Source organism: Streptomyces sp. NPDC028991 (genome assembly GCF_055564775.1).
Window position 1 is genome coordinate 116,545 of sequence record NZ_JBVHVP010000015.1, and the last position, 57,671, is coordinate 174,215.

Genomic DNA, 57,671 nt, shown 5'->3' on the forward strand with positions numbered 1-57,671 from the left:
ACGCAAGGACGCGCCGCGCAAGGACGCGCCGCACAAGGACCCGCCCCCGGAGGACATGGTTCCGGAGGACATGGATCCGACGGGCATGCCTTCGAGGAGCACGACGCCGTGGGGCGCGGGGCCGTGGGACCTGAGGCCGCAGGGCCCGGGGCGGTGGGATCTGGGGCGGTGGGGCAGAGGGCTGGAGGACATGACCCCGTGGGGCACGGGCCCGTCCGATACGGCCCGCACCTCCCCGACGACGGACTGCCCGTGCTGCCCGAACTGTCCGCCGTACTCGCCGCCGCCGCGGGCCGCGGCCACGACGAACCGGCCGGCGGCGCCCCGCACCTCCTCGACGCCGCCTGCGGCTACTGGGACCGGCGCGGCCTGCCCACCGAGCCCGGCCACGTGGCCGCCGCCCCCGGGCCCAACGCCCTGCTGCTCGCGCTGACCGCCGCGCTCGGCGGCGACGTTCTGGTGCCCCGCCCCTGCGCCGCCTGGTGGGCACCGTACGCACGGCTGCTGGGCAGGCCCGTCTTCCACGTGCCGACCCCGGCCGAGTCCGGCGGCGCCCCCGACCCGTACGCCCTCCTGGAAACCGTCCGCCGGGTCCGCGCCGAGGGCGGCGACCCCCGCCTGCTCGTGCTGTCCGTCGCCGACGACCCCACCGGAACCGTCGCGCCGCCCGAACTGCTGCACGAGACCGTTGAGGCCGCCAGTGGTGAGGGGCTGCACCTGATCAGTGACGAGACCTGGCGGGACACCGTGCACGACCCGCACGCCACCGTGCTGCTCAGCCCCGCCGAGATGCTGCCCGAGCGGGTCACCGTCGTCACCGACCTGGCCGGCGCGATGCTGCCGCCGGGCTGGCCGGCCGCCGTCGCCCGTTTCCCCGCGTCCGCCGCCGGGGACGGCCTGCACGCGCGCGTGCTCGACGTGCTCACCGCGCTCGGTGCCCGGGTCGCCGCGCCCGTCGCCGCGGCGGCCGGGTACGCGCTCGCCGAACCCGAGCCGGTCACCGCCCGCCGGGCGGCCGCCGTACGCCTGCACGCGCGCGTGGCCGCCGCCGTGCACGCCGCCGTCGTCGCCGCGGGGGCCACCGCCCGGCCCCCGCAGGCCGGCCGTCACCTGTACGCCGACCTCGGCCCGCTGCGCGACGCGCTCGGCGCCCAGGGCGTCGGCGACGCCCAGGAACTGGAGGACTTCCTCACCACCCGGCTCGGCATGCCCGCCCCCGGCGGCCACCGCTTCGGCGACGACCTTCCGGCCCTGCGCGTGCGGCTCGCCACCGGCCCGCTGCTCGACGGGGGCACCGACGAGCAGCGAGTGGAATGCCTCACGTCCCCCGACCCGTTGGAACTGCCACACGTGCAACGCGCGTTGACCGGCCTGAAGTCGGTCTTCGACGATCTGCGCGACGCTCAGCGATGGGAGCCTCCTCGATGACGAAGCAGCCCCGGTCGACCACGAGCACGCCCACGGCCATGTCCGCGCCCACGCCCACGTCCGGCGAGGACGCCGGCGCGCCACCGGTCACATCCGCCTCGGCTCCCCCGTACCCGCCGCTCGCCGAGCCCCGGCCGATGGCCGAACACCGGGTGTGGCCACGGACCTTCCACGACCGGCTGACCGCGCCGCTCCCCGGCCTGAAAGCCTTCGCCAGATTCGCCCGCGAGGGCGCGGTGAGACCCGGCCCCGAGGGTCTCGCCGGCATCTCCCGGCTGCCCTACGCTCCCGGCCCGCTGCCCCGGGTGGACGCGCGCACCGTCGCCGTCACCTGGGCGGGCCATGCCAGCTGGGTGGTGCGCATCGGCGGGCTCACCGTGCTCACCGACCCGGTCTGGTCCCGGCGCATCCTCGGCACCCCGGCCCGCGTCACTCCCGTCGGCGTCCCCTGGAGCGCCCTGCCGCGCGTCGACGCGGTCGTCATCAGCCACAACCACTACGACCACCTGGACGCCCCCACCCTGCGCCGACTGCCGCGCGACACCCCCGTCCTCGCCCCGGCGGGGCTCGGGCGCTGGTTCCACCGGCGTCGCTTCACCCGGGTCACCGAACTGGACTGGTGGGAGGCCGCGCGACTGGACGGCGTCCGCTTCGACTTCGTACCGGCCCATCACTGGTCCAAGCGCACCCTCACCGACACGTGCCGGACGCTGTGGGGCGGCTGGGTCCTCACCGGTCCCGACGGCCGGCGCGTGTACTTCGCCGGTGACACCGGGTACGGCCACTGGTTCACCCGTATCGGCCGCCGCTACCCGGGCATCGACCTCGCGCTGCTCCCCATCGGCGCCTACGATCCCCGCTGGTGGCTGAGTGACGTGCACTGCGACCCGGAGGAGGCGGTGCGGGCCGCCCAGGACGTCGGAGCCCGCCGGATGGCGCCGATGCACTGGGGCACGTTCGTCCTGTCCGCGGAACCGGTGCTGGAACCGCTCACCCGCGTGCGTGCCGCCTGGCAGCGGGCGGGCCTGCCCCGGGAGCACCTGTGGGACCTCCCGGTCGGCGCCTCCCGAGTCCTGGAGTGACCACGGCCGCCGGTCCGGTGCACCGGTGCTCGCGGCGTGCCGCCCGGAGCTCGCCGTGCCGCCGGTGCCGTGGGTGCGGGCAGCACCGGGCGCCGCGCGCGCTTCCCTCCAGCCCGACGCCCGGCGCCCGACGCCCGGCGCCCGACGCCCGGCGCCCGGCGCCCGACGCCCGGCGCCCGGACACCTACGCCTTCGCCGGCCCTTCCCCCCGCAACCGGCGCCACACGCTCGGCGCCCCGCTGAGCAGCAGGGTCAGTGCGATCGCCGCGGCCACGCCCTCCCACGGCTTGCTGAACAGAGCGCCGCTCAGGACGCCGATCAGCTGGTACGTCACGGCCCAGGCCAGGCAGGCCGGGAGGTTGCCCCGGGCGAACCGGCGCAGTGGCCACTCGGCCAGCAGACAGGCCAGCATCACCGGTATCCGGCCCGCCGGCATCAGCCGGGACAGCACCAGCACCGCGACATCGTGCTCGGCGAGCTTCTCCTGCGCCTGCTCCAGCCGGTCCTCGGGCGCCCGGGACCGGATCGCCTCCAGCCAGCGTGAGCCGTTCCTCGAGCCGACCCCGCGCCGCCCCAGCCAGTACAGCGCCATGTCCCCGCAGAACGCGGCCAGCGACGCCGTCGCGAAGACCATCAGCATCGGGAACGGCAGCGTCTGGTGCATCGCCACCACCGCCGCCGAACTCACCAGCGCGCCGGTCGGCACCACCGGCACCAGCGCACCGATCAGCACCAGCAGGAACAGCGAGGGATAGCCGAACGCCTGCTGGGCCGGCTCGGTCGGGATGCTCGTCACGGCGGCGCCCAGCAAGCTCACCGTGCGACCTCCACGCGCACACTCTCGCCGTGCCCCAGCCGGTGCACCGCCACCCCCGGCGCGCGCAGCGCGGACAGGCGCACGAATTCGTCACCCGGCGTGTGGAACTCATGGGGGCGCACGGCGTCCATCCCGATCGGCCAGTACGTGCCGTAGTGCACCGGCACCGCCGTGCGCGGCGCCAGCCGGGCCAGCGCCTCGGCCGCCCGCCCCGCGTCCAGGTGCTCCGCCCCCAGGCACGGTCCCCAGCCACCCACCGGCAGCAGCGCCGCGTCGACCGGCCCGACCTCCTTCTCCATGCCGTCGAACAGGCCGGTGTCCCCGGCGAAGTACGTCCGTGCCTCGCCCTCGACGACATAGCCGAGGGCGGGGGAGCGGTGCGGTCCGAGCGGCAGCCGCCGCCCGTCGTGCCGCGCGGGCACCGCCCGTATCCGCAGGTCCCCGACGGTCGTCTCGTCGCCGGGCGCCACCTCGGTCAGCTTCAGGTGCCCGAGTCGGCGCAGACCCGGCACCGCCCGTCGTGCGCCCCGGGGCACGAGCAGGCGCGTGCCCGGCGCGAGCCGCGCGAGCGACGGCACGTGCAGGTGGTCGGCGTGCAGGTGGGACACGAGCGCCACGTCCGCGCGCCAGGCGTCCGGCGGCGGCACCGCGCCCCGTCTGCGGCGCAGATGGGCGAGCCTGCGTACGAACAGAGGGTCGGTGAGCACGCGGATGTCCGAGTCCTCGACCGTGCAGGTGGCGTGCCCCCACCACGTGAGCTCCACCGGCACCTCTTTGCCTCCTTCGCGCGACTCCCCGAAGCCTACGTCCAGGAGTAGGGTCGGCGGCGAAAACGGGAGGTGAGGGGGACCCCATGGGGCTGGTGCGGGTGACGGCGATCGCGAGTCTGACGCCGCTGGAGCAGTTGGACGACGACCCCTTCCTGGTCGACTCCCGCAGCCAGCACGCCATGTGCGCCCGCTGGGCGGCGGAGCACGGCTACGTCGTCGCGAGAGAACTGCTGGTACGCCGTCTGCGGCCCGACCACGACGCCCTGTGGGACGGAGTCCGGCCCGGGCACGACCTGTTCGTGGCGCCCAGCCGCCGGGTGCTGGAGAGCGCCCTGGCGTCCGTGGAGGAGTTCTCCGCGGAGTGCGCCCGGCGCGGGGTCCGGGTCGAGACGGCCGGTCACGCCGAGCCGTCCTACGACGCCCGGATGAAGGCGTGCGTGCACCGGCGGCTGTCGATGCCGACGGCCGGGTACGACGGCCGCTGACCTCCGTCACGGGGGCCGACGGAGGCGTGAACCGGACCCGAGGGGACAAACGGGGGCTCCGGACCGTTGTGACAGGGTGGGGGAGGTCCGCGCGGACGACGGGCCGGGACGTGAGGTGTGCGGAGCGTGGGTGGAGGGCGTTGGCGCCGGGTCGCCAGTCAGATCGGGCGGAGTGTCGCGGTGTGGGCCGTCTCCACCCTGACCATGCTCGTGCTCGCCGGGATCCTGCCGGACTTCCGGCTCCAGTCACCCGACGGTGACAGCGCGACCGACATCGCCGTGACCGCCGCGGTCGGCGCCGGCGCCTTCGGCCTGCTGTCCGCCCTGGTGTGGCCGCTGATGGTCCGGCTGCTGCTCCTGGTGCCGGCGCTCGTCCTCGGGCTGCTGGTCTTCTTCCTCAACGGCGGACTGCTGCTGCTCGCGATCGACGTGAACCCGGCCGGGCGCGGCGGCGTCGCCCCGGAGACGGCGGTGGTGGTGGCCGCCGTCATGTCCGCCGTCGCCTCCGCCACCGGCGGTGCGCTGGCCGTGCGCGACGACGACGCCTACCGGCGCCGGCTCTACCGCCTCGCCGACCGCCGCCGCAGATCCGGTCCGCCCTGCCCGGCCGACCCCGGCACCGTCTTCCTGCAACTGGACGGCGTCGGCCACGACGTCCTGCTGGACGCCGTCGACGGCGGCGCCATGCCCACCGTCGCCCGCTGGCTGGGCCGCGACGGCACCTCCGCGACCCACCGGCTCGCCCTGTGGCGCACCGACTGGTCCAGCCAGACCGGCGCCAGCCAGCTCGGCATCCTGCACGGCTCCAACCACGACGTTCCCGCCTTCCGCTGGTACGAGAAGGACAGCGGCGAGGTCGTGGTCTGCAACCGCCCGACCAGCGCCGCCGAACTCCAGCACCGCGCCGTCAAACACACCGGCGACGGCGGACTGCTCACCTTCGACGGCGCCAGCCGCGGCAACCTCTTCGGCGGCGGCGCCGACGAACAGGCCCTCGTCCTGTCCATCGCCACCCGCCGCCGCAGCCCGGAGACCCGCTCCCGGTCCGGCTACTTCGCCTACTTCTCCGACCCGGCCAACGCCGTCCGCACCGCCATGTCCTTCGTCGCCGAGGTGGGCCGGGAGATCGGCCAGTCCACCCGCGCCCGCGTGCACAAGGTCCGCCCGCGCGTCTCCCGCGGCGGCCTCTACCCCTTCGTCCGCGCCTTCGCGACCGTCGTCGAACGGGACGTCGTCGTCGCCGCGGTGATGGGCGACATGCTCGCCGGCCGCACCGCCGTCTACGCCGACCTGGTCGCGTACGACGAGGTGGCGCACCACTCGGGGCCGGGCAGCCGGGACGCCGCCAAGGTCCTCCAGCGACTCGACCGGTCCCTCGCGCTGATCGAGAAGGTCGCCGAGCACGCCCCCCGCAAGTACCGCGTCGTCGTCCTGTCCGACCACGGCCAGAGCCCCGGCGAGACCTTCCGAGCCCGCTACGGCCTCACCCTCGGCGACCTGGTGCGGGCCGGCTGCGGGCTTCCCGTGCCGCGCCGCGCCCAGCGCACCCGCAGCGGCGCCGAGGCGCGCAACACCGTACGGGCCGCCCTGCACCGGCCCGTCGAGGAGGGCGCGGAGCAGCAGCGCCCCGCCGACACCCCCACCGGCCGCCGCTCGGAGCCGATCGTGCTGGCCTCCGGCAACCTGGGCCTGGTCTCCTTCCCGGACGTCCGGCACCGGATGACCAGGGAGGAGATCGACGCCCGCCACCCCGCGCTGCTGCCCACCCTCGCCAACCACCCCGGCATCGGTTTCCTGCTGGTCCGCAGCGAGGAACACGGTGGTGTCGTACTCGGCGCGCGGGGCGCGGAGGTCCCCCTGGACCGGCTCGACGAGGACCCCGGCCCGCTCGCGCCCTTCGGACCGGGCGCCGCCGACGCCGTGCGCCGCACGCACTCCTTCCCGCACACCGCCGACCTCATGGTCAACTCCTTCCACGACCCGGCCGACGGCGAGGTCCTCGCCTTCGAGGAACAGATCGGTTCGCACGGCGGACTCGGCGGCGCCCAGTCACGCGCCTTCGTGCTGTCGCCGGTCGTCCTGTCCGCGCCGGTCGCCGAGGGCGCGGAGATCGTCGGAGCCGAGCACGTCCACCGGATCCTGCGCCGCTGGCTTCGCGAGTCGAACGGCCCGCAGGTGCCCCTGGAGGATCCCCGGTCCAGGGTCGTCGGCAGCGAACCTTTTCCGGTCCCGGACGGGGTCGTGCAGGACAAAAGCGCCTGATTTGGAGCCGCGCCGGACGGTGCCCGACCATGGGCGCCGTCCCGGCGATCCCGGGCACCAGTTCCAAGGAAGGCGCCCCACCCCATGCACGTCACCGGGACCGTCCCCCCACCGGCTCCGGACCCTCGGGAAACCCCCGCGGCCCCCGATTCCGCTCCGGCACCCGGCAACGGCAGGCACGCCCGCCGCTTCGGGCTCCCCGTCGCCACCGCCCTGGTCATGGGCAACATCATCGGTGGCGGCATCTTCCTGCTCCCGGCCTCCGTCGCCCCCTTCGGCACCATCAGCCTGCTCGCCTTCGGCGTCCTGACCGTCGGCGCCATCGCGCTGGCCCTGGTCTTCGGCCGCCTCGCCGCCCGCGACCCGCGCACCGGCGGCCCCTACGTCTACGCCCGCGAGGCCTTCGGCGACTTCGCCGGCTTCCTCGCCGCCTGGGCGTACTGGATCACCACCTGGGTGTCCAACGCCGCGCTCGCCGTCGCCGCAGTCGGCTACCTCGACGTGCTGATCCCGGTGAACGGCCACCGCTGGACCGCCTGCCTGGCCGCGCTCGTCATCCAGTGGCTGCCGGCGCTCGCCAACTTCGCCGGCACCCGCTACGTGGGCGCCGTCCAGCTGGTGTCCACCGTCCTGAAGTTCGCGCCGCTGCTGCTGGTCGCGGTCGGCGGGCTGTTCTTCTTCGACCCGGACAACCTCGGCCCGTTCAACGCGAGCGGCGGCAGCGGCGTCGGCGCGGTCTCCGCCGCCGCCGCGATCCTGCTCTTCTCCTACCTCGGCGTGGAGTCCGCCGCCGTCAGCGCCGGCGAGGTCAAGGACCCCCGTCGCACGGTCGGCCGGGCCACGGTCATCGGCACCGCGGGCGCCGCCCTCGTCTACCTGCTGGGCACCCTTTCCGTCTTCGGCACGGTCTCCCACGACCGCCTGGTGAACTCCACCGCGCCCTTCTCCGACGCCGTGAACGCCATGTTCGGCGGCGCCTGGGGCGGCTGGGCCGTCGCGCTCGCCGCCCTGGTGTCCATGACCGGCTGCCTCAACGGCTGGACGCTGCTCAGCGCCCAGACCCCGTACGCCGCGGCGAAGGACGGCCTCTTCCCGGCCGCGTTCGCCCGCAGGCGCCGCGGTGTGCCGACGGTGGGCGTGGGCGTCACCGTCGTCCTGGCCTCCCTCCTCACCGTCTACAACTACACGGCCGGCTCGGCGAAGGTCTTCGAGATCCTCGTCCTCGTCACCACCTTCACCGCGACCGTGCCCTACCTCCTGGCCACCGCCGCGCAGATCTTCCACCTCGTCTCCGGACAGGGGGAGAAGGTCGACCGGGCACGGCTCGTGCGGGACGGTGTGATCGCGGCGGTCGCGGCCGGATTCTCCCTCTGGCTGGTCGCCGGCGCCGGCTACGCGGCGGTGTACCAGGGCGTGCTGTTCCTGTTCGCGGGCGTGCTGGTGTACGCGGTGATGGCGGCCCGCAGGCGGCGGCAGGACGGACCCGCCGCGCGCTGATCCGGCTTCGCACCGGCAGCCGTCCGAGACGACGGGCACCGGCGCGGGTCCGGCCACCTGCCTGATCCCGCCGGGGCGCGCCGGCCGTCGTCCACCCCCCCCCGGGAACCGGTCTTCCGCGTGAGCTGAGCCGGAGTGTGATCGGATGGGGGTGGGAACCCGGAGACGGGCTCCCACCGCCCCAGTACAGCAAGCGAATTCGAGAGGACCCGCCGTGGCAACCACGCGCTCCGCACACACCGTCTGGGAAGGCAACCTGCTCGAGGGCAACGGTGTCGTCACCTTCGACTCGTCCGGCATCGGCGAGCAGCCGGTGTCGTGGCCGTCGCGCGCCGAGCAGGCCAACGGCAAGACCAGCCCGGAAGAGCTGATCGCCGCCGCCCACTCCAGCTGCTTCTCCATGGCGCTGTCGCACGGCCTGGCCGGCGCCGGCACCCCGCCCACCAAGCTCACCACCTCCGCCGACGTCACCTTCCAGCCCGGTGAGGGCATCAAGGGGATCCACCTCACCGTGGAGGGCACCGTCCCCGGCCTCGACAACGACGCGTTCGTCGCCGCCGCCGAGGACGCCAAGAAGAACTGCCCGGTCAGCCAGGCCCTGACCGGCACGACCATCACCCTCACGGCGAAGCTGGCCTAGCCGGTCAGGAGCCCGCGCGCTCCCAGCCCCGCCGGTCCGGGCGCGGCCCCAGCTGCCTGGGGTCGCGCGACCGGTAGACCACGTAGGGCCGGACCAGGTACCGCACCGGCGCGCTGAACATGTGCACGAGCCGGGTGTAGGGCACCAGGGCGATCAGCGCCATCCCGACCACCGCGTGCACCTGGTACAGCACCGGCACCCCCACCATCAGCTCCGTCTTCGGCTGGAGGGTGAACAGGCTGCGCGACCAGGGTGCGATGGTGTGCCGGTAGTCGTAGCCGGTGCCGGAGGAGTGCGCGAGCTTGGCGGCCATACCCAGGGCGATCGCGCCCAGCAGGAAGACGTACATGACCTTGTCGTTGGCGGTCGTGGCCCGGAAGACGGGCGCGTTGGTGCGCCGCCGGTAGACGAGGATCAGGATGCCCGCCACCGCCAGCACGCCCGCCGCCGTGCCGCCGTACAGCGACAGCAGGTGGTACGCGTGCTCGCGCACGCCCATCGCGTCCGTCCACGACTCGGGGACGAACAGCCCCACGAGATGGCCGACCAGCACGAACAGGATGCCGTAGTGGAACACCGGCGAGGCGATGTTCAGCAGCCTGGACTCGTAGAGCTGCGAGGACCGCGTGGTCCAGCCGAAGCGGTCGTAGCGGTGCCGCCAGACCAGGCCGGCGACCAGCAGGGCGAAGGCGGCGTAGGGCAGCACACCCCAGAGGAAGACGGTCACGGGCGGGCTCCGTCGGCGGCGGGCGGCAGGGTGGCGCACACGGCGTCCAGGACGCACGCGTAGGGCGTGCCGAAGGCGGTGAGCCGGGCGCAGAGCTGGTCCAGGGCGTCGCGGTGCTCGGTGAGCATGCCGATGTCCCCGGTGCGGGAGGCGAACTCCAGCACCGCCGGGAGGAAGTCCGGCAGCTCCTCGTCCGTGAACTCCAGCCCGTGGGCCCGGTACAGCTCCTTGAAGCGGACCAGCGACATCCCGCGGTTGCGGGTGTCGCCGTCGGTCCACCAGCTCAGGTACAGGCTGTGCCGGTTCTTGAAGTCGAAGACCTCGACGTAGTGCGCCTGGAGGTCGCCCTGCGGGGTCACGGCCGCATGGTCGGTGAAGGCGCGCAGCTGCGGCGCGGCCTCGCGCAGGAGCGGCAGCCGGGCGCGGAAGTCGTCGTCGGGATACGTCAGGCAGAGCGCCGCCGCCTGGTACAGCACCTCGAACCCGGGCATCGGATCAGACCTCCCTCTCGTCGTCCGCGGTCTGCCGCCTGCGCAGGATGTGGAAGTTCTCCACCGGCACCAGCGGCAGCCGCCTGCGCCCCGAGTCCCGGCCGAACGGCCCGTCGCCGCCCATGCCGGGCCCGCCGTCGGTGTCCAGGCTGCACGTGTCCGGCAGCGCGGACGCCTCCAGCCGGTGCGCGTCCCCGACGGCGGCCGTCGGGATCACGTACCGCTCCTCGTACTTGGCGATCGCCAGCAGCCGGTACATGTCCTCGACCTCCCGGGGGCGCATGCCGACGCCCGCGCAGACGGCCGGGTCGGGCTCCTCGCCCAGGTTGACCGACCGCATGTGGGCGCGCATCGCCGCCAGCCTCTCCAGCGAGGCCCGCACCGGCGCGACGTCGCCCGCCGTGAAGAGCTCGGCCAGGTACTCCAGCGGAATGCGCAGCGTGTCGATCGCGCCGAAGAGGTTGTCCGCGTCCTCGCCGTCGTGCCCGGTCTCCGTCAGCGCGTCCACGACCGGTGACAGCGGCGGGATGTACCAGACCATCGGCATGGTGCGGTACTCCGGATGCAGGGGCAGTGCCACCCGGTACTCGCTCACCAGCGCGCGCACGGGGGAGCGCCGGGCCGCCTCCACCCAGTCGTACGGGATCCCCGCCTCCTCAGCCGCCTGCCGCACCACGGCGTCCTCGGGGTCGAGGAAGACGCCCAACTGAGCCTCGTACAAGTCCTGTTCACGTGCCGTGGCGGCCGCCTCGGTCACTTTGTCGGCGTCGTACAGCACGACCCCCAGGTACCTGAGCCGGCCCACGCAGGTCTCCGAGCAGACCGTCGGCTGCCCGATCTCGATGCGCGGATAGCAGAAGGTGCACTTCTCGGCCTTGCCGGTGCGGTGGTTGAAGTACACCTTCTTGTACGGGCATCCCGTCACACACATTCGCCAGCCCCGGCAGCGGTCCTGATCGACCAGGACGATGCCGTCCTCGGAACGCTTGTACATCGCCCCGGACGGGCACGAGGCCACGCACGACGGGTTGAGGCAGTGCTCGCAGATGCGCGGCAGGTAGAACATGAAGGTCTCTTCGTACGCGAACCGCACCTTCTGAGAGGCCTCTTGGCGCGTGCGCTCCACCATCGGGTCGAGGTCGCCGTAGGCGGGGGCACCGCCGAGGTCGTCGTCCCAGTTCGAGGACCAGCCGATCTTCATCGGTTTGCCGTCGAGTTGGGAGACGGGCCGGGCGACGGGGTAGTCGTCGCCGAGCGGTGCGTCGGTGAGGTTCTTGTAGTCGTATGTCCAGGGCTCGTAGTAGTCCTTGATCTCAGGGAGCCTCGGGTTGGAGAAGATCCCGGCGAGTTTCCTGAACCGGCCGCCCGCCTTGAGCTTCAGCGCGCCCCGCCGGTTCAGTTCCCAGCCGCCCCGCCACTTCTCCTGGTCCTCGTAGCGGCGGGGGTAGCCCTGGCCGGGGCGGGTCTCGACGTTGTTGAACCAGACGTACTCCATGCCCCGCCGGTTGGTCCACGCCTGCTTGCAGGTGACCGAGCAGGTGTGGCAGCCGATGCACTTGTCGAGGTTCATGACCATGGCGACCTGGGCCATCGGGCGCATCAGTACTCGACCTCCTGGGAGCGGCGGCGGATCAGGGTGACCTCGTCACGCTGGTTGCCCGTCGGGCCGAGGTAGTTGAACGCCCAGGACAACTGGGCGTAGCCGCCGATGAGATGGGTCGGTTTGAGGATCAGTCGGGTGAGGGAGTTGTGGATGCCGCCGCGTCTTCCGGTCGTCTCCGTCAGGGGGACGTTCACCGTGCGTTCCTGCGCGTGGTGCATGTAGACCGTGCCGGGCGGCATGCGGTGCGAGACGATCGCGCGGGCCACGACCACGCCGTTGCGGTTGACCGCCTCGATCCAGTCGTCGTCCGACACACCGATCGCCTCCGCGTCCCGCGTGGACATCCAGATGGTCTGGCCACCCCTCGACAGCGCCAGCATGAACAGGTTGTCCTGGTACTCGGAGTGGATGGACCACTTGTTGTGCGGGGTGAGGTAGCGGACCGTCACCTCCCGGTGTCCGTCCGGGCCGAGCTGCGGCTCGCCGAACAGGCGGCTCATGTCGAGCGGCGGCCGGTACACCGGCAGCGCCTCGCCCAGTTCGTGCATCCAGTCGTGGTCGAGGAAGAAGTGCTGGCGCCCGGTGAGGGTGTGCCAGGGCTTGAGGTGCTCGGTGTTCAGGGTGAACGCCGTGTACCGGCGCCCGCCTGCCTCGCTGCCCGACCACTCCGGCGAGGTGATCACCGGCACGGGCGCCGCCTGGGTGTCCGCGTACGTGATCCGCTTGCCCTCGTGCTCGGCGGCGAGGTGGGCCATCTCCTGCCCGGTCTTCGCCTCCAGCGTGTGGAAGCCCTGGACGGCCAGGCGCCCGTTGGTCGTGCCGGACAGGGCCAGAATGGTGTTGGCGGCCTTCACCGCCGTGTCCAGTGCCGGGCGCCCGTCGGCCGGACCGCCGCGCACCGCGCCGTTCATCCGCCGCAGCCGGCCGACCTCCTCGTCCGGCCTCAGGGTGATGCCCTTGGCGGGCAGGCCCTTGGCCTCCACCAGCGGCCCCAGTGCGGCGAACTTCGCGCCGACCGCCGTGTAGTCGCGCTCCACGACCACGAGGCTGGGCATGGTCTTCCCGGGCTCCGGGGCGCACTCCCCGCGCCGCCAGTCCCGTACGACGCCGCCCGGCTGGGCGATCTCACCCGGCGTGTCGTGCTGGAGCGGGACCGCCACCAGGTCCTTGCGCACGCCGAGATGACCGGCGGCCAGCTCGCTCAGCTTCTCGGCCAGCACCTTGAAGGTGTCGAAGTCGGTCCGCGTCTGCCACGGCGGGTCCACGGCCGGGGAGAAGGCGTGCACGTAGGGGTGCATGTCCGTGCTGGACAGGTCGTGCTTCTCGTACCAGGTCGCGGCGGGCAGCACCACGTCGGACAGCAGCGTGGACGAGGTGTGCCGGAAGTCCAGCGACAGCAGCAGGTCGAGCTTCCCCTCGGGCGCCTCGTCGTGCCACACCACGTCCCGGGGACGCTCGTGGGGCGCGGCCTCCTGGGCGCGCAGCGAGGAGTGGGTGCCCAGCAGGTGCCTGGTGAAGTACTCGGCCCCCTTCGCCGACGAGCCGAGGAGATTGGCCCGCCACAGGGTCAGGATCCGCGGCCAGTTCTGCGGCGCGTCCGGATCCTCGCAGGCGAACTTGAGCGTGCCCGCCCGCAGTTCGGCCACCGCGTTGGCCACCGGGTCGCCGAACGCCTCGCCCAGCTCCAGCGGGCTGCGGTCGAAGGTCGGGTACGACGGCATCCACCCCGTCCGCGCCGACAGCGCCAGGCAGTCCGCGCCCGTCATGCCCGCGAGCCGTCCCTCTCCGAGGGGCGAGGCCAGTACGTCGGCGCCGAACCGGTCGTAGCGCCACTGGTCGGTGTTGAGGTACCAGTACGCGGTGCCGATCATCTGGCGCGGCGGGCGCGACCAGTCCGACGCGGCGGCCAGCGAGGCCCAGCCGGTCACCGGGCGGCACTTCTCCTGGCCGACGTAGTGCGCCCAGCCGCCGCCGTTGCGGCCCTGGCAGCCGGTCAGCTGGAGCAGGGCCAGGAAGGCCCGGTAGATCGTCTCGGAGTGGAACCAGTGGTTGGTGCCCGCGCCCATCAGGATCATGCAGCGGCCCTTGGAACGCTCGGCGGTGCGCGCGAACTCCCGGGCGATCCGCACACAGGCCGCCGCCGGGACCGAGGTGTGCGTCTGCTGCCAGGCCGGAGTGCCGGGCGCGTCCGCGTCCTCGTACGACGCCGGCCAGTCGCCCGGCACCCCGGGCCGCGCCACGCCGTACTGCGCCAGCAGCAGGTCGAACACCGTCGTCACCAGCGGCCCGGTCGCCCCGCCCAGCCGCGTCGCGGGTACGCCCCGCCGGACGACCTCACCGCGGCCCTGCGCGTGCGCGCCGCCCTCGGTGTCGAAGCGGGGGAGCAGCACCTCCACGCCCGACGCCATCTCGTGGCCGTGCAGGCTCAGCCGGGGCCGTACGTCGCCCAGGTCCAGGTTCCACTTCCCCTGGTCCGCCTCGTTCCAGCGGAAGCCCAGCGAGCCGTTGGGGACGACCGCGCGGCCCGACGCCTCGTCCAGCACGGCCGTCTTCCAGCGGGCGTCCTCGCCCTCCTGCCCCAGGTCGGCGGCGCGCAGGAACTTCGCCGGGACGTACGCCCCGTCCCGCTCGGTCAGGGTCACCAGGAACGGCAGGTCGGTGAAGCGCCGCACGTAGTCGTCGAAGAAGGGGGTGACGCGGTCGACGAAGAACTCCTTGAGGACCACGTGCCCCATCGCCAGGGCCAGCGCGCCGTCCGTGCCCGGATGCGGGTGCAGCCACTGGTCGGCGAACTTGGTGTTGTCGGCGTAGTCGGGGGAGACCACCACGACCTTCTGGCCCCGGTAGCGGGCCTCCGCCATCCAGTGCGCGTCCGGTGTGCGGGTCACCGGGACGTTGGAGCCCCACATGATCAGGTACGCCGCGTCCCACCAGTCGCCCGACTCCGGCACGTCCGTCTGGTCGCCGAAGACCTGCGGAGACGCCACGGGCAGGTCGGCGTACCAGTCGTAGAACGACAGCATCGGGGCGCCGATGAGGGAGTGGAAGCGGGCGCCCGCCGCGTGCGACACCATCGACATCGCCGGGATGGGGGAGAAGCCCGCGATGCGGTCGGGGCCCTGGGTGCGGATGGTGTGGACGTGGGCCGCGGCGACCATCTCGACGGCCTCGTCCCAGGTCGCCCGGACCAGGCCGCCCTTGCCGCGCGCCCGCTGGTAGCGCCGCCGCCGTTCGGGGTCGCCCTGGAGGTCGGCCCAGGCCAGCACCGGATCCGACAGCCGCGCCTTCGCCTCGCGGTACATCTCCAGCAGTACGCCGCGCACGTACGGGTAGCGCACGCGGGTCGGCGAGTACGTGTACCAGGAGAACGCCGCGCCCCGGGGACAGCCGCGCGGCTCGTACTCGGGGCGGTCCGGACCGACCGACGGGTAGTCCGTCGCCTGGGTCTCCCAGGTGATGATGCCGTCCTTGACGAACACGTTCCAGCGGCACGAGCCGGTGCAGTTCACGCCGTGCGTGGAGGTCACGACCTTGTCGTGGCTCCAGCGGTCCCGGTAGAAGGCGTCCGACTCCCGGCCGCCCACCAGCCCGATGCTGTGCAGGTCGGGCGCCGCGGTGCCGGGCCGGAAGAACCGTCCCGCGCGTAGCAGCGCCGCGCCCGGCTCGGTGGGCGGTGTCCGCGTGTCGGTCACGTGCGCTCCCTCGATCGCCCGGGCCCTGGCTTTCGAACCTAGGGGCGGCGGCGGGAGCGCACCCGTTCGCGGGGCCCGTACGGGTCAGGGCGGGCCGCCCGGTGTCCGGGTCAGGCCTTGCGCGCCACCCCCGCGTACACCGGCACGATGCCCTCGGCCTGGGCCGCCACGTCCTCCGGGTCCGGCCGCCACCCGGTGACCGGGATGACGCCCGGGCCCAGCAGTTCCAGGCCGTCGAAGAAGCGCGCGAACTCGGTGAGCGAGCGCGGGTGGAACGGCGTGCCGCCGCGGGTGGACAGACCGGCCGCCTTGCCCACCGCCTCGGGGTCCAGATCGGGTGTGACCTGCGACAGGACCAGGTAGCTGCCGGGTGTGAGGGCATCGACGTACCGCCTCAGCAGCCCGTGCACGTCGTCCCCGTCGACCGCGTCGCCCAGGTAGTGGGTCACGGCCACCAGCGACAGGGCCACCGGCCGGCCGAAGTCCAGGGACTCGCCCGCCAGCCGCAGGATCCGGTCCGGGTCCCGGACGTCGGCGTGCACGTACCCGGTGGACCCCTGCGCCGAGCCGTGCAGCAGCGCCTCGGCGTGCCTGAGGACGATCGGGTCGTTGTCGGCGTAGACGACGCGCGCCTCGGGCGCCACCGCCTGGGCCACCTGGTGCAGGTTCGGTTCGGTGGGAATGCCGGTGCCGATGTCCAGGAACTGGCGGACCCCGGCCTCGGCGAGGGTGCGGACGGCCCGGTGCATGAACCGGCGGTTGGCCCGCGCTCCGCGCACCGCCGTGCCGTCCGCCGCGAGGATCCTGCGGGCCAGTTCCTCGTCCACCGGGTAGTTGTCCTTGCCGCCCAGCCACCAGTCGTAGACGCGGGCCGGATGCGGCCGGCCGGTGTCGACGGGGGGTGGGCAGGCGTCGGATCCGGTCATGCGGTGTGGTCTCCTCGGGTGCCTGGGTGCCTGGGTGCCTGGGTGCCTGGGTGCCTGGGTGCCGGGTCGCCGGGTCGCCGGGTCAGAAGTTCTCGCGGTACTCGCGCAGGATCTTCTCGGTGCGCTGGGTCGAGGCGGCACGCGCCGTCATGTGGTCCAGGACCTCCAGGTGCGCGGAGACCTCCGCGCGGGAGTCCAGGTACAGGGCACCGGTCAGATACTCGGTGAAGACCATGTCGGGCAGCTCCGGCTCCGCGAACCGGAAGAGCGTGAACGGCGCGTACGTCCCGGGATGCGGCCCGTCCTCGAACTCGGCGACCTGCAGCGTCACCCGGTCCCGCGTCATCAACTCCAGCAGCTTGTCCAACTGGTCGCGCATCACCCGGCCGTCGATGCTCACCGGGCGGCGCAGTACCGTCTCGTCCATCACCACCCACAGGTGGGGCGGGTCCTCGCCGTCCAGCAGCCGCTGCCGCTCCATGCGCAGGGACACGTGCCGCTCGACCGCGTCCCGGCCCGCGCTGCCGATCGTCCCGGCGTCCAGGACCGAGCGTGCGTACTCCTCGGTCTGCAGCAGTCCCGGCACGAAGTGCGGCTCGTAGGAGCGGACGATCCGTGCCGCGCCCTCCAGGCTCACGTACATGCTGAACCAGTCCGGCAGCACGTCGTGGTACCGCTGCCACCAGCCCGGCTGGTTCGCCTCCTCGGCCAGCGCGACGAATGCCGAGACCTCGTCCGCGGGTACCCCGTACGCCGTCAGCAAGATCTGGGCATACGGTATCTTCAGTGCGACCTCGGCCATTTCCATGCGCCGCACGGTCGCCGGGGCCACCCGGAGGACCTTGGCGGCCTCCTCGCGTTTGAGGCCCGCCGTCTCCCGGAGTTCCTGCAGCCGTCTGCCCAGGACCACCTGACCCACGGTGGGTGCGGCCCGCCGCTCACTCACGCCACGCCTCCCCAACGCGCCCAAGTCTCACCGCAGTCTGTCATGTTCCCCCGTCAGTCTCACAGGGGCGGTCATGGATCAACATCATGTGGATCGACGTCATTACCCGCCGGGTAATCGACCGGGCGCGGCCCGGACGGGATCGTGGAGTCACCGGGTTCCGGTCCGGCGCACTCCGGACCGGCCCCGGCCTTCCAGCCCCGCCCCGACCCTGACGGAGGGTGACTCGTCATGTCCACGAGCCAGCTGGCCGCGCTCGCCCGCACCGCCGAACCGCAGCTGATGCTGCGCCGCTTCCTCGCCCTCGACGCGGTGGTGACCGGCGCCAACGCGCTCGCCTACCTCGCGCTCTCCGAGCCGCTGGGCCGTTTCCTCGGCGCCGGTTCCGGACTGCTGCTCGGCCTCGGCGCGTTCCTCGCGGTGTACGCCGGATGCGTGGCCCTGCTGGCCGCGCGTCCCCGGCCGCCGGCCCTCGGGGTGCGGGCCGTCGTGGAGGCCAACCTCGCCTGGGCGGCGGTCAGCTTCGCCGCCCTCGGCCTGTGGCTGACGCCCACCACGGCGGGCGCGGTGTGGACGGTGCTCCAGGCGCTCACCGTCACCGGGTTCGCCCTGCTCCAGAACGCTGCGCTGAGGCAGCGTCAGGACGGCGGCGAGTGAGCGTCAGGACAGCAGCGAGTGAAGGTACTTGACCGTCGCCGGGTCGGCCGGGAGCAGCGTCTCGATGGCCAGCTCGGCGACGGTCACGTCCATCGGCGTGTTGAAGGTGGAGATGGACGAGATGAACGACAGGGTCCGGCCCTCGTGCTCGATCTGCATGGGCAGCGCGAAGTACGGCACCGGCTCGGCCGGCTCCCCGCCCGTCGCCGTGTCCGGCACCGGATACGCCGCCACCTCCTCGTACAGCGCCCGCAGCGGCTCCGAGCGGTGCAGGGCGATCTGCCGCTCCATCTGTTCCAGCAGGTGCCCGCGCCACTCGCGCAGGTTGCGGATGCGCGGCGCCAGGCCCTCCGGGTGCAGGGTCAGCCGCATCGCGTTCAGCGGCGGTTCGAGCAGATGCTCCGGCACACCGTCCATCAGCATCAGGATGCCCCGGTTGGCGGCGAGCACCCGGTACGTCGCGTCGACGACCAGCGCCGGATACGGCTCGTAGCCCCGGATCAGCCGCTCCATGCCCTCGCGCAGGGCGCCCAGCGCCGGGTCGTCCAGCGGTGTCTCCGGATAGTGCGGCGCGTAACCGGCCGCCAGCAGCAGCGCGTTGCGCTCCCGTACGGGGACGTCCAGGTGCTCGGCCAGCCGCAGCACCATCTCCTCGCTCGGCCGGGAGCGGCCCGTCTCGATGAAGCTGATGTGCCGGGCCGAGGAGCCGGCCCGCAGCGCCAGCTCCAGCTGGCTGACCCGCCGGCGCTCCCGCCAGGCCCGCAGCAGCGGGCCCACGCCCTGGGCGGTCGGGGCGGTCGGGGCGGTACCGGACATGAGAGCGGTCATACCTGCGAACGGTAGCCGACGGCCGACCGCGCCGGGGCCGGCCGACGCCTGTGACCAGGGCTCGGACAGCCGTGATGTGGCAGGCTGAAGGGGTACCGGGGGGACACCGACAGGTACCCGGCCAGGAAGGGAGCACAGCCCATGCCCGTCGAACCGCTGTCGCAGAAGGAGATCGAGGAGCGGCTGGCCGAGCTGCCGGGCTGGTCCCTCGACGACGGCCGCCTCACCCGTTCCTACCGGCTCGGCTCGCACTTCGCGGCCACCGCGATGGTCGTCCACATCGCGCAGGTGCAGGAGGAGCTGCATCACCACTCCGACCTGTCCCTCGGATACGACACGGTCTCCCTGTCCGTGCACACCCACAGCGCGGGCGGTGCCGTCACCGATAAGGACGTCGAGCTCGCCCGCAGGGTGGAGGACCTGGCAGCCGGCCATGGGGCACACTGAACGGTGTGCTCGACTACGACAAGGAAGCGGAGCGGTACGACGCCTCCCGTGGCGGTGAGCCCCGCGCCGAAGCCGCCGCACGGGCCGTACTGAGCCTCGTACCTCCGGGCACGCGCAGCCTGCTCGACATCGCCTGCGGCACCGGCATCGTCACCCGGCGCTTGGCCGCCGCGCGGGCGGGCCTGCGCGTGACCGGCGCCGACCTCGCCCCCGCCATGGCCCGCTACGCGGCCGCCCGGCTGCCCGGCGCCGTCGTGCTGGCCGACTGCCGCCGACTGCCGTTCCGGGACCGGGGGTTCGACGCGGTCAGCAGTGTGTGGCTGCTGCACCTGGCCGGCGGCGACGGGAACGTGCGGGCGATCGTCGGCGAGTGCGCCCGGGTCCTGCGGCCCGGCGGGGTGTACGTGACCACGGTCGACAAGGGCGCCTCGCACAACGTGGGCAGCGACATCGACGCGGTGCTCGCCTCCCGGCCGCCGAGCACCGCCCACGACGCCGCCGGCCTCGTCGAGGAGTACGCCCGCGCGCACGGCCTGGTCCCGGCGGGGCAGGCCCGCTTCACCGGTCACGGCCAGGGCCGCAGCCCCCGCCGCACCGTCGCCGATCTGCGGCGCGGCTGGTTCGTCACGCTGCCGCCGGGCGACCCGCGCGCCGAGCACTTCGCCGCCCGGCTGGCGGCCCTGCCCGACCAGGACCGGCCGCGCCCCGACCCGGTCTTCACGCTGAGGGCGTTCGCGAAGCCGTAGGAAGCAAGTGGGCCGGGAGTGGCAACCCGGCCGGCCCGGGCGGCGACTGAGAGGCGGAACCCATCCGTCATCAAGGAGGTTCGTCCCGTGAGGCACCCCCACACGTACCGCAGACGCCCGCTGGTCCTGGGCGCGGCCCTCGCCGCCGCAGGACTCGTCGGCGCGGGTCTGACGACGCTCACCGCCGAGACCGCCCAGGCCGCCACGGCCCGGCAGGTCGAGGCCCTCGACCGGGGCGTGGTCAGCGTCCACACCGGCGGCGGCAACCTGGTGAGCTGGCGCTGGCTCGGCACCGACCCGGACAACGTCTCGTTCAACGTCTACCGGGCCGGTACGAAGGTCAACTCCACCCCGGTCACCGGCTCCACCACCTACTTCCACCCGGGCGCCCCCTCCCACGCCGACTACACCGTCCGCGCGGTCGTGAACGGCACGGAACAGGGCGACTCGGTCCACGCCGTCCAGTTCCGGGCCGGCTACAAGGACGTCCCCATCAGCCCGCCCGCCGGCGGCACCACACCCGACGGGGTCTCCTACACCTACGAGGCCAACGACGCCTCCGTCGGCGACCTCGACGGCGACGGCGCGCTGGACATCGTCCTCAAGTGGCAGCCGACCAACGCCAAGGACAACTCCCAGTCCGGCTACACGGGCAACACGATCGTCGACGGCATCAAACTCGACGGCACCCGGCTGTGGCGTGTCGACCTGGGCCGCAACATCCGCTCCGGCGCCCACTACACGCAGTTCCAGGTGTACGACTACGACGGCGACGGCAAGGCCGAGGTCGCCATGAAGACCGCCGACGGCACGAGGGACGGCACCGGCGCGGTCATCGGCAGCTCCTCGGCCGACCACCGCAACTCCTCGGGCTACGTCCTGTCCGGCCCCGAATTCCTGACCATGTTCAACGGGCAGACCGGCAGGGCCATGGGCACCGTCGACTACGTCCCCGCCCGGGGCAACGTCTCCTCCTGGGGCGACTCCTACGGCAACCGCGTCGACCGCTTCCTGGCGGGCACGGCGTACCTGGACGGCTCCCGCCCCTCACTGATCATGGCGCGCGGCTACTACACGCGTTCGGTGATCGCGGCCTGGGACTGGCGCGACGGCGCCTTCACCCGCCGCTGGACCTTCGACACCAACTCCTCCACCAACGCGGGCAAGGGATACGACGGCCAGGGCAACCACCAGCTGTCCGTCGCGGACGTCGACGGCGACGGCAGGGACGAGATCGTGTACGGCGCGATGGCCGTCGACGACAACGGCTGGGGCCTGTGGACCACGAGGAACGGCCACGGCGACGCCATGCACGTCGGCGACCTCGACCCGTCCCGCGCGGGCCTGGAGGAGTTCAAGGTCGACGAGGACAGCTCGAAGCCCTCGTCGTGGATGGCGGACGCGCGCACCGGCCAGATCATCTGGGCCACCGGCGCGAGCGGCGACAACGGCCGGGGAGTCTCCGCCGACATCTGGTCCGGCAGCGCGGGCGCCGAGTCCTGGTCGTCGGCGGAGAGCGGCATCCGCGGCCCGAAGGGCACGATCGTCGGCAGCCGCAAGCCCTCCAGCGCCAACTTCCTGTCCTGGTGGGACGGCGACCCCGTCCGCGAACTCCTCGACGGCACCCGCGTCGACAAGTACGGCACCTCCGGCGACACCCGACTCCTCACCGGCTCCGGCGTCGCCTCCAACAACGGCACGAAGGCCACGCCGGTCCTGGCCGGCGACATCCTCGGCGACTGGCGCGAGGAGGTCATCTGGCGCAGCACCGACAACACGGCCCTGCGCATCTACTCGACCCCGCACGACACGGACCGGAGGATCACGACCCTCCTCCACGACACCCAGTACCGCACGGCCCTGGCCTGGCAGAACACCGCCTACAACCAGCCGCCGCACCCGAGCTTCTTCATCGGCGGCGGGATGTCGACGGCGCCCCGGCCGACGGTGTACACGCCCTGAACCCCTCCGCCCCTCAGGCGGCCTCGTCCACCGGCGGGGGCTTCCCGCCGGTGACCACCGTCCTGACCCGTCTCTGCGTCAGCCGCGTCCGGGAGGCGATCACCTCCACCGGTACGCCCCGCCGGTGCGCGGCGCGCAGAGCGGCGTCCCGCCAGTGCTGGAGTCTCCTCTTCGCGGCCTGGCCGGTGACCGTCCGGGTGCAGCAGCACCGCCAGTGCGAGCGACAGCCGCCCTGCCGCGCCCTCCCACGTTCGCGCCATACGGCGCCCCCTGTCCTCGCCACCACTCCCGCCCACCCAACGGTCGAAGAAGCGCAGCAGGGCCACAAGGGCGTGAAACGGGCGCACTGGTCAAGCGGACGGGAGGACGCGCCGCCGGCACGCGCCCTCCCGAAGGGTCATGCCTGATCGCAGACCTGGTCGCCCAGCTTGAACGACGTCGGTTCCCCGTTCGCCCCCGACCAGCTCCCCGTGAAGCCGAAGCTCACCGACGCGCCCGGCGCCACGTTGGCGTTCCAGCCGATGTTCCTCGCCGTCACCGTCGTGCCGGACCGGGTGTGCTCGGCGTTCCAGAGCTGGGTCACCTGCTGGCCGTTCGGGAAGGGCCACTCGAGGGCCCAGCCGTTCCAGGGCGACGTGCCGGTGTTGGTGAGCCGGACCTCCGCCTGGAAGCCCCCCGACCACTGGTTCGTGACCGTGTACGTCACCGCGCAGGCGCCCGTGGGCGCCGGGTCGGGGCCCGGCCCCGGGTCGGTGCCGCCGTCGCCGGCCGTGTCGCCGTAGATGACCCCGCGCCCGTTCGTCGCCACGTACACCCGCCCGTACACCCGCGGGTCGCCGGTGATGGCCGCACCCGTCCAGCCCCACTGGTGGGCGTCGTCGTTGATGCGGGTCCAGGTGGCGCCCTGGTCGGTGGAGCGGAAGACGCCGCGCACGCCGCCGATCTCCGCGCTGGTGTAGAGGGTCTGGTAGGAGGCGTCCGGTGCCGCCTTGCCGAAGCCGATCGTGTCGGCCTGGCCGACGTTCGGGAGCTTGGTGAAGCTCGCGCCGCCGTCCGTCGAGTGCCACAGGCCGTACGGGCCGTCCGCCGCCCCGCCGGCCAGCCAGATGTCGCCCTCCCCGCCCGGCAGCGCCTTGAAGCGGACGCTGCCGCCGGCGGGCAGGCCGTCCGCCGCCGACGCGGTGAAGGTGGCGCCGCCGTCCGTGCTGACGTAGAAGGTGCCGGACGCGAAGCCGTAGAAGGTCTTCGGATCGACCCGGTCGGACTCGACGACCGCGCCGGCCGGGATGCCGCTGGACGCCTGCCAGGACGTGCCGAAGCCCGTCGTGTGGTGCACACCGGCGCCCTCGGGGCTCCACACGAAGCCGCTGCCGTCCGCGCCCGCCGCGACCGTGCCGCCGCCGCTCACCCCGGCCGGGTCCGTGCCGCCGAACCAGTTGGCGCCGTTGTCCGTGGAGAACGCGATGTGCGGGCCCGCGTCGAGGTTGCCGGCCCGCACGACCGTGCCCGGGTCCCCCTCCGCGAAGTCCAGGCTCGTGGTGGAGGTGAAGTTCGGGGAGGTGAACATCATCGACGGCACCTCGGTCAGGCTCGTGTGCCGGAAACCGCCGATGTCGCCCAGCGCGCTGAGCAGCGGGGCGCCCGACGGGGGAGCGGCCAGGTCGTTCACCGCCGTCTCCTCCAGGCCGCGCACCATGGGCGAGATGGTGAACCTGCCGCCGTCGTCGTCCCAGTTGGTGAGGTCCTCCGTGCCGTAGACCGTGGCTCCCGTGCCGTACATCATCCGGTCCGAGTCGAACGGGTCGATCTCCAGCGCCTCCGTCATCCAGCCGAGCTTGGGCGTCTGCTCGGGCGGGGACGGGTTCGCGCCCCAGGTCAGCCACGGGGACGAGGAGACGTCCATCGTGTAGCGGTTCTCGCGGGTGGGATACGACGTGTACCTCCACGCCTGGGTCCAGGTGCCGCCGCTGTCCGTGGAGCGGAAGATCTGCGTGTCCGGCCACCAGGAGCTGTACGCCGTCGCCATGACCGTGCCGGGATTCTGCCGGTCGACGGTCAGGCCGCTGAAACCGAAGTAGGTGTCCGCCTCCGCGACCGGGCTGATGTCCGTCCAGGTGCCGGTCGCCGTCGCGTACCGGTACAACCGGCCCTTGCCGCCGTCGTACGGGCCGCCCGTGTCGCTGTACGCGAGATAGAGGTAGCCGTTCTCCGCGTCCAGCACGCCTTTGTGGGCCAGGTAGCCGGTGGGCTGCCCGGCGATCCGCTGCCAGGTCGCGCCCGCGTCGGTCGAGCGGTAGACGGCGTTCTCCTTGTCGGCGACCCCGACGTAGACCGTCTTCGTGGCGGCACCCGCGGTGCCCGTCGACTCGTCGAAGGTCACCCAGACGATGCCCTGGTTGTCGGAGGCGTAGCCGCTGGAGTCGCTCGGGTCCTGCGCGTAGTTCCCGGGGTTCGGGAAGGCCGTCACCTCGGCCCAGGTGGCGCCCGCGTCGGCCGACCGCCACAGGCCGTTCCCGCTGGGCGCGCCCAGGTACAGCACGTCGTTGTCGTGCGGGTCGACCGCCAGGCGCTCACCCATGCCGCGGCCCGGCATGTTGCCGCCCAGCTTGAACGGCAGATCGGCCCTCTCCCAGCTCGCGCCACGGTCGGCGGAGCGCAGCACCGCGCCGTTGCCCGGGTCCCAGTCGTTGGTGTACGTACCGACCGCCGCGTACACCCGGTCCGGGTCGACGGAGTCCGAGGCGATGCCGACCACGCCCGTGTGACCCCAGTCGTCCCAGCCGACGTGGTCCAGCAGCGGCGTCCACGTCTTCGTCGGCTCCTGCCAGCGGTAGGCGCCGCCGATGTCGGTGCGGGCGTAGGCCAGGTCCTTCTCGGTGCGGTTGAAGACGATGCCGGGGACGAAGCCGCCGCCGTCGATGCGGGCGTTCTTCCAGGTGTAGGTGTCGGCGGTGACGGCGGTCGCCTTCGGTGGTGGCTCGGCGGCCAGCGCGGTGGGCGGACCGCCCGTGAGGAGGCCGGCCGCCAGGGCCAGCAGGACAGTGAGGATCCGGGTTCTTCGCACGGTGGGGAACCGTCCTTCCGTCAGGAGGGAAACATGCGTGGGCCGGGCGGCCCTCGGCGTGGACGAGGGCCGCCCGGCGGGTTGGTCCCGTCGTCCGGTGACGAGACCGAGCACACGGAGCCGTCAAGCGCCCTGGGAAGGAGGCGGTGCCCACCGCGCCCCCGAGGGGGCGCGGGGAACTGCCCGGCCGGCCACGCACGGCCCGCAGCCGGAGAACCGCCGATCCCGCGGAGCGCTTCGCGGGGGCTATTCGAGAAGCTCCGCGTACGAGCCCATGGCGAGGGCGATGTCCGCCTGCGCCCAGAACCGGTGGTAGGTGAACGTGGGCGCGGCACCGCCCGCGAGATAGCTCTCGATCTTCGACCAGGCCGGGTCGTCCTGGTAGAAGGAGCGGATCGAGGAGAAGGTCGACGACTCGTCGATCGTGTCGCCGTTCGGCATGGTGCCGCTCCAGCCGCTCGGGACGTGGACCGGGTCGTCGAAGCGGTTGTAGTCGGCGCGGGTCTCCGGGACGGCGATGCCGAGCGCGTCCTGGTTGTTCTCCCACATGCCGTCGAGCAGCGCCTTGGCGGTCGCCGCCGCCTCCGTGTCGCCCGATCGGTCGGCGTAGTACGTCAGGGTCTTGGCGTACGCCGCCGCCACACCGACGTCGTTGGTGTAGTCCGAGACGGTGACGTGCAGTTCGCTGTTGTCACCCGGGGAGGAGGCGTTCCAGGTGTCCGGCTGCCCCGACCACTGCATCGTCGCGGGGATCCGGAAGGTGCCGTCCGGGTTGACCGTCGTCTCCGACAGCGCCCAGTCGACCCACTTGTCCAGGACCTCCTTGGCCGCCGCGTCTCCGCTCTGCTGGTAGTACTCGGCGACCCGCTCCATGGACCACGCCTGGAAGCCGAACCACTGGTTGGACGGCGGGTCGTGGTACACCGGCTTCTCGTCGTAGTACATGCCGTAGAACGTCGGCGTACCGGCCGGCGGTGTCGCGTACCGGCCCGCCCAGCTGTTGGTCGCGCCGCCCGCGATGGCGCCCTCGTCGGACTGGAGCCAGCGGTAGAACTCCACCTGCCGGTCGAGGGACTTGGCCCAGTCGGACGCACCCGTGGCCGACTTGGGCTTCAGGTCGTCGTAGGTGCTCAGCGCGTACGCGGCCAGCGGGTTCTGGTAGCCGCCGTGGGTGTGGCTGGAGCCGATGCGCCAGGCCCAGCCCGCCGACGTGTCCACCGCGCCGCCCCAGGCGTAGTACCAGGACAGCAGGTAGTGCGAGGAGTCCTTGCCGGTGCCGGCCGGGCAGCTCGTCGGCCCGACACAGTCGCCGACCTTCTTGAAGTACTTGTCGAACATGGCGTAGCGCAGGTAGTCGCCCATCTTGGCGGCCTTGTCGAGGGTGCCGGCGATCTCGCCGCCCTTGCCCTGCTCCTCGGCCCAGATGTCCGCCCAGTACGCGGCCTGCACGGCCCGCGCGTCGGCGTCCGGGGCGTTGGTGAACTTCCACTGCTTCGCGTAGGACGCGTCACCGGTGAACAGGTCCAGGTAGCCGTTGGGACCGCCGTACTTGAAGGCGTCGCAGGTCGGCTGCGGCACCGTTTCCCACACCGACTCCTGCGCGCCGCGCTGGAAGGTGTTGATGTAGGACGGGCCGGTGTCGGAGGGGCCCGCCTCGCACTTGCCGGGCGAGTTGCCGTAGCCGTAGGTGTTGTCGACGTCCTGGAGCCAGTGCATGCCGTAGACGTCGTCGGTGCCGTACGCCGACTTCAGTTCACCGGCGATCGGGTCCGGGCCCACGGAGACCGCGCCGTCCAGGGGAGCCGGGTACTCGTTCGGCGTGTCCAGCTCGGGGGCGTACGTCGCCGGCTTCGAGGCATTGTAGGCCGAGTTGGTCGGCTGGTCGGCGTGCGTGGGGATCATGTACGTCTCCATGATCTCCCAGGCGTTGTTGAACCGCGTCCAGTCACCGGTCACCTTGCCGTACATGGCCTGGAGCCACAGCAGGTAGCTGTACGCCTCGGAGGTGGTCTCGTGCCCGTGGTCCGGCGCCTCGACGATCAGTGTCTCGACCGAGTGGTACGGAATGCCCTCGGGTGAGAAGTAGCCGTTCGCCGGGTCGGTGATCTTCCCGTAGAGCTCCAGGAAGCGGGCGTCGTAGTCCTTCGCGGCGGCGAGCTGGGTCACGTTGACCGTGGCCTTGCCGTGGCCGGGTGCCGTCGACTCGAAGACCGCCGAGCCGGTGCCGGAGGCGTCGGCCGCGATGGTCACCTTCTGCGCGGTGTCCCAGTTCGACGGGGTGAAGGTGAGACTCGCGCCGCCGGAGACGGTCAGGCCGGTGTTGCCGCTCGCGCGGGCCGTCGTCACCGCGACGTTCGCGGCCGGCTGCTTGGAGAGTCTGACCTCGTACGTTTCCGACTCGCCCTGCTGGACGCCAAGTTGGGCCGGAGTGGCGACCACGGTCGGTCCCGAGGCAACCGTGATGCCGACCGGCGTCGAGTTCGCGGAGGCCCCCGTGCTGTCGTACGCCTTCGCCACCAGGGAATGACTGCCCACGGTCAAGCCAGTGGCCGAGTGTGTGTAGGGCGAGCTGGTGTCGGTGCCCAGCAGGGTGGTGTCGTCGTAGAACTCCACCTTGCCGATCGTGGCGCCGTCGGCGGCGGCCGCCGTGGCCGCCAGCGGGACCGCCTCGCCCTGCGAGTACACCGCGCCCGCCTCCGGGCTGGTCAGCACGGTGATCGGCGGCTGGTGCGCACCGACGCAGGCGGTGCCGTTGACGGCGAATTCCGTCGGGGCCGTGTTGGTGCCGCTGTAGGTGAACTGCCCGCCGGTGGAGACGGCGGCCCCGGCGGCGATCCGCGCGTTGTACGAGGCGTTCCGCACGGTGACGGTCTGTCCGGACTGGGACCAGGTGCCGTTCCAGCCGTTGGCCAGCTTCTGGTTGCCCGCGTAGTCGTACGTCAGCGTCCAGCCGTCGATGGCGTCGCTGCCGCGGTTGGTGAGCGTCAGTTCCGCGGTGAAGCCGGCGCCCCAGTCGTTGGTCTTGTAGTCCACGCTGCACTGAAGCGCCGCCGCCTGGGCGGGAGTCGAACCCGTACTCATCATCGTGAGAGGTAGCGCGAGGGCCGCCAGTGCGGCCGTCCACAGTCGCCGCGCGGTGCGGCGTCTGTGTCTGCGTCCGGGATGCATGGTGCTGGTTCCTCCTTGCGGCTCGGGGAGGGTGTGGGGAGGAGCAACAAGCCTTGAACCAGTGGGAGCGCTCCCATAGTGAGGAGGGGGCACAGTGCGGTCAAGATGTGTGGAGAGTCGAAAAGATTCGACAGTTGCTGCGGGGAGAAAGTCGGTAACTCCTCTGTTCTTTGCCGTCACTTGGCGCTACGTTCGCTGGCACCAGTGGGAGCGGTTCCATCAGTCGACGCGTCCGTCACGGCGTGCACGAACTGCAAGGAGTCGCTCATGCGCCACCCCCCGCTCCACCCCCCGCGTTCAGGACTTTTAGCCGCCGCCGCGGCCTGTCCGACGCCTCGTCGGCCGGCGTGCCGGCCCGCACATCCCCCGGGCGGTTCCACCGTGCCCGCGGGCCGTTCCTGACCTCCGAACGCGACGGCACCCCCAGGCCGTCCGGCAGCGGGCCGCGCCCTGCGTACGCGTGGCCCGGGACGACAGCACCCCGCACCCCACGAAAGAAGGAACCCGCACTCATGACCCGTAGCAGAACCGCGATGCTCGCTGCCCTGGCGCTGGTCGCCGGTGCCTCCGGCACGGCCTTCGCCGCCCAGTCGGCGAACGCCGGCGCGGCGGCCGTCCCCTGTACCGTCGACTACGAGGTGCAGAACGACTGGGGCAGCGGCTTCACCGCGGCCGTGACCGTCACCAACAACGGCGCCCCCACCTCCGGCTGGTCGCTGGGCTGGACCTACGCCGGCAGCCAGAAGGTCACCAACGGCTGGAACGCGAAGGTCAGTCAGAGCGGTGCCGCCGTCACCGCGGCCAACGAGTCCTACAACGGCACCCTGTCCACGGGCGGTTCGGCGAGCTTCGGCTTCCAGGCCACCTACAGTGGCGGCAACGCGATCCCGGCCACCTTCACCCTCAATGGCGTGACCTGCAACGTCGACGACGGCGGCACGCCGGATCCGGACCCGACCGACCCGCCGGACCCCGGTGGCCCCTCCGACCGGGTGGACAACCCCTACGACGGTGCCAAGGTGTACGTGAACCCGGAGTGGTCCGACAAGGCCGCCGCCGAACCCGGCGGAGGCCGCATCGCCGGCCAGCCCACGGGGGTGTGGCTGGACCGGACCGCCGCCATCGAGGGCGTGAACGGCGGCATGGGTCTGCGCGACCACCTCGACGAGGCGCTGGCGCAGAAGGGTTCCGGCGAACTCGCCATCCAGCTCGTGATCTACAACCTGCCCGGCCGCGACTGCGCGGCCCTCGCCTCCAACGGCGAACTGGGCCCGACGGAGATCGGCAAGTACAAGACCGAGTACATCGACCCGATCGCCGCGATCCTCGCCGACCCGAAGTACGCGGACCTCAGGATCGTCACCACGGTCGAGATCGACTCGCTGCCCAACCTGGTCACCAACGTCACGCCGCGGCCGACCGCCACGGAGAACTGCGACGTGATGAAGGCCAACGGCAACTACCAGAAGGGCGTCGGCTACGCCCTGAACAAGCTCGGCGACGTCGGCAACGTCTACAACTACGTCGACGCCGGCCACCACGGCTGGCTCGGCTGGGACAGCAACTTCGGTCCCTCCGCCGACATGTTCAAGACCGCCGCCACCACCGAGGGCGCGACCGTCGCCGACGTGCACGGCTTCATCGTCAACACCGCCAACTACAGCGCCCTGAAGGAGGAGAACTTCAAGATCACGGACTCGGTGAACGGCACCCCCGTGCGCCAGTCCGACTGGGTGGACTGGAACCAGTACACCGACGAGCTGTCCTACGCCCAGGCCATGCGCGACAAGCTGGTCTCGATCGGCTTCGACCAGAACCTCGGCATGCTCATCGACACCTCCCGCAACGGCTGGGGCGGCGCCGACCGGCCCACCGGACCGGGCGCGACGACGGACGTGAACACCTACGTGGACGGTGGGCGCTACGACCGCCGCATCCACCTCGGCAACTGGTGCAACCAGTCCGGAGCCGGCCTCGGCGAACGCCCGCAGGCCTCTCCCGCCGCCGGGATCGACGCGTACGTGTGGATGAAGCCCCCGGGCGAGTCCGACGGCGCGAGCGAGCCGATCGACAACGACGAGGGCAAGGGCTTCGACCGGATGTGCGACCCCACGTACGAGGGCAACGAGCGCAACGGCAACAACCCGTCGGGGGCCTTGGACAACGCCCCGGTGTCCGGGCACTGGTTCTCCGCGCAGTTCCAGGAGCTGATGAAGAACGCCTACCCGCCGCTGTCCTGAGCGGGTTCCGGCCTAGGTGACGCCGTCGGGGCCCGGCCTTCGGGCCGGGCCCCGGTGGTGTGTGCGTTTTTGCGATTGCGGCAACATAATTTGCCCGTACGCGGTGAGTCGTCGCACCCTGGCGGCATCGCGAACGGGAGGCTTACCACCATGGCGCACGACCACCACCGGCAGCACGAGCACGACCACCCGGTACCCGAGCACGGACACGACCACACCCACGTGGACTGGGCCGAGATGGCCCCTGTACTGGAGGCGCAGGCGGAGCTGTACACGCCGCTGTACCGGCAGGCCATGGGCTGGCTGGCCCGGGAGGTGACCGAGCCCGGCCTGGTCGTCGACGTCGGCAGCGGCCCCGGTGTCGTCTCCTGCCTGTTCGCCGACGCCTTCCCGGGCGCCCGCGTAGTCGCCGCCGATGGCGCGGGGCCGCTGCTGGAGCGGGCCCGCGACCGCGCCGCCCGGTTCGGCGTCGCGGACCGCTTCGGCACCCTCACCGGTGACCTGCCCGGCGTACTGGGCGAGCTGGAGTACCCGGCCGACCTGATGTGGGCCGGCCAGAGCCTGCATCACCTGGGCGACCAGCGCGGGGCCCTCGCCGCGCTCGCCGGGCACCTCGCTCCCGGCGGCACGGTGGCGATCCTGGAGGGCGGGCTGCCCGCCCGGTTCCTGCCCCGCGACATCGGCATCGGGCGGCCCGGGCTGCAGGCCAGGATGCACGCCGTGGAGGAGGACTCGTTCGCGCAGATGCGCGCGAGTCTGCCCGGCTCCGTGGCGGAGACCGAGGACTGGCCGGCGCTGCTCACCTCGGCGGGCCTCGAGCACACCGGCACCCGCAGCTTCCTGCTGGACCTGCCCGCGCCGCTCACGGACGAGGCCCGCGCGTACGTCACCACCTCACTGTCCCGGTTGCGCGACCGGATCGGAGACGGCCTCGACGCCACCGACCGGGCCACACTCGACCGGCTGCTCGACCCCGGGGACGAGGCGGGCGTGCACCGGCGCCAGGACGCGTTCGTGCTGGTGGCGCACACGGTCTACACGGCTCGACGCCCTGCCTGACTCCCGGACTTGACTTCGAGAGCGCTCCAAGTGATGGACTCCCCACCGTCCGGAATCGGACAGGGCCGAACACAGACACAGGGGGAACCATGACCGACTCACCGGTCGCGCTCGTCACCGGCGGCGGCAGCGGCATCGGAGCCGCTGTCGCCCGGCGGCTGCTGGACGCGGGACGGCGGGTGGCCGTCACCGGGCGCGGAGAGGCGCGGCTGCGTGCCTTCAGCGAGGGACTCGGTGACCCCGAGGGCCTGTTGACGATCGTGGGCAACGCCGCCGACCACACCCAGGTGGCCTCCGCCGTCGAGGCCACGCTGAAGAGGTTCGGCCGGCTCGACACGGTCGTCGCCAACGCCGGGTTCGCCACCCACGACTCGATCGCCGAGGGCGACCCGGCGGGCTGGACCGAGATGGTGCTGACCAACGTGCTGGGTCCGGCCCTGCTCATCAGGGCGTCGATCGACGCTCTGAAGGAGACGCGCGGCCGGATCGTGCTGGTCGGCAGCGTCGCCGGATTCGTGCCCACGCCGGGCAACATCTATGGCGCGACCAAGTGGGCGGTGACGGGGCTCGCCGAGAACGCCAGGCGCGAGGTCACCGGGTGGGGTGTCGGCGTGACGCTGATCGCGCCCGGACGTGTGGAGACCCCGTTCTGGGAGGCCACCGGCAGCCTGCCGCCCGGCGACCTGCTCACCGCCGGCCAGATCGCCGACTCGATCGTCTGGGCCATGACCCAGCCCGCCGGGGTCGACGTCAACACCGTGGTCGTACGGCCGCTGGGACAGCCCAACTGACAGCGGCGAAGGGGCCCGGCCGCACCGGCCGGGCCCCTTCGCGCGCAGACATGTCACGCCTCGTTGAACCGCGCGGGGTCCGGGCCCAGCCGCCGGTCCTCGTTCAGCGCGCTGATCGCCGCGAGGTCCTCGGTGTCCAGGGTGAAGCCGAACACGTCGAGGTTCTCCTTGATCCGGGACGGCGTCACCGACTTCGGGATCACCACGTTGCCGGTCTGGAGGTGCCAGCGCAGCACGACCTGGGCCGGGGTGCGGCCGTGCTTCTGGGCGATCGCCACGATCGCCGGGATCTCCAGGATGCCCTTGCCGGAGCCGAGCGGGGACCAGGCCTCGGTGGCGATGCCCTGCTCCGCGTGGTACTCGCGGGCGGCGTGCTGCTGGAGGTGCGGGTGCAGTTCGATCTGGTTGACGGCCGGGATGACCGAGGTCTCACCGATCAGCCGCTCCAGGTGCTCCGGCAGGAAGTTGGAGACGCCGACGGCCCGGACCCGGCCGTCGGCGAGCAGCTTCTCGAACGCCTTGTACGTGTCGACGTACCGCTCCTTGGCCGGCATGGGCCAGTGGATCAGGTACAGGTCGACGTACTCCAGGCCCAGCTTCGCCAGCGACGTGTCGAAGGCACGGAGGGTGGAGTCGTACCCCTGGTCCCTGTTCCAGAGCTTGGTGGTGACGAAGAGGTCCTCGCGGGCGACGCCGGAGGCGGCGATCGCCCTGCCGGTGCCCTCTTCATTGCCGTAGATCGCCGCTGTGTCGATGCTGCGGTACCCGGCCTCCAGCGCCTGGGCGACGGCCGTCTCGGCCTCGTCGTCCGGCACCTGCCAGACGCCGAAGCCCAGCTGGGGCATCTCGACGCCGTTGTTCAGGATGATCGGGGGGACCTTGCTGCTCACGAGCTCTTGATCCTTCGGTTGTGGTCAGGTGGTACTCATATCGTCAACGATCACGGCCGCCGACGCATTCCTGACCGGCGAACTCACGCCGTGTACAGCGCCTGCACCTCACTGCCGTAGGCCTTCTCGATGGCCTTGCGCTTCAGTTTCAGCGAGGGCGTCAGCAGCCCGTGCTCCTCGGTGAACGGCTGGGCGAGGATGCGGAAGGTGCGGATCGACTCGGCCTGCGACACCAGCGTGTTCGCGGCGACGACCGCGCGCCGCACCTCCGTCTCCAGGTCGGCGTCGTGCACCAGCTCGGCCGGCGGCATCCGCGGCTTGTTGCGCATCGTCAGCCAGTGGTCGACCGCCTCCTGGTCGAGGGTGATGAGCGCGGCGACGTACGGCCGGTCGTTGCCCACGACGATGCACTGGTTGACCAGCGGATGGTCCCGGACGCGCTCCTCCAGCAGACCGGGGGAGACGCTCTTGCCGCCGGAGGTCACCAGGATCTCCTTCTTGCGCCCGGTGATGGTGAGGTAGCCGTCCTCGTCCAGGGCACCGAGGTCGCCGGTGGCCAGCCAGCCGTCCCGCAGGGTCTCGTCGGTGGCCTTGGGGTTGTTCAGGTAGCCCTGGAAGACGTTGTCGCCGTACAGCCAGATCTCGCCGTCGTCCGCGATGTGCACGGTGACGCCCGGGACGGGCACTCCGACGGTGCCGAAGCGGGTGCGCTCGGGCGGGTTGGCGGTGGCGGCGGCCGTGGACTCGGTCAGGCCGTATCCCTCGTAGATCTGCACTCCGGCGCCCGCGAAGAACAGGCCGAGCCGCCGGTCCATCGCCGAGCCGCCCGACATGGCGTTGCGGATGCGCCCGCCCATCGCGGCCCGCACCTTGGTGTAGACGAGTTTGTCGAAGAGCTGGTGCTGCATGCGCAGGCCCGCCGACGGGCCGGGGCCGACGCCCCAGGCCTTGGCCTCCAGCGCCTCCGCGTACTTCACGGCCACGTCGACGGCCTTCCCGAAGGGCCCCGCCTTCCCCTCCTTCTCGGCCTTGCGCCGCGCCGCGTTGAACACCTTCTCGAAGATGTACGGCACGGCCAGGATGAAGGTCGGCCTGAAGGCCGCCAGGTCGGGCAGCAGGGCGGCGGCGTTCAGCTGCGGCTGGTGGCCGAAGCGGACCCGCCCGCGGATCGCCGCCACCTCGACCATCCGGCCGAAGACGTGGGCGAGCGGCAGGAAGAGCAGGGTCGCCGCCTCGTCGCCCTTCTTCGAGTGGAACACCGGCTCCCAGCGCTCGATGACGGTGTCCGCCTCGTACATGAAGTTGCCGTGCGAGATGACACAGCCCTTGGGACGGCCCGTGGTGCCCGAGGTGTAGATGACGGTGGCGGGCGTCTCGGGCGTGACCGCCTGCCGGTGCCGGTGCACCACCTCGTCGTCGAGGTGGGCGCCCGCGTCGTACAGCTCCTGGACGGCGCCGGAGTCGAGCTGCCACAGGCCGCGCAGGCGCGGCAGCCGGTCGATGACGGTGGCGATCGTCATCGCGTGGTCCTCGTGCTCGACGACCGCGGCGGTCACCTCGGCGTCGTACAGCATCCACATGCACTGTTCCGCCGAGGAGGTCGGGTAGACCGGCACCACCTGGGCGCCGATCGTCCACAGGGCGAAGTCGAAGAGGGTCCACTCGTAGCGGGTGCGGGACATGATGGCGACGCGGTCGCCGAACCGGACGCCCTGGGCGAGCAGACCCTTGGCGAGGGCCAGCACCTCGTCGCGGAAGGCGCCGGCGGTCACGTCCCGCCACTGGCCGGCGTCGTCCTTGCGGCCGAGCGCGATGTGTCCCGGATCCTCCAGGGCATGCCGGAAGACGACGTCGGCCAGACCGCCCACCGGTGGTGCCGACGTCGACGGAGGACTGGTGAACTCGCGCAAACCCCGCTCCCCGCTCCTGGTGACCCCCGCACAGCGCGGTGAAAGCTACCCCACCCGGGGCGGGGGCGGGAGGGGTGACAAAATCGAACAGCGCTCATGTTCGCGCTGGTCAGCAAGAGGAAATGCGCTCACATGGGGAAGGGTCGGACAGATTCCTGACGGTTGAGTAAGTTTCGGTGCCGTAATCTCCACCGAATCTGTACGACCCGCCTACCGCCGGTACGGGCGACCGGAACCGTCGTCTCCTCCTTCAGCGTGGCCGCCGCCGATTCCGTCACACCGGCTCACGGTCCGAGGCCCGCGCGCCGCGGCCGGTGCAGCCGGTCGCCGCCCGCCAGGATCGCCGACGCGAGGGCGTCCGCCGCGCCCTGTGCCGAGGGACGGCGCCGACCGTGCACCAGTACGAAGTCCACGCGGCCCAGCTCGGGCAGCCCGGCCCGCTCCGGCATCCGCACCAGGCCGGGCGGGACGAGCCCTCGCGAGTGCGCCATCACGCCGAGGCCCGCCCGGGCCGCGGCGATCAGGCCGTTGAGGCTGCCGCTGGTGCACGCGACGCGCCACTCGCGGCCCTGCCGCTGGAGGGCGTCCAGCGCGAGCGCGCGGGTGATGCCCGGCGGCGGATACACGATGAGCGGCACCGGACGGTCCGGGTCGAGGCGCAGCCGCTCCGCGCCGATCCACACGAGCCGGTCGCGCCAGACCGGCTCACCCCGCGGGTCCTGCGGCCGTCGCTTGGCCAGCACCAGGTCGAGCTTCCCGGCGGCCAGCTGCTCGTGCAGCGTGCCGGACAGCTCCACCGTCAGCTCTAGGTCGACCTCGGGGTGGTCGTGCCGGAATCCCTCGAGGATCTCCGGCAGCCGGGTCAGCACGAAGTCCTCGGACGCCCCGAACCGCAGCCGCCCGCGCAGCCGGGTGCCGGCGAAGAAGGCCGTCGCCTGCTCGTGCACCTCCAGGATCCGGCGGGCGAATCCGAGCATCGCCTCCCCGTCCTCCGTCAGCTCCACGGAGTGCGTGTCCCGGCTGAACAGCTGCCGCCCGGTGGCGTCCTCGAGCCGCCGCACGTGCTGGCTCACGGTCGACTGGCGCAGCCCGAGCCGCCGGGCGGCCTGCGTGAAGCTCAGCGTCTGGGCCACGGACAGGAAGGTGCGCAGGTGGGACGGCTCGTACACCGCTCCAGCCTATCGCGGAACATGATGACAGTAAGAGCGGTGTACCGGATTCCCGATCGCAGAGCGAGGGAGCAGGATGGAGCGGGGACCCGTGACCCGGAGCGGTGGCCCGGACCCGTGTCCCCGCCGGACGACAGTGAGCGAGCAAGTGGAGCACCGTGAAACGCCTGCGATGGCCGCGTTGGATGCCGATCGACCCGTACATCCTGCTGCTGCTCGGGACGGTGGGCCTCGCGGCGCTGCTGCCGGCCCGCGGCACGGGCGCGGACGTCGCCTCCGGTGCCTCCACCGCCGCGATCGCCTTCCTCTTCTTCCTCTACGGCGCCCGGCTCTCCACCCGTGAGGCGATGGACGGCCTGCGGCACTGGCGGCTGCACGTCACCGTGCTGGCCTGCACCTTCGTCGTCTTCCCGCTGTTGGGGCTCGCCTCCCGCGGACTTGTCCCGGTCTTCCTGACCGACCCCCTCTACCAGGGGCTGCTCTTCCTCACCCTGGTCCCGTCGACCATCCAGTCGTCGATCGCCTTCACCTCCATCGCCCGCGGCAACGTGCCCGCCGCGATCTGCGCGGGCTCCTTCTCCTCACTGGCGGGTATCGTCATCACGCCGCTGCTGGCCGCCGCCCTGCTCGGCGGCAGCGGGGGCGGGTTCTCCGCCGACTCGGTGGTCAAGATCGTGCTCCAGCTGCTGGTGCCGTTCGCCGCCGGGCAGCTGCTGCGCCGGTGGATCGGGGGCTTCGTCGCCCGCCACAAGAAGGTCCTCGGGCTCGTCGACCGCGGCTCGATCCTCCTCGTCGTCTACACGGCGTTCAGCCAGGGCATGGTCCAGGGCATCTGGCAGCAGGTCAGTCCGGTCCGGCTGGCCGGTCTGCTGGCGGTGGAGGCCGTACTGCTCGCCGTGATGCTGCTGCTGACCTGGTACGGGGCGAAGGCGCTGCGTTTCTCTCGGGAGGACCGGATCGCGATCCAGTTCGCCGGGTCGAAGAAGTCCCTCGCCGCCGGACTGCCGATGGCGAGCGTCCTGTTCGGCGCCCAGGCCTCACTGGCGGTGCTGCCGCTGATGCTCTTCCATCAGATGCAGCTGATGGTGTGCGCGGTCATCGCCAAGCGCCGGGCGCACGACCCGGAGGCGGTCGCCCCGGCGGAGTCCGACGCTCCGGGGCGCACCGCGGTCGGCACCGGGAGCCGCTGAGCCGGCCAGGTCCGGGTCAGCCGCCCGCCGCCACCTCGTCCATGGGCAGGTGCAGCACCGTGCTGCCGAGGGCCGAGGGCGGGTTCCCGGCGGCGATCTCCTCGTCGGTCAGTGCCCGGTTCCAGACGTGCACGTCGTCGATGGCGCCGGTGAAGCGGGCCCGGCCGTCCACACGCTCGCCGATGTGCACGCCGAACGGCGAGTTCCGGCTCACCGATCCGGGCACGTCCGCCGCACCGGCCGTCGTGCCGTCGACGAACAGCGTGAGCCGGCCCCCGCCGCGGCGCAGCGCCAGGTGGTGCCACCGGCCGTCGTTGTGGGCGCGGTCGGTGCGCACCCACGCCGAGCGCGGGGCCGCCCCGCCGTCGCGCGTGGTGATCAGCCCTTGGATCCGGCCGTTGCCGGGCTCCGCGCGCAGCCACACCTGAGGCTGCGTGCTGCCCACCCCGCCCATCCACAACAGCGGCTGCTCCCCGTCGCCCGCCGAGTACCGGAACCACAGCGACGCCGTGAAGTCCCCGGCCCCGAGCGGCAGCCGCTCGTGGTAGGGCAGCCGCACGGCGTCGTCGGCACCGTCGAAGGCGAGCGCGCGGCCCACCTTGCCGTCCGCCGGCCCGGCGCCGCCGAGCACCGCCGCGGGCGCGGCACCCGCGGCGAGGTCGGGGGTGGTGGGACCGGCGGCCCGGCGCGGCTGGAGCCAGTCCTCGGTGAAGCGGGCGAAGCGGATCTCGTCGCGGGCGTCCACCGCCCCGGCCTCGTACAGCAGGCCCGCCGACCCGTCGTCGACGGCCACCATGTCGGAGTAGCCGGACCAGTCCCGGGTGACGACCGTGCCGCGGTCCGCGCCGTCCCAGGTCGCGCCGCCGTCGTAGGAGGAGCGGACCGTCATCGTCCGGCGGCGGTCGGGGTCGGCGGGGGCGGACAGCAGCAGCCGGTCGCCGAGGCGGAGCACGGCGCCCTGCACCTGCGGGGTGTACAGGTCCGGGAGAGCCCGGAAGGCGCCGGCGAAGCTGTCGCCGCCGTCGCGGCTGACGGCCTGGGTGCGGTGGCCGAGGTCGGTGCCGTTCTCCTCCCGGCCGCTGACCAGGAGGGTGCCGTCCGCGCGTGCCACGAGGGTGAGCTCGGACGGCTTCTGCCGGAAGGTGCCGTCGGCGGCGACGGGCCAGGTGTCGGTGGCGCCGATCCTCCAGTGCTCGCCGCCGTCGTCGCTGACCACCAGTGCGGCGTGGTTGGCCGTGACCCTCCCGCCGTCCCAGGTCTCGGCGTTGACGCCGACGACGAGCCGGCCGGGATGGCTGCCCCCGGTGAGCCGGATGCCGTGCCCGGGGCCGGTCGCGTACCAGGAGTTCCAGTCGGGAGGCAGGATGCCGGCGCCCAGGCCGCGGGGCGCGGACCAGGTACGGCCGTCGTCGTCGCTGTACTGGAGGTGAGGGGTGCGGGCGCAGGGCACCGCGCAGCCCGCGGCGTCCGCGCGGCCGGCGTTGTACGTCTCGAGCAGCAGGATCCGGCCGGTGGTGCCGTCCACGACCGGGGCCGGGTTGCCGTGGGTGTCGCCGCCGCCGTCGTTGACGACCTGGAGCGGGCCCCAGGTGCGCCCGCCGTCGGTGGAGCGCTTGACGACGATGTCGATGTCACCGGCGTCACCGCAGTTCAGGACGCGGCCCTCGGCGAAGGCCAGCAGGGTGCCGTCCGTCGTCCGCACGATCGCCGGGATGCGGAAGCAGGCGTAGCCGCCCGGATCCTGGTCCGCCTTGAAGAGGACCTGCTGCTCGAACTCCGGCGCCCGGCTCCCGGCCCCGGTGTGGGCGTGGGCGGGGAGCGAGGAGGCGGCCAGGGCGAACAGCGAGGCGAGGGCGAGCAGGGGGGAGCGCGGGCGCGTACGGGGAGGTGACGGCATGGAACGGTCTGCCCTTCGGGCGGCTGGTCGGGAGGGAGCCGGTCGTCAGGACATCAGTACATCAGGACGCGCCCTGCCTGACATGCCCCGTGTGCTCACGCGCGTGTCGCCCGACGGAGCGTCAGAAGACGCGCGGGGACGCGGGATCGAGGCGGGACCCCTGCGGCGCAGGGGGCGCTCCCCGCCGGTCGGGGCCCCGCCGCCGTGCCGCGGGGACCGGGTCAGCCCTGGGCGGCCGCGGCCCGCAGGGCGACGCGGTCCTCACCCGCGTACACGTTCATGGAGCTGCCGCGCAGGAAGCCCACCAGCGTCAGCCCCGTCTCGGCGGCCAGGTCCACCGCGAGGGAGGACGGGGCCGACACCGCGGCCAGTACCGGGATGCCCGCCATCACGGCCTTCTGCGCCAGCTCGAACGAGGCCCGGCCCGACACCAGCAGCACGGAGCGGGACAGCGGCAGGTCCCCGTTCCGCAGCGCGCGGCCGACCAGCTTGTCGACCGCGTTGTGCCGGCCCACGTCCTCCCGTACGTCCACCAGCTCGCCGTCCTCGGTGAACAGGGCCGCCGCGTGCAGGCCGCCGGTCCGGTCGAAGACCCGCTGGGCGGCGCGCAGCCGGTCCGGCAGCCCCGCCAGCAGCTCCGGGGTGACGCGGACCGGGGGAATGTCCGTGATGGGCCAGCGGGCCGTCGTGCGCACCGCGTCCAGACTCGCCTTGCCGCACAGGCCGCAGGAGGAGGTCGTGTAGACGTTCCGCTCCAGCGTGATGTCGGGGACCGGCACGTGCGGGGCGGTCCGGACGTCGACGACGTTGTACGTGTTCGAGCCGTCGGCCGTCGCGCCCGCGCAGTACACGATGTTCTGGAGGTCGTCCTGCTCGGCGAGCACCCCCTCGCTCACCAGGAACCCGGCCGCCAGCGCGAAGTCGTCGCCCGGAGTGCGCATGGTGATCGCGAGGGGCTTGCCGTTCAGCCGGATCTCCAGCGGTTCCTCGGCCACGAGCGTGTCCGGGCGGGCGGAGACCACGCCGTCCCTTATGCGGATCACCTTGCGTCGTTCCGTGACTCGTCCCATGGTCCGTGCCCCTCGTGCCGGTCAGTCCCGGTTCTGTACGTGCTGGTAGCCGAAGCGGCCCTTGATGCAGAGGTTGCCGTGGGTCACCGGGTTGTCGTGCGGCGAGGTGACCTTCACGATCTCATTGTCCTGCACGTGGAGGGTGAGGTTGCAGCCCACTCCGCAGTACGCGCACACCGTGGTCGTCTCGCTCTGCCGCTCCTGGTCCCAGGTGCCGGCCGCGCGCATGTCGAACTCCGACTTGAAGGACAGGGCCCCGGTGGGGCAGACCTCGATGCAGTTGCCGCAGTAGACGCACGCCGAGTCGGTCAGCGGGGCGTCCTGCTCGACCGAGATCCGGGCGTCGAAGCCGCGGCCGGAGACCGATATCGCGAACGTGTTCTGCCACTGGTCGCCGCAGGCGTCCACGCACTTGTAGCAGAGGATGCACTTGCCGTAGTCGCGGACGTACAGGTCGTTGTCGACCCGGGGTTCCTCGTCGACGCGGGCGGCGTCCGGGCCGAAGCGGTCCGGCTTCGCCTCGTACTGCTTGATCCACCGCTCGACCGACGGGGTCGTGGAGAGGTCGACCGACGACGCGAGCAGTTCGAGGACGACCTTGCGGCTGTGCCGGGCGCGCTCGCCGTCCGTCCGCACCACCATGCCCGGCTCCGCCCGGCGGGAGCAGGCGGGGGCCAGGGTCCGGGCGCCCTCGACCTCGACCACGCAGACCCGGCAGGCGTTCTTCGGGGTGAGCGTGTCGCCCTCGCACAGCGTCGGGACGTCCTTCCCGGCGGCCCGGCAGGCGTCGAGGATCGTCGACCCCTCGGGCACCCGGGCGTCCTGCCCGTCGAGGGTGAACTCCACCAGCCGGCGCGGTACTCCGAGCGGTATCGCGGTCATTCGTACGCCCCCAGACGGTCGATGGCGGATTCCACGGCGTTCCACGCGGTCTGTCCCAGACCGCAGATCGAGGCGTCCCGCATCGCACGGCCGACCTCGCGCAGCAGGGTGATGTCGTCCGCCGCCGCGGCACCCGTGCGGTCCGCGATCCGGTGCAGCGCCTCCTCCTGGCGCACGGTCCCGACCCGGCACGGCACGCACTGCCCGCACGACTCGTCGCGGAAGAACTCCGCGATGCGCAGCAGCAGCCGGGGGAGGGGCACCGTGGCGTCGAAGGCCATCACGACTCCCGAGCCGAGCGTCGTGCCGGCCTGACGGGTGCCCTCGAAGGTGAGGGGGATGCCGAGCTCGTCGGGGCGTACGAAGCCGCCCGCCGCGCCGCCGAGCAGTACCGCCCGCAGCCCCCCGCGCACTCGGGCGAGGGTGAGCAGCTCGCCCAGCGTGGCCCCGAACGGCAGCTCGTAGACGCCGGGCCGGTCCACGCTTCCGGACACGCAGTACAGCTTGGGGCCGGTGGAGTCGGCCGTGCCGATCGCCGCGTACGCCGGGGCGCCCATGGTCAGGATCGGCAGCACGTTGACCAGGGTCTCGACGTTGTTCTCCACCGTCGGCTTGCCGAACAGGCCCTTCTCCACGGGGAACGGCGGCTTGGAACGGGGCTCGCCCCGGTAGCCCTCGATGGAGTTGAACAGTGCCGTCTCCTCGCCGCAGATGTAGGCGCCCGCGCCCCGCCGGATCTCGATGTCGAAGGCGTAGCCCTGGCCGAGGACGTCGTCGCCCAGCAGGCCGCGGGTGCGGGCCTGCGCGATCGCGTGGGTGAGGCGGGCGAGGGCGCGCGGGTATTCACCGCGGAGGTAGAGGTAGCCCTTGTGCGCGCCGGTGGCGTACGCCGCGATCGTCATCGCCTCGACGAGTGCGTACGGGTCGCCCTCCATGAGTACGCGGTCCTTGAAGGTGCCGGGTTCGGACTCGTCGGCGTTGCAGACGAGGTAGTGCGGCCGGTCGGGCTGGGCCGCCGTGGCCTGCCACTTGCGGCCGGTGGGGAAGGCGGCGCCGCCGCGGCCCACCAGGCCCGCGTCGGTGACCTCGCGGATGACGCCGGCGGGGCCGAGGGCGAAGGCGCGGCGCAGGGCCGTGTAGCCGCCGTGGGCGCGGTAGTCGTCGAGGGAGGCGGGGTCGGCGGTGCCGATGCGTCCGAGGAGGGTGAGGGCGGGGTCGCCGGCCTGCGGGACGGCGAGCGCGGCGGCGGGCTCGGCGGGGGCGTTCTCGGGTGCGGTGGCCGCCCGGACGGCGGCGTCCGGGGTCGCGGGGGCGCATACGGCGGTGGCGTGGCGGGCCTTTCGCCCGAGCCGCCCCTCACCGCCCCCGGGGGCCGTGCCCCCGGCCCCCCTTTCGGCCTGGACGGTCTCGTCATCGAACTCCCCCGGAGGGGGCACCGCCGGACGGGCCGAGTGACCCGCGCGCACCACCAGTGCCGCCGGTGCCCGCTCGCACAGGCCCAGGCACGGGCCGCGCTCGACCCGTACGCCGCTCTCCGGGCCCAGGCGCGCCTCGACGTCCGTACCCAGATCCGTCGCCCCGGCCGCCGTGCACGCCAGATCGGTGCAGACGTGGAGGACCGTCGCCGGGCGCGGCCGCACCGAGAACATCGCGTAGAACGTGGCGACCCCGTACGCCTCCGCCGGTGGCACCGTCAGGCGCCGGCACAGGTAGTCCAGGGCGCCCTCGCTGATCCAGCCGATCCGGTCGTTGAGGGCGTGCAGTCCCGGCAGCAGCAGGTCGCGGCGGTCCCGGGCCTCCCGTCCGCCGCGCGCCCACCGCAGGTCGGCGGGGTCCGTCCCGTCGCGGGCGGCGCCCTCCCAGGACGACTCGGGCGGACCGAGCAGGGCGTCGACGGCCGCCCGTTCCTCGTCCGTCGGCTTGCTGTCACCGAAGCGCAGGTCCACCGGAGCTCACCTTCTCGATCCGGATCGCCGAGGCCTTGAACTCCGCCGTTCCGGCGATCGGGCAGTTGGCCTCGATGGTCAGCTGGTTGGTGTCCACCTCGTCGGGGAAGTGGAAGCTCATGAAGGCGAGCCCGGGGCGGAGCGCGGTGTCGACCCAGACGGGCGCGAACAGCGACCCGCGCCGCGAGGTCACCCGCACCTCTTCGCCGACCACCACTCCGTAGCGCTCGGCGTCCTCCGGGCACAGCTCGACGGACTCGCCGCGTCGCAGCGGGGAGGAGTAACTCCCGCTCTGCACACCCGTGTTGTAGGAGTCGAGTCGCCGTCCGGTGGTCAGCCTGATCGGGTACTCCTCGTCGGTGAGGTCCACGGGCGGGTCGTGCCGGACGATGCCGAAGGGCGCGCGCGTACCGCGCCGGGCCGGGTCCGGCTCCCACAGACGGCCGTGCAGGTAGGTGGGTTCCAGCTCCTCGGTGCTCGGGCACGGCCACTGGATGCCCTGGTGTTCCTCCAGGCGGGCGTAGGTCATCCCGTGGTGGTCCGGAGAGAGGGAGCGCAGTTCGTTCCAGACGGCCTCGGCGTCGGCGTACTTCCAGTCGTGGCCGAGGCGGGCCGCCAGGTCGCACAGGATGCCGATGTCCTCCCGGGCCTCCCCGGGCGGTGTCACGGCCTTGCGGACGCGCTGGACGCGCCGCTCGCTGTTGGTGGTGGTGCCGTCGGTCTCGGCCCAGCCGGCGGTCGCCGGGAGGACGACGTCGGCCAGTTCGGCGGTCTTCGTCAGGAAGATGTCCTGCACGATCAGGAAGTCCAGCGCCCGCAGGCGGCGTACGGCCTGTTCGCCGTCCGCCTCCGACTGGGCCGGGTTCTCGCCGATGCAGTAGACGGCACGGAGGGTGCCGTCGTCCATGGCCTCGAACATCTCCGTCAGGGTGAGGCCGTGGTGCGGCTGCACGACCGTGTCCCAGGCCGTCTCGAACTTCGCCCGGACCTCGGGGTCGAGGACGTCCTGGAAGCCGGGCAGCCGGTTGGGGATCGCGCCCATGTCGCCGCCGCCCTGCACGTTGTTCTGGCCGCGCAGGGGCTGCAGCCCGGAGCCGTAGCGGCCGACGTGGCCGGTGAGCAGGGAGAGGTTGATCAGCGCGCGGACGTTGTCGGTGCCGTTGTGGTGCTCGGTGATGCCGAGGGTCCAGCACAGCTGGGCGCGTTCGGCGCGGGCGTAGGCGTGCGCCAGGTCGCGGATGGCCGCGGCCGGCACGCCCGTCACCTTCTCCGCCAGGGACAGCGTCCACGGTTCGACCAGCGCCTTGTACTCCTCGTAGCCGGTGGTCGCGCGTTCCACGAACGCCTCGTTGACGAGCCCGGCGTGGACGATCTCGCGGCCGATCGCGTGCGCCAGCGGGATGTCCGTGCCGACGTTCGGGCCGAGCCAGCTCTCCGCCCACTCGGCGGTGGCGGTGCGGCGCGGGTCGACCGCGTACATGCGGGCGCCGCCCCGGATGCCCTTCAGCACGTGCTGGAAGAAGATCGGGTGCGCGAAGCGGGCGTTGGAACCCCACATCACGATCACGTCGGTGTGCTCGATCTCCTCGTACGAGGAGGTCCCGCCGCCCGAGCCGAAGGCGGCCGACAGGCCCGCGACGCTCGGCGCGTGGCAGGTGCGGTTGCAGGAGTCGACGTTGTGGGTGCCCATGACGACCCGGGCGAACTTCTGCGCCACGTAGTTCATCTCGTTGGTCGCGCGGGCGCAGGAGAACATCCCGAACGCGCCGCGCGCCGCCGCCAGGCCCCGGGCGGCCCGGTCCAGGGCCTCGTCCCAGGTGGCCCGGCGCAAGGGCGCGTCGCGGGAATCCCGTACCAGGGGGTGGGTGAGACGCGTGTAGGTCTTCGGTTGCCGTTTCCTCATGCGGCGCTCCTCAGCGCGAGCAGGTCCGAGATGGCGTGCACGGTGCGCAGGGTGGGCACCTCCACGCCGGTGATCTCCGCCAGTTCGACGACGGCCGCGAGGAGCACGTCGAGTTCGAGCGGCTTGCCGCGCTCCAGGTCCTGGAGCGTGGAGGTGCGGTGGTCGCCGACCCTCTCGGCGCCGGCGAGGCGGCGTTCGATGGAGACGCCGACCTCGCAGCCGAGGGCCTCGGCGACCGCCAGGGTCTCGGCCATCATGGTGCCGATCACCTGGCGGGTGCCGCCGTGCGCGCACATCTGCCGCATGGTGGCCCGGGCCAGGGCGCTGATCGGGTTGAAGGAGATGTTGCCGAGCAGCTTCAGCCAGACGTCGTTGCGCAGGTCCGGTTCGACCGGGCACTTCAGGCCGCCCGTACGCATCGCCTCGCTGAACGCCGCACAGCGCGCCGAGAGGGACCGGTCGGGCTCACCGACCGAGAAGCGGGTGCCTTCCAGGTGCCTCACGACACCCGGCCCCGCCAGCTCGGTGGCCGCGTAGACGACGCAGCCGACGGCCCGTTCGGGCGCGAGCACCGCACTGACCGCGCCGGACGGGTCCACGCTCTCCAGACGGCGTCCGTCGTACGGGCCGCCGTGCCGGTGGAAGTACCACCAGGGGATGCCGTTCTGGGCGGCCACGACCGCCGTGGTGTCGTGCAGCAGCGGCTCGATCAGCGGCCCGCACGCCGCATACGAGTTGGCCTTCAGGCCCAGGAACACGTAGTCGACCGGGCCTACTTCGGCCGGGTCGTCGGTGGCGCGGGCGCGTGCGGTGAAGTCACCGCGCGGGCTGCGCACCCGTACTCCGTACCGCCTCATGGCCGCCAGGTGCGGTCCACGGGCGATGAGATGCACGTCGGCGCCCGCACGGTGGAGCGCGGCGCCGACGTAGGCGCCGATCGCCCCGGCGCCGAGGACTGCGACTTTCATGGCGGGGGAGCTCCGTTCGGTCGAGGGATACCGCGGAACTGCCGACCGAACCCGATTCCGACGCTGCGTCGGTTCCGTTCGCTTCTGTCGACGAAATATTGTCTACAGTATGGAGGTTGCCCCAGCAAGGCTTTGTGCAAGGACAGTGGTTGTCTGCTCAACTGTCTTCTCAACCGCTTTCCCCCTGCCTACGGTTGGGGACTCATGAGTCCCCCCGTCGCACCCCCGGGCTGGAGCCGCTGGCTCGTTCCCCCCGCCGCTCTCTCGGTCCACCTCTCCATCGGCCAGGCGTACGCCTGGTCCGTGTTCAAACCGCCCCTGGAGTCCGCGCTCGGCCTCAGCGGCACGCAGAGCGCACTCCCCTTCCAGCTCGGCATCGTCATGCTCGGGCTGTCGGCCGCGTTCGGCGGCACGCTCGTGGAGCGGCACGGACCGCGCTGGGCGATGACCGTCGCCCTGGTCTGCTTCTCGTCCGGCTTCCTGCTCTCCGCGCTCGGCGCGGCCGTGGAGCAGTACTGGCTGATCGTCCTCGGCTACGGCTTCGTCGGCGGGATCGGCCTCGGCATCGGCTACATCTCACCCGTCTCCACGCTGATCAAGTGGTTCCCGGACCGGCCCGGCATGGCCACCGGCATCGCCATCATGGGCTTCGGCGGCGGCGCGCTCATCGCCTCGCCCTGGTCGGCGCAGATGCTGGAGTCCTTCGGCACCGACAACTCCGGGATCGCGCTCGCCTTCCTCGTGCACGGACTGACGTACGCCGTCTTCATGCTGCTGGGCGTACTGCTGGTACGGGTGCCGCGCCCCAAGCAGCGGGCGGACGGCGGGCCGGTGGCGCTCGACGGCGTCCAGGTCTCGGCGCGGAGCGCCATGCGCACCCCGCAGTTCTGGCTGCTCTGGGTCGTGCTCTGCATGAACGTCACGGCCGGCATCGGCATCCTGGAGAAGGCCGCGCCGATGATCACGGACTTCTTCGCCGACACCTCCACGCCGGTGTCGGCGACCGCCGCCGCGGGGTTCGTCGCCCTGCTGTCGGCGGCCAACATGGCGGGCCGGATCGGCTGGTCCTCGACCTCCGACCTGATCGGACGCAAGAACATCTACCGCGTCTACCTCGGCGTCGGCGCGCTGATGTACACGCTGATCGCCATGTTCGGCGACTCCTCCAAACCGCTGTTCGTCCTGTGCGCCCTGGTCGTCCTGTCCTTCTACGGCGGCGGCTTCGCCACCATCCCCGCCTATCTCAAGGACCTCTTCGGTACCTACCAGGTCGGTGCGATCCACGGGCGGCTGCTCACCGCCTGGTCGACGGCCGGTGTCCTCGGGCCGCTGATCGTGAACTGGATCGCCGACCGGCAGGAGGAGGCGGGGCGGCACGGCGCGGCCCTGTACGGAACGTCCTTCTTCATCATGATCGGGTTGCTGGTCGTCGGCTTCGTCGCCAACGAACTCGTCCGCCCGGTCCACACCCGCCACCACGTCCTGCCCGCCCAGCCGCCGAAGGAGGCCACCGATGTCCGACGACAGCAGCCAGAGTCCGCCTGACCTGCCCGGCAGGCGGCCGCTGATCGCCTTCACCTGGCTCTGGGTGGGCGCACCGCTCGCCTACGGGCTGTACGAACTCGTCCGGAAGGCCACCCAGCTGTTCACCGGGTGACTCCCGAAGGGCGCCGGGGATGCTGACCGAAGCCGACAAGGCGTGCGCCCGTTTACTGTCGTATCACCTGCCGTCGTACCCGTCGGTCACTGATCACACTGGTGGATCCCGTACCCGAGGCATCGAGGACTCCACCCATGCACGGCTCCCGCATCACCGCCGTCGGTCATTACCAGCCCGCCGGAATCCTCACCAACGAGGATCTGGCGGGCATGGTCGACACCAGCGACGAGTGGATCAGGAGCCGGGTGGGCATTCACTCCCGCCGTATCGCCGGGCCCGACGAGCCGGTCGACGAGCTGGCCGGCCAGGCCGCCGCCAAGGCGCTCGCGACGGCCGGGCTGACACCCGCGGACGTGGACATGGTCGTGGTCGCCACCTCCACCGCGATCGACCGCTCCCCGAACACCGCCGCCCGCGTCGCGGCCCGCCTCGGTATCCCGGGCCCCGCCGCGCTGGACCTCAACGTCGTGTGCGCGGGCTTCACCCACGCCCTGGCCACCGCCGACCACGCCGTGCGGGCCGGCTCGTCGAGCAGGGCGCTGGTCATCGGCGCGGACAAGATGTCCGCGGTGACCGACTGGAGCGACCGCACCACCTGCGTGCTCGTCGGCGACGGGGCGGGGGCCGCCGTCGTGGAGGCCTGCGCTCCGGGCGAGGACGCGGGGATCGGCCCCGTGCTGTGGGGGTCGGTGCCCGAGATGGGGAACGCCGTCCGTATCGAGGGCACGCCGCCCCGCTTCGCGCAGGAGGGGCAGAGCGTCTACCGCTGGGCGACCACCCGGCTGCCCGCCATCGCCCGCCAGGCCTGCGAGCGGTCCGGGCTGACACCGGCCGACCTCGCCGCGGTCGTCCTGCACCAGGCGAACCTGCGCATCATCGAACCCCTCGCCGCGAAGATCGGCGCCGTCAACGCGGTCGTCGCCCGCGACGTCGTCGAGTCCGGCAACACCTCGGCGGCGAGCATCCCGCTCGCGCTCTCCAAGCTGGTGGAGCGGGGCGAGATCACCACGGGGGACCCGGTGCTGCTCTTCGGCTTCGGCGGGAACCTCTCCTACGCCGGACAGGTCGTCCGCTGCCCCTGAACGGCCCCGGGGGACCGCGGTGCCGGCCCGGGCGGAGCGGGTGTGACGTGGGCTACTCCGGTTCCGCGACGCGCGGGCGGCGTAGACTGTAGACGAAAGACAATCGATACTCGGTGTACTGGGTCGGGTCGGCGGCAGCCGCCGGGCGCGTCGCGTGCGTCGTGCCGCGCCCGTCGTGCCGTGGTCGTCATGTCGCGTTCGCCATGTCGCGTTCGTCGTACCGCTTTCGAGGGGGACCGATGTTGTCCGCAGGACTGCCGCAGGGCGCGGTGCCCAAACTCGAGCGGCCCGGCCCGCTGCGTGACCGCGTCTACGAGGCGCTGCTCGAACTGATCACCACCCGGGCCCTTCAGCCCGGCCAGCACCTCGTCGAGAGCGAGCTCGCCGGTCACCTCGGCGTGTCGAGACAGCCCGTGCGGGAGGCCCTGCAGCGGCTCAACACCGAGGGCTGGGTGGACCTGCGTCCCGCGCAGGGCGCGTTCGTGCACGAGCCGACGGAGGAGGAGGCCGACCAGCTCCTGACGGTCCGTACGCTCCTGGAGGCCGAGGCGGCCCGGCTCGCCGCCGCCAACGCGGGCAGCGCGGGCGTGGCCGCCCTGGAGGAGCTGTGCGAGGCGGGAGAGCGGGCCGTCGCCGCCGACGACGTGGACGCCGCCGTCGCCTTCAACGCCCGCTTCCACGCGAAGATCATGGAGCTGGCCGGCAACACCGTCCTGGCCGAACTCGCCGCGCAGGTCGACCGCCGGGTCCGCTGGTACTACACGCCGATCGCGCGCCAGCGCGGCCGGCAGTCCTGGATCGAGCACCGCGGCCTGATCGCCGCCATCACCGGCCGGGACGAGCAGGCGGCGACCCGGCTGATGCGCGAGCACACCGAACACACGCGGCGTTCGTACCACGCGCGCGGAGAATCGTAAGGTCCACGCGCGCGGAGAACCGTAAGGTCAGAGGCTGCCCGCAGGCCGCCCGGCGCGTTGGCCGGGCGGCCTGGTCGTGGTCGTGGAGCCGAGCACTCCGCACTTCTTTGTCCACTCAGTGGAGAAAGTTCGCAGCAATTCATGCGTGACTTCTTCCCACACCCGGCGCCCACTGCTACGTTCCCTCCGAAAGCAAGCCACTGGACGTGGCCGGAAACCGGCACACTCAAGGCCGATTGAGGCGGGGAGGGGCTCGTGAGGCGCATGACGGCACGACCCGCGAACGCCCACCAAGCGCGACTGCTCCAGCTGTTGCGTGACGGCGGGCCCAATTCCCGTGCCCAGCTCGGCGATCAGGTCGACCTCTCCCGGTCGAAGCTGGCCGTCGAGGTGGACCGGCTGCTGGAGACGGCACTCGTCGTGGCCGACGGGCTCGCCGCCTCACGCGGCGGGCGTCGCAGCCACAACGTCCGCCTCAACCCGGAACTGCGCTTCCTCGGTGTCGACATCGGCGCGACCTCGGTCGACGTCGCCGTCACCAACGCCGAACTGGAGATCCTCGGCCACATCAACCAGCCCATGGACGTGCGCGAGGGACCGGTCGCGGTCTTCGAGCAAGTGCTGTCCATGGCCGCCAAGCTGCGGGCCTCGGGGCTCGCGGAGGGCTTCGACGGCGCCGGCATCGGCGTCCCGGGGCCCGTCCGCTTCCCCGAGGGGGTGCCGGTTGCTCCGCCGATCATGCCTGGCTGGGACGGCTTCCCCGTACGGGAGGCGCTGAGCCAGGAACTCGGCTGCCCGGTCATGGTCGACAACGACGTGAACCTGATGGCGCTGGGGGAGCAGCACGCGGGCGTCGCCCGCACCGTGCACGACTTCCTCGTCGTCAAGATCGGTACCGGTATCGGCTGCGGCATCGTCGTCGGCGGTGACGTCTACCGCGGGACGACGGGCAGCGCGGGCGACATCGGGCACATCCAGGCCGTGCCCGAAGGACGCCCGTGCGCCTGCGGCAACCGGGGCTGTCTGGAGGCCCACTTCAGCGGCGCGGCACTGGCCCGCGACGCCACGGAGGCCGCCCAGCAGGGCCTGTCGGCCGAACTCGCGAGCCGCCTGGAGGCGAACGGTGGTCTCAGCGCCGCCGACGTCGCCGCCGCGGCGGCCGCGGGCGACGCCACCGCACTCGACCTGATCCGGGAGGGCGGCCGCAGCACCGGCCAGGTCATCGCCGGCCTGGTCAGCTTCTTCAACCCGGGCCTGGTGGTGATCGGCGGCGGGGTGACCGGTCTCGGCCACAACCTGCTCGCCGCGATCCGCACCCAGGTCTACCGCCAGTCGCTGCCGCTGGCGACCGGCAACCTGCCCATCGTACTGGGGGAGCTGGGCCCCACCGCCGGAGTCATCGGCGCGGCCCGGCTGATCAGCGACCACCTGTTCTCACCCGCCTAGGCACCATTCAGCACCCGAGCCTCACCAGCACAGCGCCTCGTCCCGCCCTGCCCTGATCTGCCCTGTACCGCTCTGCTGTCCACCGCCTGTCCTGTACTGCTCCGTCCTGCTCTCTTCCGTGTCTTCGCCCTGCTCTGCTCTGCCCTGACACCGGCCCGCACGCCCGCCGAGGGGACCTCACATGGCACCAGAACCACCCCTGCTCAGCATGTCCGGCATCACCAAGTCGTTCCCCGGAGTCCGGGCCCTGGACGGCGTCGACCTCGACGTCCAGGCCGGCGAGGTGCACTGCCTGCTCGGCCAGAACGGCGCCGGGAAGTCCACCCTCATCAAGGTGCTGGCCGGTGCCCACCAGCCCGACACCGGCACCATCCGCTGGCGCGGCGAGGACGTCACGCTGCGCTCGCCCATCGCGGCCATGCGGCTCGGCATCGCCACCATCTACCAGGAACTCGACCTGGTGGAGCACTTGTCGGTCGCCGAGAACGTCCACCTCGGCCACGAGCCGACCGCCGCCGGCTTCGTCGTGCGGGGCAGAGCGGCCAAAGCGTCAACGGCTCGGCTCCTCGAGCGACTTGGTCACCCGGAGGTCGATCCCGGCTGGCTGGTCGGCGAACTCTCGGCGGCGCAGCAGCAGATCGTGTCCATGGCGCGGGCGCTCTCGCACGACGTGCGGCTGATCGTGATGGACGAGCCGTCCGCCGCGCTCGACCCGGACGAGGTCGACAACCTCTTCCGCATCGTCGCCGACCTCACCGCCGAGGGCGTCGCCGTCGTCTACATCTCGCACCGCCTGGAGGAGATCCGCCGCATCGGCGACCGGGTCACCGTCCTCAAGGACGGCCGCGCCGTCGCCGGCGGGCTGCCCGCCGAGTCGACGCCGACCCGCGAGGTGGTGGCGCTGATGACCGGGCGCAATGTCGAGTACGTCTTCCCGGACCGGCCGGCCGGAGCCCCCGAGGGCGCCCCCGTCCTGAGCGTGCGGGGCCTGACCCGGGAGGGCGAGTTCGCCCCCCTCGACCTCGAGATCCGCCCCGGAGAGATCGTCGGCCTCGCCGGACTCGTCGGCTCCGGCCGCTCCGAGATCCTGGAGACGGTCTACGGGGCCCGCAAGGCGAGTGCCGGCCAGGTCCTCGTCGACGGGAGCCCGCTGCGCCCGGGCAGCGTGCGCGCCGCGGTGCGCGCCGGGCTCGGGCTCGCCCCCGAGGAACGCAAGGCGCAGGCCCTGCTGATGCTGGAGTCCGTCACCCGCAACGTGTCGGTCTCCGCCATGTCCCGCTTCTCGCGCGGCGGCTGGATCGACCGCGGCGCCGAACTGGGCGCGGCCCGCGCGGCGACCCGCGAGCTGTCCCTGCGGCCCGACAACCCCTCCGCGCCCGTGCGCACCCTGTCCGGCGGCAACCAGCAGAAGGCGGTCCTCGCCCGCTGGCTGCTGCGCGGCTGCAAGGTCCTGCTGCTCGACGAACCCACCCGCGGCGTCGACGTCGGCGCCCGCGCCGAGCTGTACGCGGTCATCCGCCGCCTCGCCGACGAGGGCCTCGCCGTCCTGCTGGTCTCCAGCGAGGTGCCCGAGGTGCTGGGCCTCGCCGACCGCGTGCTGGTGCTGCGCGAGGGCCGTGTCGTGCACGAGGCCCCCGCCCGTGAACTCGACGAACACCGCGTACTCGACCTCGTGATGGAAGGAAGCCCGGCGTCATGACGCAGCACGTGTCCCCGCCCCGGGACGGCACCGGCAAGACGGCACCGGTGGACGGTCCGCCCGCCTGGCGGGTCCAGTTGGGCCGCGCCGACGTCCGCACCCTCACCCTGCTCGGGGTGCTCGCCGCACTGGTCCTGATCGGCGGCATCACCCAGCCCGACGCGTTCCTCGACACCCGCAACCTCCAGCTGGTGCTCACCCAGGCGTCCGTGATCGGCGTCGTCACCGTCGGCATGACCTTCGTCATCGTCTCCGGCGGCATCGACCTGTCGGTCGGCGCCATCGTCGCCCTGGCCTCGGTGTGGGCGACCACGGTCGCCACCCAGGAGTACGGCTTCGTCGGCATCCTCTTCACGGCGGTCGTCGTCGGCGTGGGCTGCGGACTGGTCAACGGGGTGCTCATCGCGTTCGGGCAGATGGTGCCGTTCATCGCCACCCTCGCCATGCTGGCCTCGGCGCGCGGCCTCGCGCTCCAGATCACCGACGGACGCACCCAGGTCGTCACCGTCCCGAGCGTCCTGGACCTCGGCGAGCGCGACGCCTACATCCTCGGCATCCCGCCCCTGGTCCTGGTGTTCGCGGCGGTCACCGTCATCGGCTGGCTGGTGCTCAACCGGACCACCTTCGGCCGCCGCACGGTCGCCGTCGGCGGCAACGCGGAGGCCGCCCGCCTCGCCGGCATCGACGTCCGCCGCCAGCGGCTCTACCTCTACCTGCTGTCCGGCCTGTGCTGCGGCATCGCCGCCTTCCTGCTGATCGTCCTGGCCGGCTCCGGCCAGAACACCAACGGCAACCTCTACGAACTCGACGCCATCGCCGCCGCGATCATCGGCGGAACGCTCCTGACCGGCGGCCGGGGCCACATCCTGGGCTCGGTGCTCGGCGTCCTGATCTTCACCACCATCACCAACATCTTCGCCCTGAACAACCTGCAGACCGACGTGCAGCAGATCGCCAAGGGCGCGATCATCGTCGCCGCCGTGCTGGTCCAGCGCCGTACCGCAAGCACGCATTGAGGAAAGGGTCCACCGTCATGACGAACCTCACGAGCCGCAGAGGGCTGCTCTTCGGAGCCGCCGCCGTGTCCGCCGGTGCCGTCCTCACGGGGTGCACCAGCAACGACCCCGACGACGGCGACGACAAGGCCGCCGCCAACGAGCAGCCGGCCGCCGACGACAAGCCCGGCAAGCCGATCACCATCGGCTACGCCGGTCCGCAGGCCGACCACGGCTGGCTCAACGCCATCAACGACAACGCCAAGAAGCGCGCGGAGAAGTACTCGGAAGTCACCCTGGAGGTCACCGAGGGCTCCAACGACACCGCGCAGCAGATCGGCCAGATCGAGACCCTCATCAACAAGAAGGTCGACGTCCTGGTGGTGCTGCCCGCCGACGGCAAGGCGCTCACCCAGGTCGGCCTGAAGGCGATGCGGGCCGGCATCCCGGTCATCAACCTCGACCGGATCTTCAACAGCCCCCAGGCCTACCGCTGCTGGATCGGCGGCGACAACTACGGCATGGGCCTCAACGCCGCCCACTACATCGGCGAGAAGCTCAAGGACACACCGGACGCCAAGGTCATCGAGCTGGCCGGCCTGGACAACCTGGAACTGACCAAGCAGCGCACCCAGGGCTTCGACGACGGTCTGAAGAACTACCCGAACATCAAGAAGGTGGCCCGCCAGGCCGCCGAGTTCACCGTCGAGTCCGGCCAGGCCAAGATGGCCCAGCTGCTCCAGGCCCAGTCGGACTTCGACGCGATGTGGAACCACGACGACGACCAGGGCGTGGGCGCCCTGCGTGCCATCGAACAGGCCGGGCGCGACGACTTCCTGATGGTCGGCGGCGCGGGCGCGCTCTCCGCCTTCCAGGCCATCAAGGCGGACAGCGGCGTACTGAAGGCGACCGTGCTGTACCCGCCGACCATGGCCGCCTCCGCGATCGACCTGGCCCGCGCCCTCGGCCAGGGCAAGGGCGTCGCCGGCCTCGCCGAGTTCGAGATCCCCTCGACCGTCACCTGCTACTCGGCCGTCGTCGACAAGGAGAACGTCGACCAGTACATGTCCACGGGCTTCAAGTGAGGGCCTCCGTCCCGGCAGCGGCCTGACCAGCCTGTCGGGGCGGGGCCCACCCCCCACCGCGCCACCACGACGAGGAGGACATCCGCATGGGACAGCCGCAGCAGCCCGAGGGGGCCGGGGCGGAGGCATCAGCCGCCGGAACCGCGACCGACAGCGGGACCGGGACCAGGGCGACGGGGGTATCCGCGACCAGACCGCCGCTGCGCGTCGGCATGGTCGGTTACGCCTTCATGGGTGCCGCACACTCCCAGGGCTGGCGCACCGCCGGCCGGGTCTTCGACCTGCCGCTCAACCCGGTACTGTCCGCGATCTGCGGCCGGGACGCCGACGCCGTCCGCACGGCGGCCGACCGGCACGGCTGGGCGAGCACCGAGACCGACTGGCGGACCCTGGTGGAACGGGACGACATCGACCTCGTCGACGTCTGCACCCCCGGCGACAGCCACGCCGAGATCGCGCTGGCCGCGCTGGCCGCCGGAAAGCACGTCCTGTGCGAGAAGCCGCTGGCCAACACCGTCGCGGAGGCGGAGGCGATGACCCGGGCCGCCGACGAGGCGGGCGCACGCGGTCAGCTGGCGATGGTCGGCTTCAACTACCGCCGGACGCCGGCCACCGCGCTCGCCCGGCGGATGGTGGCCGAGGGCCGGGTCGGCCGGCTGCGGCACGTGCGGGTGACGTACCTCCAGGACTGGCTGGTGGACCCGAAGGCGCCGCTGACCTGGCGGCTGCGCAAGGAACTGGCCGGATCGGGAGCGCTCGGCGATCTCGGCGCGCACATCGTCGACCTCGCCCAGTACCTGACGGGGGAGCGGATCGCGGGCGTCTCCGCCCTCACCGAGACCTTCGTACGGGAACGCCCGCTGCCCGAGGGCGCCGCCCGGGGACTGTCGGCGGGCTCGGCGGACGGCGTCACCGGCCAGGTCACGGTCGACGACGCCGCCGTGTTCACCGGCCGTCTCACCTCCGGAGCCCTGGTCTCCTTCGAGGCCACCCGGTACGCCACCGGCCGCAAGAACGCCCTGCGCATCGAGCTCAACGGCGAGCACGGCTCGCTCGCCTTCGACCTGGAACGGCTCAACGAGCTGTCGTACCACGACGGTACCGAGCCGGGGGAGTACGCCGGGTTCCGCCGCATCCTCGTCACCGAGCCCGAGCACCCCTACCTGGACGCCTGGTGGCCGCCGGGCCACGGGCTCGGCTACGAGCACACCTTCGTCCACCAGGTGCGCGACCTCGTCCACGCCGTCGCCGGCGGCCGCCGGCCCGAACCCTCCTTCGCCGACGGGCTGCAGGTGCAGCGCGTACTCGCGGCGGTGGAGGAGAGCGCCGAGAAGAACTCCGTCTACACCCCCATCGCACCCTGAGGAGGCTGGCAGCGACATGCCGCGCAACTTCACTCTCTTCACCGGTCAGTGGGCGGACCTGCCCCTGGAGGAGGTCTGCCGCCTCGCCCGCGACTTCGGCTACGACGGCCTCGAACTCGCCTGCTGGGGCGACCACTTCGAGGTCGACAAGGCCCTCGCGGATCCCTCCTACGTGGACTCCCGCCACCAGTTGCTCGACAAGTACGGCCTGAAGTGCTGGGCGATCTCCAACCACCTCGTCGGCCAGGCGGTCTGCGACGCCATCATCGACGAACGCCACCAGGCCATCCTGCCCGACCGCATCTGGGGCGACGGCGACGCGGAGGGAGTCCGGCGGCGCGCCGCCGCCGAGATCAAGGACACCGCACGGGCCGCCGCACGCCTCGGCGTCGACACCGTCATCGGCTTCACCGGGTCGGCCATCTGGCACCTGGTCGCCATGTTCCCGCCCGCTCCCGAGTCCATGATCGAGCGCGGCTACCAGGACTTCGCCGACCGCTGGAACCCGATCCTCGACGTCTTCGACGCCGAGGGCGTGCGGTTCGCCCACGAGGTCCACCCCAGCGAGATCGCCTACGACTACTGGACCACCCAGCGGGCTCTGGAGGCGGTCGGCCACCGGCCCGCCTTCGGCCTCAACTTCGACCCGTCCCACTTCGTGTGGCAGGACCTGGACCCCGTCGGCTTCCTGTGGGACTTCCGCGACCGGATCTACCACGTCGACTGCAAGGAGGCCCGCAAGCGCCTCGACGGCCGCAACGGGCGGCTCGGCTCCCACCTGCCGTGGGGCGACCCGCGCCGCGGCTGGGACTTCGTGTCGGCCGGCCACGGCGACGTCCCCTGGGAGGACGTCTTCCGCATGCTGCGCTCCATCGACTACCGGGGTCCCGTGTCCGTCGAGTGGGAGGACGCCGGTATGGACCGGCTCCAGGGCGCCCCCGAAGCCCTCACCCGCCTCAAGGCCTTCGACTTCGATCCGCCCAGCGCGTCCTTCGACGCCGCGTTCAACAGCTGAGCCGCGGTGCGCGCCAACAGCTGATCCACGCGCCCGACGACAGGTCGGCACGGGGGCCGGATGATCCGCCGGCCCCCGGTCCGACCTGCCCGAATCCCACTTTGTCCCGTATTGGGCAAAAGTTGAACCAGTCCTGGCCCAAGGGGTGTTGGCCCAGGAGGAACGCGGTTACCGTCCCTGAAGTGTTCAGGACACCCACACCTCCGGGGTGACGGCGCACCCCGGCGCCCCACGGCACGTCTTCGCACCCATCCC

General features: G+C 72.3%; 44 protein-coding genes. 24 read left to right on the plus strand and 20 right to left on the minus strand.

Annotated features, from left to right (window positions below):
* Nucleotides 1–168 precede the first annotated feature (168 nt).
* Together ACZ4V1_RS26180 and ACZ4V1_RS26185 are read left to right on the plus strand one after the other, a co-directional pair.
* Nucleotides 169–1,428 (plus strand): aminotransferase class I/II-fold pyridoxal phosphate-dependent enzyme, encoded by a 1,260-nt coding sequence (locus ACZ4V1_RS26180; RefSeq protein WP_468340209.1) that lies wholly within the window; start codon nucleotides 169–171, stop codon nucleotides 1,426–1,428.
* A complete protein-coding gene (locus ACZ4V1_RS26185) occupies nucleotides 1,425–2,510 on the plus strand; it encodes an MBL fold metallo-hydrolase (RefSeq protein WP_468340211.1) in 1,086 nt (361 codons plus the stop codon). The genes ACZ4V1_RS26180 and ACZ4V1_RS26185 overlap by 4 nt, the downstream gene beginning before the upstream one ends.
* 184 nt (nucleotides 2,511–2,694) lie before the next feature.
* Here ACZ4V1_RS26185 and ACZ4V1_RS26190 read toward each other — a convergent pair whose 3' ends face one another.
* Nucleotides 2,695–3,327, minus strand: coding sequence for a DedA family protein (locus tag ACZ4V1_RS26190; protein WP_468340213.1), 633 nt, complete (start codon nucleotides 3,325–3,327; stop codon nucleotides 2,695–2,697).
* Nucleotides 3,324–4,097, minus strand: a complete 774-nt coding sequence (locus ACZ4V1_RS26195; protein WP_468340215.1) for an MBL fold metallo-hydrolase — start codon at nucleotides 4,095–4,097, stop codon at nucleotides 3,324–3,326. The genes ACZ4V1_RS26190 and ACZ4V1_RS26195 overlap by 4 nt, the downstream gene beginning before the upstream one ends.
* 83 nt (nucleotides 4,098–4,180) lie before the next feature.
* Between ACZ4V1_RS26195 and ACZ4V1_RS26200 the strand changes: the two genes are divergently transcribed.
* From ACZ4V1_RS26200 to ACZ4V1_RS26215, 4 genes are all read left to right on the plus strand, one after another.
* Nucleotides 4,181–4,582: a hypothetical protein gene (locus ACZ4V1_RS26200; protein ID WP_468340217.1), complete on the plus strand. Its 402-nt coding sequence runs from the start codon at nucleotides 4,181–4,183 to the stop codon at nucleotides 4,580–4,582.
* 117 nt (nucleotides 4,583–4,699) lie between these two features.
* Complete coding sequence (locus ACZ4V1_RS26205) at nucleotides 4,700–6,844, plus strand: phage holin family protein (protein ID WP_468340220.1); 2,145 nt, start codon at nucleotides 4,700–4,702, stop codon at nucleotides 6,842–6,844.
* 84 nt (nucleotides 6,845–6,928) lie between these two features.
* Nucleotides 6,929–8,341, plus strand: a complete 1,413-nt coding sequence (locus tag ACZ4V1_RS26210; RefSeq protein ID WP_468340223.1) for an amino acid permease — start codon at nucleotides 6,929–6,931, stop codon at nucleotides 8,339–8,341.
* 214 nt (nucleotides 8,342–8,555) lie between these two features.
* Entirely contained in the window at nucleotides 8,556–8,981 is a 426-nt protein-coding gene (locus tag ACZ4V1_RS26215) for an OsmC family protein (protein ID WP_043377849.1), read from the plus strand.
* Nucleotides 8,982–8,985: 4 nt separating this feature from the next.
* Here the strand turns inward: ACZ4V1_RS26215 and narI are convergent, their stop codons facing one another.
* The 6 genes from narI to ACZ4V1_RS26245 all read right to left on the minus strand — a co-directional run bounded on the left by narI (nucleotide 8,986) and on the right by ACZ4V1_RS26245 (nucleotide 17,366).
* Nucleotides 8,986–9,708 (minus strand): respiratory nitrate reductase subunit gamma, encoded by a 723-nt coding sequence (narI, locus tag ACZ4V1_RS26220; RefSeq protein WP_468340226.1) that lies wholly within the window; start codon nucleotides 9,706–9,708, stop codon nucleotides 8,986–8,988.
* The gene (gene narJ, locus ACZ4V1_RS26225; protein WP_468340228.1) at nucleotides 9,705–10,199 is read right to left on the minus strand and encodes a nitrate reductase molybdenum cofactor assembly chaperone; all 495 of its coding nucleotides are present in this window, start codon (nucleotides 10,197–10,199) and stop codon (nucleotides 9,705–9,707) included. Before narJ ends, narI begins: the two co-directional genes overlap by 4 nt.
* A gap of 4 nt (nucleotides 10,200–10,203) precedes the next feature.
* On the minus strand, nucleotides 10,204–11,799 hold the full coding sequence (narH, locus tag ACZ4V1_RS26230) for a nitrate reductase subunit beta (protein WP_468340231.1): 1,596 nt from the start codon (nucleotides 11,797–11,799) through the stop codon (nucleotides 10,204–10,206).
* Nucleotides 11,799–15,494: a nitrate reductase subunit alpha gene (locus ACZ4V1_RS26235; protein ID WP_468340234.1), complete on the minus strand. Its 3,696-nt coding sequence runs from the start codon at nucleotides 15,492–15,494 to the stop codon at nucleotides 11,799–11,801. The genes narH and ACZ4V1_RS26235 overlap by 1 nt, the downstream gene beginning before the upstream one ends.
* A gap of 110 nt (nucleotides 15,495–15,604) precedes the next feature.
* Nucleotides 15,605–16,420 (minus strand): SAM-dependent methyltransferase, encoded by an 816-nt coding sequence (locus ACZ4V1_RS26240; RefSeq protein ID WP_468340237.1) that lies wholly within the window; start codon nucleotides 16,418–16,420, stop codon nucleotides 15,605–15,607.
* 82 nt (nucleotides 16,421–16,502) lie between these two features.
* The gene (locus ACZ4V1_RS26245) at nucleotides 16,503–17,366 is read right to left on the minus strand and encodes a helix-turn-helix domain-containing protein (protein ID WP_468340240.1); all 864 of its coding nucleotides are present in this window, start codon (nucleotides 17,364–17,366) and stop codon (nucleotides 16,503–16,505) included.
* 231 nt (nucleotides 17,367–17,597) lie between these two features.
* Here ACZ4V1_RS26245 and ACZ4V1_RS26250 point away from each other — a divergent pair, with 231 nt between their 5' ends.
* On the plus strand, nucleotides 17,598–18,023 hold the full coding sequence (locus ACZ4V1_RS26250; RefSeq protein ID WP_468340244.1) for a hypothetical protein: 426 nt from the start codon (nucleotides 17,598–17,600) through the stop codon (nucleotides 18,021–18,023).
* Nucleotides 18,024–18,026: 3 nt separating this feature from the next.
* On the opposite strand, the gene ACZ4V1_RS26255 is transcribed toward ACZ4V1_RS26250, so the two are convergent.
* Entirely contained in the window at nucleotides 18,027–18,851 is an 825-nt protein-coding gene (locus tag ACZ4V1_RS26255) for a helix-turn-helix domain-containing protein (protein WP_468340247.1), read from the minus strand.
* A 141-nt stretch (nucleotides 18,852–18,992) separates the two neighbouring features.
* Here ACZ4V1_RS26255 and ACZ4V1_RS26260 point away from each other — a divergent pair, with 141 nt between their 5' ends.
* The 3 genes from ACZ4V1_RS26260 to ACZ4V1_RS26270 all read left to right on the plus strand — a co-directional run bounded on the left by ACZ4V1_RS26260 (nucleotide 18,993) and on the right by ACZ4V1_RS26270 (nucleotide 22,006).
* Nucleotides 18,993–19,298, plus strand: coding sequence for a 4a-hydroxytetrahydrobiopterin dehydratase (locus ACZ4V1_RS26260; RefSeq protein ID WP_468340250.1), 306 nt, complete (start codon nucleotides 18,993–18,995; stop codon nucleotides 19,296–19,298).
* A gap of 5 nt (nucleotides 19,299–19,303) precedes the next feature.
* Nucleotides 19,304–20,044 (plus strand): class I SAM-dependent methyltransferase, encoded by a 741-nt coding sequence (locus ACZ4V1_RS26265; RefSeq protein ID WP_468340253.1) that lies wholly within the window; start codon nucleotides 19,304–19,306, stop codon nucleotides 20,042–20,044.
* 87 nt (nucleotides 20,045–20,131) lie between these two features.
* Nucleotides 20,132–22,006 (plus strand): rhamnogalacturonan lyase, encoded by a 1,875-nt coding sequence (locus ACZ4V1_RS26270; RefSeq protein ID WP_468340256.1) that lies wholly within the window; start codon nucleotides 20,132–20,134, stop codon nucleotides 22,004–22,006.
* A gap of 397 nt (nucleotides 22,007–22,403) precedes the next feature.
* Here ACZ4V1_RS26270 and ACZ4V1_RS26275 read toward each other — a convergent pair whose 3' ends face one another.
* Together ACZ4V1_RS26275 and ACZ4V1_RS26280 are read right to left on the minus strand one after the other, a co-directional pair.
* Nucleotides 22,404–25,070 carry a cellulose binding domain-containing protein gene (locus ACZ4V1_RS26275; protein ID WP_468340259.1) on the minus strand — a complete coding sequence of 889 codons (2,667 nt, stop codon included), beginning with the start codon at nucleotides 25,068–25,070 and terminating at the stop codon, nucleotides 22,404–22,406.
* Nucleotides 25,071–25,316: 246 nt separating this feature from the next.
* Nucleotides 25,317–28,238 (minus strand): glycoside hydrolase family 48 protein, encoded by a 2,922-nt coding sequence (locus tag ACZ4V1_RS26280; protein WP_468340262.1) that lies wholly within the window; start codon nucleotides 28,236–28,238, stop codon nucleotides 25,317–25,319.
* A gap of 512 nt (nucleotides 28,239–28,750) precedes the next feature.
* On the opposite strand from ACZ4V1_RS26280, the gene ACZ4V1_RS26285 reads away from it, so the two are divergent.
* The 3 genes from ACZ4V1_RS26285 to ACZ4V1_RS26295 all read left to right on the plus strand — a co-directional run bounded on the left by ACZ4V1_RS26285 (nucleotide 28,751) and on the right by ACZ4V1_RS26295 (nucleotide 32,328).
* Nucleotides 28,751–30,478, plus strand: a complete 1,728-nt coding sequence (locus ACZ4V1_RS26285) for a glycoside hydrolase family 6 protein (protein WP_468340264.1) — start codon at nucleotides 28,751–28,753, stop codon at nucleotides 30,476–30,478.
* 150 nt (nucleotides 30,479–30,628) lie between these two features.
* Nucleotides 30,629–31,537 carry a class I SAM-dependent methyltransferase gene (locus ACZ4V1_RS26290; RefSeq protein WP_468340267.1) on the plus strand — a complete coding sequence of 303 codons (909 nt, stop codon included), beginning with the start codon at nucleotides 30,629–30,631 and terminating at the stop codon, nucleotides 31,535–31,537.
* Between the two features lie 89 nt (nucleotides 31,538–31,626).
* Nucleotides 31,627–32,328 carry an SDR family oxidoreductase gene (locus tag ACZ4V1_RS26295; protein WP_468340270.1) on the plus strand — a complete coding sequence of 234 codons (702 nt, stop codon included), beginning with the start codon at nucleotides 31,627–31,629 and terminating at the stop codon, nucleotides 32,326–32,328.
* Between the two features lie 53 nt (nucleotides 32,329–32,381).
* Here ACZ4V1_RS26295 and ACZ4V1_RS26300 read toward each other — a convergent pair whose 3' ends face one another.
* The 3 genes from ACZ4V1_RS26300 to ACZ4V1_RS26310 all read right to left on the minus strand — a co-directional run bounded on the left by ACZ4V1_RS26300 (nucleotide 32,382) and on the right by ACZ4V1_RS26310 (nucleotide 36,297).
* On the minus strand, nucleotides 32,382–33,218 hold the full coding sequence (locus tag ACZ4V1_RS26300) for an aldo/keto reductase (RefSeq protein WP_468340273.1): 837 nt from the start codon (nucleotides 33,216–33,218) through the stop codon (nucleotides 32,382–32,384).
* An 83-nt stretch (nucleotides 33,219–33,301) separates the two neighbouring features.
* Entirely contained in the window at nucleotides 33,302–35,128 is a 1,827-nt protein-coding gene (locus ACZ4V1_RS26305) for an AMP-dependent synthetase/ligase (protein ID WP_468340276.1), read from the minus strand.
* Nucleotides 35,129–35,412: 284 nt separating this feature from the next.
* Entirely contained in the window at nucleotides 35,413–36,297 is an 885-nt protein-coding gene (locus ACZ4V1_RS26310; protein ID WP_468340278.1) for a LysR substrate-binding domain-containing protein, read from the minus strand.
* A gap of 185 nt (nucleotides 36,298–36,482) precedes the next feature.
* On the opposite strand from ACZ4V1_RS26310, the gene ACZ4V1_RS26315 reads away from it, so the two are divergent.
* Nucleotides 36,483–37,487: a bile acid:sodium symporter family protein gene (locus tag ACZ4V1_RS26315; protein WP_468340365.1), complete on the plus strand. Its 1,005-nt coding sequence runs from the start codon at nucleotides 36,483–36,485 to the stop codon at nucleotides 37,485–37,487.
* Nucleotides 37,488–37,503: 16 nt separating this feature from the next.
* Here the strand turns inward: ACZ4V1_RS26315 and ACZ4V1_RS26320 are convergent, their stop codons facing one another.
* The 6 genes from ACZ4V1_RS26320 to ACZ4V1_RS26345 form a co-directional block, all read right to left on the minus strand.
* Nucleotides 37,504–39,384, minus strand: coding sequence for an exo-alpha-sialidase (locus tag ACZ4V1_RS26320; RefSeq protein ID WP_468340280.1), 1,881 nt, complete (start codon nucleotides 39,382–39,384; stop codon nucleotides 37,504–37,506).
* Between the two features lie 221 nt (nucleotides 39,385–39,605).
* A complete protein-coding gene (gene fdhD, locus ACZ4V1_RS26325; RefSeq protein WP_468340283.1) occupies nucleotides 39,606–40,454 on the minus strand; it encodes a formate dehydrogenase accessory sulfurtransferase FdhD in 849 nt (282 codons plus the stop codon).
* A gap of 21 nt (nucleotides 40,455–40,475) precedes the next feature.
* Complete coding sequence (locus tag ACZ4V1_RS26330; RefSeq protein ID WP_468340286.1) at nucleotides 40,476–41,336, minus strand: 2Fe-2S iron-sulfur cluster-binding protein; 861 nt, start codon at nucleotides 41,334–41,336, stop codon at nucleotides 40,476–40,478.
* The gene (locus ACZ4V1_RS26335) at nucleotides 41,333–43,282 is read right to left on the minus strand and encodes an NADH-ubiquinone oxidoreductase-F iron-sulfur binding region domain-containing protein (RefSeq protein ID WP_468340289.1); all 1,950 of its coding nucleotides are present in this window, start codon (nucleotides 43,280–43,282) and stop codon (nucleotides 41,333–41,335) included. The genes ACZ4V1_RS26330 and ACZ4V1_RS26335 overlap by 4 nt, the downstream gene beginning before the upstream one ends.
* On the minus strand, nucleotides 43,263–45,185 hold the full coding sequence (locus ACZ4V1_RS26340) for a molybdopterin oxidoreductase family protein (protein ID WP_468340292.1): 1,923 nt from the start codon (nucleotides 45,183–45,185) through the stop codon (nucleotides 43,263–43,265). The genes ACZ4V1_RS26335 and ACZ4V1_RS26340 overlap by 20 nt, the downstream gene beginning before the upstream one ends.
* Nucleotides 45,182–46,153, minus strand: a complete 972-nt coding sequence (locus ACZ4V1_RS26345; RefSeq protein WP_468340295.1) for a 2-dehydropantoate 2-reductase — start codon at nucleotides 46,151–46,153, stop codon at nucleotides 45,182–45,184. The genes ACZ4V1_RS26340 and ACZ4V1_RS26345 overlap by 4 nt, the downstream gene beginning before the upstream one ends.
* 204 nt (nucleotides 46,154–46,357) lie before the next feature.
* Here ACZ4V1_RS26345 and ACZ4V1_RS26350 point away from each other — a divergent pair, with 204 nt between their 5' ends.
* From ACZ4V1_RS26350 to ACZ4V1_RS26395, 10 genes are all read left to right on the plus strand, one after another.
* On the plus strand, nucleotides 46,358–47,698 hold the full coding sequence (locus ACZ4V1_RS26350) for an OFA family MFS transporter (RefSeq protein WP_468340297.1): 1,341 nt from the start codon (nucleotides 46,358–46,360) through the stop codon (nucleotides 47,696–47,698).
* Entirely contained in the window at nucleotides 47,667–47,810 is a 144-nt protein-coding gene (locus tag ACZ4V1_RS26355) for an MFS transporter small subunit (RefSeq protein WP_468340300.1), read from the plus strand. Before ACZ4V1_RS26350 ends, ACZ4V1_RS26355 begins: the two co-directional genes overlap by 32 nt.
* A gap of 137 nt (nucleotides 47,811–47,947) precedes the next feature.
* Nucleotides 47,948–48,895 carry a beta-ketoacyl-ACP synthase III gene (locus tag ACZ4V1_RS26360; RefSeq protein ID WP_468340303.1) on the plus strand — a complete coding sequence of 316 codons (948 nt, stop codon included), beginning with the start codon at nucleotides 47,948–47,950 and terminating at the stop codon, nucleotides 48,893–48,895.
* Between the two features lie 239 nt (nucleotides 48,896–49,134).
* Nucleotides 49,135–49,812: a GntR family transcriptional regulator gene (locus ACZ4V1_RS26365; RefSeq protein ID WP_468340306.1), complete on the plus strand. Its 678-nt coding sequence runs from the start codon at nucleotides 49,135–49,137 to the stop codon at nucleotides 49,810–49,812.
* 264 nt (nucleotides 49,813–50,076) lie between these two features.
* Nucleotides 50,077–51,258, plus strand: a complete 1,182-nt coding sequence (locus ACZ4V1_RS26370) for an ROK family protein (RefSeq protein ID WP_468340309.1) — start codon at nucleotides 50,077–50,079, stop codon at nucleotides 51,256–51,258.
* A 181-nt stretch (nucleotides 51,259–51,439) separates the two neighbouring features.
* The gene (locus tag ACZ4V1_RS26375; RefSeq protein WP_468340312.1) at nucleotides 51,440–52,957 is read left to right on the plus strand and encodes a sugar ABC transporter ATP-binding protein; all 1,518 of its coding nucleotides are present in this window, start codon (nucleotides 51,440–51,442) and stop codon (nucleotides 52,955–52,957) included.
* Entirely contained in the window at nucleotides 52,954–53,973 is a 1,020-nt protein-coding gene (locus ACZ4V1_RS26380; RefSeq protein WP_121750105.1) for an ABC transporter permease, read from the plus strand. Before ACZ4V1_RS26375 ends, ACZ4V1_RS26380 begins: the two co-directional genes overlap by 4 nt.
* Before the next feature lie 17 nt (nucleotides 53,974–53,990).
* Entirely contained in the window at nucleotides 53,991–55,037 is a 1,047-nt protein-coding gene (locus ACZ4V1_RS26385) for a substrate-binding domain-containing protein (protein ID WP_468340315.1), read from the plus strand.
* Nucleotides 55,038–55,123: 86 nt separating this feature from the next.
* Entirely contained in the window at nucleotides 55,124–56,401 is a 1,278-nt protein-coding gene (locus ACZ4V1_RS26390; protein WP_468340318.1) for a Gfo/Idh/MocA family protein, read from the plus strand.
* A gap of 16 nt (nucleotides 56,402–56,417) precedes the next feature.
* Nucleotides 56,418–57,416 (plus strand): sugar phosphate isomerase/epimerase family protein, encoded by a 999-nt coding sequence (locus ACZ4V1_RS26395; RefSeq protein WP_468340321.1) that lies wholly within the window; start codon nucleotides 56,418–56,420, stop codon nucleotides 57,414–57,416.
* Nucleotides 57,417–57,671 lie beyond the last annotated feature (255 nt).

What these genes read in the sequence shown, in the direction of transcription:
- ACZ4V1_RS26185 (WP_468340211.1), top strand. Translation starts at nt 1,425, where the DNA reads ATGACGAAGCAGCCCCGGTCGACCACGAGCACGCCCACGGCCATGTCC.
- ACZ4V1_RS26200 (WP_468340217.1), top strand. Translation starts at nt 4,181, where the DNA reads ATGGGGCTGGTGCGGGTGACGGCGATCGCGAGTCTGACGCCGCTGGAG.
- ACZ4V1_RS26210 (WP_468340223.1), top strand. Translation starts at nt 6,929, where the DNA reads ATGCACGTCACCGGGACCGTCCCCCCACCGGCTCCGGACCCTCGGGAA.
- narJ (WP_468340228.1), bottom strand. Translation starts at nt 10,199, where the DNA reads ATGCCCGGGTTCGAGGTGCTGTACCAGGCGGCGGCGCTCTGCCTGACG.
- narH (WP_468340231.1), bottom strand. Translation starts at nt 11,799, where the DNA reads ATGCGCCCGATGGCCCAGGTCGCCATGGTCATGAACCTCGACAAGTGC.
- ACZ4V1_RS26240 (WP_468340237.1), bottom strand. Translation starts at nt 16,420, where the DNA reads ATGACCGGATCCGACGCCTGCCCACCCCCCGTCGACACCGGCCGGCCG.
- ACZ4V1_RS26250 (WP_468340244.1), top strand. Translation starts at nt 17,598, where the DNA reads ATGTCCACGAGCCAGCTGGCCGCGCTCGCCCGCACCGCCGAACCGCAG.
- ACZ4V1_RS26255 (WP_468340247.1), bottom strand. Translation starts at nt 18,851, where the DNA reads ATGACCGCTCTCATGTCCGGTACCGCCCCGACCGCCCCGACCGCCCAG.
- ACZ4V1_RS26260 (WP_468340250.1), top strand. Translation starts at nt 18,993, where the DNA reads ATGCCCGTCGAACCGCTGTCGCAGAAGGAGATCGAGGAGCGGCTGGCC.
- ACZ4V1_RS26280 (WP_468340262.1), bottom strand. Translation starts at nt 28,238, where the DNA reads ATGCATCCCGGACGCAGACACAGACGCCGCACCGCGCGGCGACTGTGG.
- ACZ4V1_RS26285 (WP_468340264.1), top strand. Translation starts at nt 28,751, where the DNA reads ATGACCCGTAGCAGAACCGCGATGCTCGCTGCCCTGGCGCTGGTCGCC.
- ACZ4V1_RS26290 (WP_468340267.1), top strand. Translation starts at nt 30,629, where the DNA reads ATGGCGCACGACCACCACCGGCAGCACGAGCACGACCACCCGGTACCC.
- ACZ4V1_RS26295 (WP_468340270.1), top strand. Translation starts at nt 31,627, where the DNA reads ATGACCGACTCACCGGTCGCGCTCGTCACCGGCGGCGGCAGCGGCATC.
- ACZ4V1_RS26315 (WP_468340365.1), top strand. Translation starts at nt 36,483, where the DNA reads ATGCCGATCGACCCGTACATCCTGCTGCTGCTCGGGACGGTGGGCCTC.
- ACZ4V1_RS26320 (WP_468340280.1), bottom strand. Translation starts at nt 39,384, where the DNA reads ATGCCGTCACCTCCCCGTACGCGCCCGCGCTCCCCCCTGCTCGCCCTC.
- fdhD (WP_468340283.1), bottom strand. Translation starts at nt 40,454, where the DNA reads ATGGGACGAGTCACGGAACGACGCAAGGTGATCCGCATAAGGGACGGC.
- ACZ4V1_RS26330 (WP_468340286.1), bottom strand. Translation starts at nt 41,336, where the DNA reads ATGACCGCGATACCGCTCGGAGTACCGCGCCGGCTGGTGGAGTTCACC.
- ACZ4V1_RS26340 (WP_468340292.1), bottom strand. Translation starts at nt 45,185, where the DNA reads ATGAGGAAACGGCAACCGAAGACCTACACGCGTCTCACCCACCCCCTG.
- ACZ4V1_RS26345 (WP_468340295.1), bottom strand. Translation starts at nt 46,153, where the DNA reads ATGAAAGTCGCAGTCCTCGGCGCCGGGGCGATCGGCGCCTACGTCGGC.
- ACZ4V1_RS26350 (WP_468340297.1), top strand. Translation starts at nt 46,358, where the DNA reads ATGAGTCCCCCCGTCGCACCCCCGGGCTGGAGCCGCTGGCTCGTTCCC.
- ACZ4V1_RS26355 (WP_468340300.1), top strand. Translation starts at nt 47,667, where the DNA reads ATGTCCGACGACAGCAGCCAGAGTCCGCCTGACCTGCCCGGCAGGCGG.
- ACZ4V1_RS26360 (WP_468340303.1), top strand. Translation starts at nt 47,948, where the DNA reads ATGCACGGCTCCCGCATCACCGCCGTCGGTCATTACCAGCCCGCCGGA.
- ACZ4V1_RS26365 (WP_468340306.1), top strand. Translation starts at nt 49,135, where the DNA reads ATGTTGTCCGCAGGACTGCCGCAGGGCGCGGTGCCCAAACTCGAGCGG.
- ACZ4V1_RS26370 (WP_468340309.1), top strand. Translation starts at nt 50,077, where the DNA reads ATGACGGCACGACCCGCGAACGCCCACCAAGCGCGACTGCTCCAGCTG.
- ACZ4V1_RS26375 (WP_468340312.1), top strand. Translation starts at nt 51,440, where the DNA reads ATGGCACCAGAACCACCCCTGCTCAGCATGTCCGGCATCACCAAGTCG.
- ACZ4V1_RS26380 (WP_121750105.1), top strand. Translation starts at nt 52,954, where the DNA reads ATGACGCAGCACGTGTCCCCGCCCCGGGACGGCACCGGCAAGACGGCA.
- ACZ4V1_RS26385 (WP_468340315.1), top strand. Translation starts at nt 53,991, where the DNA reads ATGACGAACCTCACGAGCCGCAGAGGGCTGCTCTTCGGAGCCGCCGCC.
- ACZ4V1_RS26390 (WP_468340318.1), top strand. Translation starts at nt 55,124, where the DNA reads ATGGGACAGCCGCAGCAGCCCGAGGGGGCCGGGGCGGAGGCATCAGCC.
- ACZ4V1_RS26395 (WP_468340321.1), top strand. Translation starts at nt 56,418, where the DNA reads ATGCCGCGCAACTTCACTCTCTTCACCGGTCAGTGGGCGGACCTGCCC.